Origin of the sequence: Lactonifactor longoviformis DSM 17459 (assembly GCF_900129135.1) — a bacterium.
Taxonomy (GTDB): Bacteria; Bacillota; Clostridia; order Lachnospirales; family Lachnospiraceae; genus Lactonifactor; species Lactonifactor longoviformis.
The window spans coordinates 1-40,534 of record NZ_FQVI01000032.1 but is presented as its reverse complement, the minus strand read 5'-3'; the positions used below and the strand labels follow the sequence as shown (position 1 = coordinate 40,534).

The 40,534-nt window shown below is 47.2% G+C and carries 37 protein-coding genes, 4 tRNA genes and 1 rRNA gene; 5 read left to right on the top strand and 37 right to left on the bottom strand.

All coding sequences use genetic code 11. From position 1 onward, the window contains the following. Window positions 1-12: 12 nt before the first annotated feature. A complete protein-coding gene (locus tag BUA56_RS23930) occupies window positions 13-153 on the top strand; it encodes a transposase (RefSeq protein ID WP_278320879.1) in 141 nt (46 codons plus the stop codon). Between the two features lie 154 nt (window positions 154-307). On the opposite strand, the gene BUA56_RS19605 is transcribed toward BUA56_RS23930, so the two are convergent. From BUA56_RS19605 to rpoN, 18 genes are all read right to left on the bottom strand, one after another. After that, complete coding sequence (locus BUA56_RS19605) at window positions 308-1,444, bottom strand: polysaccharide deacetylase family protein (protein WP_072854471.1); 1,137 nt, start codon at window positions 1,442-1,444, stop codon at window positions 308-310. A 194-nt stretch (window positions 1,445-1,638) separates the two neighbouring features. Beyond that, complete coding sequence (locus BUA56_RS19600; protein WP_341443522.1) at window positions 1,639-2,178, bottom strand: prolyl-tRNA synthetase associated domain-containing protein; 540 nt, start codon at window positions 2,176-2,178, stop codon at window positions 1,639-1,641. 5 nt (window positions 2,179-2,183) lie between these two features. Then, window positions 2,184-3,119 (bottom strand): ketopantoate reductase family protein, encoded by a 936-nt coding sequence (locus BUA56_RS19595; RefSeq protein ID WP_072854470.1) that lies wholly within the window; start codon window positions 3,117-3,119, stop codon window positions 2,184-2,186. A 59-nt stretch (window positions 3,120-3,178) separates the two neighbouring features. After that, complete coding sequence (locus BUA56_RS19590) at window positions 3,179-4,570, bottom strand: glutamate synthase-related protein (protein WP_072854469.1); 1,392 nt, start codon at window positions 4,568-4,570, stop codon at window positions 3,179-3,181. A gap of 176 nt (window positions 4,571-4,746) precedes the next feature. Continuing rightward, a tRNA-Met gene (locus BUA56_RS19585) sits at window positions 4,747-4,820 on the bottom strand. Window positions 4,821-4,831: 11 nt separating this feature from the next. Continuing rightward, window positions 4,832-5,047 (bottom strand): hypothetical protein, encoded by a 216-nt coding sequence (locus BUA56_RS19580; protein WP_072854468.1) that lies wholly within the window; start codon window positions 5,045-5,047, stop codon window positions 4,832-4,834. After that, a complete protein-coding gene (locus tag BUA56_RS19575; protein WP_072854475.1) occupies window positions 5,011-7,410 on the bottom strand; it encodes a cation-translocating P-type ATPase in 2,400 nt (799 codons plus the stop codon). The genes BUA56_RS19580 and BUA56_RS19575 overlap by 37 nt, the downstream gene beginning before the upstream one ends. Before the next feature lie 94 nt (window positions 7,411-7,504). After that, on the bottom strand, window positions 7,505-7,831 hold the full coding sequence (locus BUA56_RS19570; protein WP_072854467.1) for a branched-chain amino acid transporter permease: 327 nt from the start codon (window positions 7,829-7,831) through the stop codon (window positions 7,505-7,507). Beyond that, on the bottom strand, window positions 7,822-8,523 hold the full coding sequence (locus BUA56_RS19565) for an AzlC family ABC transporter permease (RefSeq protein WP_072854466.1): 702 nt from the start codon (window positions 8,521-8,523) through the stop codon (window positions 7,822-7,824). The genes BUA56_RS19570 and BUA56_RS19565 overlap by 10 nt, the downstream gene beginning before the upstream one ends. Before the next feature lie 20 nt (window positions 8,524-8,543). Beyond that, window positions 8,544-10,535, bottom strand: coding sequence for an N-acetylmuramoyl-L-alanine amidase (locus BUA56_RS19560; protein WP_072854465.1), 1,992 nt, complete (start codon window positions 10,533-10,535; stop codon window positions 8,544-8,546). Window positions 10,536-10,650: 115 nt separating this feature from the next. Continuing rightward, window positions 10,651-11,283, bottom strand: a complete 633-nt coding sequence (locus BUA56_RS19555; protein WP_072854464.1) for a cytidylate kinase-like family protein — start codon at window positions 11,281-11,283, stop codon at window positions 10,651-10,653. Between the two features lie 11 nt (window positions 11,284-11,294). Continuing rightward, complete coding sequence (locus BUA56_RS19550) at window positions 11,295-12,005, bottom strand: ABC transporter ATP-binding protein (protein WP_072854463.1); 711 nt, start codon at window positions 12,003-12,005, stop codon at window positions 11,295-11,297. A gap of 13 nt (window positions 12,006-12,018) precedes the next feature. Further along, entirely contained in the window at window positions 12,019-12,777 is a 759-nt protein-coding gene (locus tag BUA56_RS19545; protein ID WP_072854462.1) for an ABC transporter ATP-binding protein, read from the bottom strand. A gap of 2 nt (window positions 12,778-12,779) precedes the next feature. Then, window positions 12,780-13,748, bottom strand: coding sequence for a branched-chain amino acid ABC transporter permease (locus BUA56_RS19540; RefSeq protein WP_072854461.1), 969 nt, complete (start codon window positions 13,746-13,748; stop codon window positions 12,780-12,782). Between the two features lie 9 nt (window positions 13,749-13,757). Continuing rightward, a complete protein-coding gene (locus BUA56_RS19535) occupies window positions 13,758-14,684 on the bottom strand; it encodes a branched-chain amino acid ABC transporter permease (protein WP_423241206.1) in 927 nt (308 codons plus the stop codon). A gap of 71 nt (window positions 14,685-14,755) precedes the next feature. Beyond that, a complete protein-coding gene (locus tag BUA56_RS19530; RefSeq protein ID WP_072854460.1) occupies window positions 14,756-15,934 on the bottom strand; it encodes an ABC transporter substrate-binding protein in 1,179 nt (392 codons plus the stop codon). A 174-nt stretch (window positions 15,935-16,108) separates the two neighbouring features. Next, window positions 16,109-16,969, bottom strand: coding sequence for a nitroreductase family protein (locus BUA56_RS19525; protein WP_072854459.1), 861 nt, complete (start codon window positions 16,967-16,969; stop codon window positions 16,109-16,111). 81 nt (window positions 16,970-17,050) lie between these two features. Next, window positions 17,051-18,394: an RNA polymerase factor sigma-54 gene (gene rpoN, locus BUA56_RS19520; RefSeq protein ID WP_072854458.1), complete on the bottom strand. Its 1,344-nt coding sequence runs from the start codon at window positions 18,392-18,394 to the stop codon at window positions 17,051-17,053. Window positions 18,395-18,571: 177 nt separating this feature from the next. On the opposite strand from rpoN, the gene BUA56_RS19515 reads away from it, so the two are divergent. Then, on the top strand, window positions 18,572-19,153 hold the full coding sequence (locus tag BUA56_RS19515; protein WP_072854457.1) for a flavodoxin family protein: 582 nt from the start codon (window positions 18,572-18,574) through the stop codon (window positions 19,151-19,153). A 40-nt stretch (window positions 19,154-19,193) separates the two neighbouring features. On the opposite strand, the gene BUA56_RS19510 is transcribed toward BUA56_RS19515, so the two are convergent. From BUA56_RS19510 to BUA56_RS19445, 14 genes are all read right to left on the bottom strand, one after another. Next, the gene (locus BUA56_RS19510) at window positions 19,194-20,045 is read right to left on the bottom strand and encodes an AraC family transcriptional regulator (protein WP_072854456.1); all 852 of its coding nucleotides are present in this window, start codon (window positions 20,043-20,045) and stop codon (window positions 19,194-19,196) included. Between the two features lie 296 nt (window positions 20,046-20,341). Continuing rightward, complete coding sequence (locus tag BUA56_RS19505; RefSeq protein ID WP_207650954.1) at window positions 20,342-20,812, bottom strand: VOC family protein; 471 nt, start codon at window positions 20,810-20,812, stop codon at window positions 20,342-20,344. Between the two features lie 15 nt (window positions 20,813-20,827). Further along, on the bottom strand, window positions 20,828-21,541 hold the full coding sequence (locus tag BUA56_RS19500; protein ID WP_072854455.1) for a tryptophan synthase subunit alpha: 714 nt from the start codon (window positions 21,539-21,541) through the stop codon (window positions 20,828-20,830). A 3-nt stretch (window positions 21,542-21,544) separates the two neighbouring features. Further along, window positions 21,545-22,693, bottom strand: coding sequence for an iron-containing alcohol dehydrogenase (locus tag BUA56_RS19495; RefSeq protein ID WP_072854454.1), 1,149 nt, complete (start codon window positions 22,691-22,693; stop codon window positions 21,545-21,547). Between the two features lie 18 nt (window positions 22,694-22,711). Next, entirely contained in the window at window positions 22,712-23,506 is a 795-nt protein-coding gene (locus BUA56_RS19490; protein ID WP_072854453.1) for a BtpA family protein, read from the bottom strand. A gap of 2 nt (window positions 23,507-23,508) precedes the next feature. Continuing rightward, window positions 23,509-24,273, bottom strand: coding sequence for a nucleoside phosphorylase (locus BUA56_RS19485; RefSeq protein ID WP_072854452.1), 765 nt, complete (start codon window positions 24,271-24,273; stop codon window positions 23,509-23,511). An 11-nt stretch (window positions 24,274-24,284) separates the two neighbouring features. Then, on the bottom strand, window positions 24,285-25,241 hold the full coding sequence (locus tag BUA56_RS19480) for a carbohydrate kinase family protein (RefSeq protein ID WP_072854451.1): 957 nt from the start codon (window positions 25,239-25,241) through the stop codon (window positions 24,285-24,287). Window positions 25,242-25,253: 12 nt separating this feature from the next. Beyond that, window positions 25,254-25,820: a cysteine hydrolase family protein gene (locus BUA56_RS19475; RefSeq protein WP_072854450.1), complete on the bottom strand. Its 567-nt coding sequence runs from the start codon at window positions 25,818-25,820 to the stop codon at window positions 25,254-25,256. Between the two features lie 23 nt (window positions 25,821-25,843). Continuing rightward, entirely contained in the window at window positions 25,844-26,752 is a 909-nt protein-coding gene (locus BUA56_RS19470; RefSeq protein ID WP_072854449.1) for an ABC transporter permease, read from the bottom strand. Further along, window positions 26,749-27,831, bottom strand: coding sequence for an ABC transporter permease (locus tag BUA56_RS19465; protein ID WP_072854448.1), 1,083 nt, complete (start codon window positions 27,829-27,831; stop codon window positions 26,749-26,751). Before BUA56_RS19465 ends, BUA56_RS19470 begins: the two co-directional genes overlap by 4 nt. Then, a complete protein-coding gene (locus BUA56_RS19460) occupies window positions 27,828-29,369 on the bottom strand; it encodes an ABC transporter ATP-binding protein (RefSeq protein ID WP_072854447.1) in 1,542 nt (513 codons plus the stop codon). Before BUA56_RS19460 ends, BUA56_RS19465 begins: the two co-directional genes overlap by 4 nt. Window positions 29,370-29,428: 59 nt before the next feature. After that, on the bottom strand, window positions 29,429-30,625 hold the full coding sequence (locus BUA56_RS19455; RefSeq protein WP_072854446.1) for a BMP family lipoprotein: 1,197 nt from the start codon (window positions 30,623-30,625) through the stop codon (window positions 29,429-29,431). A 14-nt stretch (window positions 30,626-30,639) separates the two neighbouring features. Beyond that, window positions 30,640-31,368, bottom strand: a complete 729-nt coding sequence (locus BUA56_RS19450) for a GntR family transcriptional regulator (RefSeq protein WP_072854445.1) — start codon at window positions 31,366-31,368, stop codon at window positions 30,640-30,642. 289 nt (window positions 31,369-31,657) lie between these two features. Continuing rightward, window positions 31,658-32,398, bottom strand: coding sequence for a GntR family transcriptional regulator (locus tag BUA56_RS19445; RefSeq protein ID WP_072854444.1), 741 nt, complete (start codon window positions 32,396-32,398; stop codon window positions 31,658-31,660). Between the two features lie 266 nt (window positions 32,399-32,664). Between BUA56_RS19445 and BUA56_RS19440 the strand changes: the two genes are divergently transcribed. Next, window positions 32,665-35,385, top strand: a complete 2,721-nt coding sequence (locus BUA56_RS19440; RefSeq protein WP_072854443.1) for a hybrid sensor histidine kinase/response regulator — start codon at window positions 32,665-32,667, stop codon at window positions 35,383-35,385. A 57-nt stretch (window positions 35,386-35,442) separates the two neighbouring features. Beyond that, complete coding sequence (locus BUA56_RS19435; RefSeq protein WP_072854442.1) at window positions 35,443-36,894, top strand: GntR family transcriptional regulator; 1,452 nt, start codon at window positions 35,443-35,445, stop codon at window positions 36,892-36,894. On the opposite strand, the gene BUA56_RS19430 is transcribed toward BUA56_RS19435, so the two are convergent. After that, on the bottom strand, window positions 36,889-38,688 hold the full coding sequence (locus BUA56_RS19430; protein WP_072854441.1) for a glycerophosphodiester phosphodiesterase: 1,800 nt from the start codon (window positions 38,686-38,688) through the stop codon (window positions 36,889-36,891). The genes BUA56_RS19435 and BUA56_RS19430 overlap by 6 nt on opposite strands. Window positions 38,689-39,114: 426 nt before the next feature. Here BUA56_RS19430 and BUA56_RS19425 point away from each other — a divergent pair, with 426 nt between their 5' ends. Then, complete coding sequence (locus BUA56_RS19425; RefSeq protein WP_072854440.1) at window positions 39,115-39,567, top strand: hypothetical protein; 453 nt, start codon at window positions 39,115-39,117, stop codon at window positions 39,565-39,567. A 328-nt stretch (window positions 39,568-39,895) separates the two neighbouring features. Here the strand turns inward: BUA56_RS19425 and BUA56_RS19420 are convergent. The 4 genes from BUA56_RS19420 to BUA56_RS19405 all read right to left on the bottom strand — a co-directional run. Next, window positions 39,896-39,967: transfer RNA gene (locus BUA56_RS19420), tRNA-Cys, on the bottom strand. Window positions 39,968-40,021: 54 nt separating this feature from the next. Beyond that, a tRNA-Glu gene (locus tag BUA56_RS19415) sits at window positions 40,022-40,093 on the bottom strand. 25 nt (window positions 40,094-40,118) lie between these two features. Continuing rightward, window positions 40,119-40,190, bottom strand: a tRNA-Asn gene (locus BUA56_RS19410). A 167-nt stretch (window positions 40,191-40,357) separates the two neighbouring features. Continuing rightward, window positions 40,358-40,534: ribosomal RNA gene (locus tag BUA56_RS19405) — 23S ribosomal RNA — on the bottom strand; the annotation flags it as partial.

The window sequence follows — 40,534 nt, the reverse complement described above, 5'->3', positions numbered from 1 at the left end:
GGGACATTTGGAATCATCAAATACGACCGAAGGTATAAGCGAATTGTAAGAAGAGGACTGGATTCGGTAAGAGTAGAGATATTTCTTGTTTCTATCGGCCATAATCTCTATAAAATCTATAATAAGCAGATGAGACTCCGGGAAGTGGCTTAAAGAAGAAAGAGCGCACGTTTGTTGGGGTAAGGGGGATTATGCGCTTTTTACTGCTTTTTTCTTACGCTTTCCACAAAATAAAGAGGGGCTGAAAAAATGGAGTTAGAGCAACTCCATTTTTTCACAGCCCCCTTTGTTTATGTAATTATTTCTATTATTCTACCGTCTGCTCCCCTTCTCCGAAGTAGGAATACGACTTGCCGTTTTCCAAGGTAATTCCCTTGGCTTTTGCCAGCTCACTCACGGTAACCAGCTTATACCCTTTTTCTACCAATGCAGGTATTATCTGCTCCGCTGCCTCAACCGTAAACTCATGGATATCATGCATCAGCACAACAGAACCATCCTGCACATTATTCAGCGTAACGTCTATGGTATTCTGTACGTCCTTTGTCTTCCAGTCCTTTGTATCAATACTCCACAGAACAACCGGCATCCCAATCTGAGCTAAAACATCAGCATTCTGGGCTCCTCCAGGCGTACGCATTACAGTTGCCGGTTCCCCGATAATATTCTTGATCGCTTCGTTTGTCTGTGACACTTCACTGCTTACATTCCCGATATCTATCTTCGTCAGAATCTGGTGGTCATACGTATGGTTGCCGATCTCCATCCCAAGGTCCTTTTCCCGCTTTACCTGTTCCGGAAACTTCTCTGCATTCTGGCCCAGGAGGAAGAATGTAGCCTTCGAGTTATTGGCCTCCAGCACATCCAGAAGCCTGTCCGTATATTTTCCCGGTCCGTCATCAAAGGTAAGGGCTACCATGGGCTTTTTAACAGCGGCATCATACTGGCCGTCTGCATTGAAATAAAAATCTTCCCCGTCCTTTTCCAGCCAGTCATCCTTGATTATGTATCCGCTGTCATCAAAATAATATTGGTTGCCGTCTATCTCCTTCCATCCGCTTACATAGAAAGAGCCATCCGCATTCTGATACCAGGTTCCCCTGTCATCGGTCTGCCATCCGGTGGACGGTGCTGCCAGCTTTTCCATATTATCGGCATCCCGGATCGGCTGCCGGGCCGCCTCACTGGGATCGTCCGGGGTTTTGGCCTGTACATCTACAACCCCCGCATTCCCGGACTTGGTCTTGCCGCCGATAAAGCTTATAAGCTTATAACCTCCCACACCTGCGATCAATACAAGAAGAAAGGCTATCACACCCAGGCGCATACACTTTCTGATAAACAGCTGCCGCCTCAGGGCCTCTCTCCGTTTTCTCATCCTCTCTGCCCGTCTTCGCTGATATTCTATTTCTTCCGGATCCAAGTTTCTCTCATCTATGTTCATTGTTACCTCTTCTCTTTTCTTCAGTCCCTTATTTACTCTCTTATGATACAAGGTTTTAGGAAAAGATTCAATTACAAATCTATTAAGTTTCTACAAAATATGACATTTCCACTATTTTTGTCAAGTTTTACCAGTGACACCCGCTTTTTCTTGTCTATTATTTTACATGTTTTTTTGGTTCCCGGCTGCATCCGCTATAGATCCAGAAATACGGGCACATGATGCACTGCGGGAAGGAATTTCTCCAGGAGATCCTCTGTAGACAGCAGAATACTTGAGGTATTGATACAGGGATGGCAGGCAAATGATGCCTGTTCCTTAACCTCCCGGTCAATTACCAGCTGTACCCTGCACCCGGTATCGTTCATAAGTCCCATAACACTAACTGAACCTGGAGTCAGATCCAGATAGTCAGCCATCTCTGCTTCCCCGGCAAAGGAAAGTCTTGTTGTGCCAAGCTTCCCTGATACTTCTTTGGTTATAAGTTTCTTTCTCCCCGGAAGCAGCAAAAGATAATATTCCGTCCTATTGGAATTGCACAGGAACAGATTCTTACATATCTCTGTTCCGAGAAGCCGGTCTACTTCCCTGCAGGCATCTATGGTGTACATCGGCTCATGATCGAGCCTCTGAAAAGGAATCTGGAGTTCTTCCAGGAGCTTATACGTCCGTATCTCTTTCTCAGGGCGCCCCTGCACATAAAGGGGACGTCCCTCTTCCAGTTTCATCCTCATGGTTTTTAGTCTCCTCCGCCCATCTCTCTGACATGCTCTATTTCCTGTATTTTCTCATACAGCCAGTCATTGACCGGTGTAGGAATGTGATGCTTTTTTCCCAGCTTCCTGAGGGTTCCCGAAAAAAGCTCCACCTCTGTTTTGCGCTTAGCCTTGGTGTCCTGCCGCATGGACGGCATGCCTTCCGGATTCAGCCTTCCAAGGATCTGCATCCACTCTGCAAACTCCCGGTCTGTAATCACTGCTCCCTCCGCTTCTGCGATGCGCCTTGCCTCTTCCATAGCAGACAGAGCGGTGTCACGGATCTGCCCCTCCTCCTGCATCTGCCGGTAATTGCAGGCATATACCGCCGCCGTCTGATTGACCCCCGTATTAAACATAAGCTTGCTCCACAGGCAGTGCATAATGTCCTCCGGAATCAGATACGGAATCTCCGCTTCTCTGAGTATATTCTCTACGGAAGAAAGCCTCTCATCCCTCTTGTTATCCCGGTTTCCTATAACCAATGTCCCCATATTGGTATGGCTGAACTGGTTTCCTTCTTTCAGGGCATCCATCTCCTGGGCCACACAGTACAGTATCTTATCCTCCCCGTACCTGGCTCCAATCTGCTCCTCACTTGCGATGCCGTTGAGCAGAGATAACAGAATAGTGGAATCCCCTACAAAGTTTGCGGTATCGTCCAGGGCTTCCTCAATGGCCGTATATTTTACCGCGAAGATAAGCAGGTCAGCCTGTACCCCTTTCGTATCCGGCGTCAGATATTGAAACTCTGTCTTCTCTCCGTTGCAGTAGATCCCCTCCCTCTGGTATTTTTCAATTCTCCGGGGATCTGCGATGAAAAACACACGCTCTTTTCCCAAGTGCCGGGTGAGCTGCTGACCATACATGACCCCCAAAGCCCCCTGCCCGATAATTCCTATTGTTTTAATCTCTGCCATTCGCTTAACTCCTCACTAACTGACGGGGCGGCCGAGTATCTGCCGCCCCTGAATCTTTTTTATGCATGTCTGATATTCGTATACTCAGATATTTCTCTGCTGATGGTACACAAATCCTCCGTATCCAGTTCATGAATGTCCTCATGTCCCGTGATCCTGGCAAATGTCTTCAGTTCCTCACGGGTGCAGTTCAGGAAATTAGCCACCCGGGCCGCAGCTGCATCTTCCTGGAATCTGGCCCTCAGTGCAGGATCCTGGGTTGCCACTCCAACCGGGCATTTCCCTGTGCCGCAGATGCGGTACTGCTGACAGGCCGCGGCAATTAACCCCGCAGAGGCCACTGCCACCGCGTCCGCTCCCATGGCTATGGCCTTCGCAAAGTCGGACGATACCCTCAGCCCTCCGGTAATAACCAGATCAATGTCGGCTCCTGCTTCCTGCAGATACTTTTTGGCCCTGTACAGAGCATAAACCGTGGGAACACTGGTCGAATCCCTGACCAATTTTGGGCTGGCGCCTGTAGCCCCGCCCCTTCCGTCGATGGTTATAAAGTCAGGTCCGGCATAGACGCAGAATTCCAGATCCCTCTCAATCCGTCCCGCAGCGATTTTAATTCCCACAGGTCTCCCCTCAGAAGCCATCCGGAGCTGATCTACCAGATCCTTCAAATCTTCCCTGGACTGTATCATAGGGAATCTGGAGGGACTTATCACGTCCTTTCCCAGGGGCTTATTTCGGATCCTGGCAATCTCCGGCGTAACCTTATCCCCCGGGAGATGTCCTCCCATTCCCGGCTTGGTACCCTGCCCAATTTTAATTTCTATGGCATCGGCATTTCTTAGATTTTCAGGGTTTACACTGTAGAGATTGGGAACATATTCAAAAATATATTTGTAGGCTGCCGCCATCTCTTCCGGGAGTATTCCCCCCTCTCCGCTGCACATTGCGGTTTGTGCCATGGCGCTGCCTCTGGCCAGGGCCACCTTTGTCTCTTTGGAAAGGGCGCCGAAGGACATGTGGGATATGTATACCGGATTTTCTATGACCATAGGCTTTTTTGCATGCTTTCCGATCACGGTGGTAGTATTCACCTCTGCATGTTCATCCAGCGGCATTGGGTTCAGCTGGGCCCCCAGTATCAGAATATCATCCCATCCGGGCATATCCATTCTGGTCCCCATAGCCTCAATGATTGGTTTGCCCGACACCGCCATCTCATGAATCTCCTTCATATAGCGGCAGGACTCATCAAGCCTCGCATATTCGGCCGGGTAATCCAGATCCCGTCTCTGCGCTCCCGGCATCGGCGCAGCCTGCACCGCCTCCCCAATCTTTTCAAAGATCCCCGCCGGCTGGCTGCATATGGGACAGGAATCCAGTTCCCGGATCGGTTTCCCCTGCTCCTCTTCATCATAAATATAACCACACTGTCTGCACTTGTACTTTGCCATCTCGTTCCTCCCAATTCTTCCTGTGTCAGGTATCGGTGTAACTGTCCGTATAAACTCATTTATAATATATAGTATAAGCTACAATTTCTTATTTGTACACCTGGTTTTATGGGGACAGCTGCCGGCAGAGTTAAAAAAAAAGCCCGGACATCAATGTCCTGACTTTTCTTTTTTAGTAGCGGGGACAGGATTTGAACCTGTGACCTTCGGGTTATGAGCCCGACGAGCTTCCAGACTGCTCCACCCCGCGTCAATTTCTTATCACTCCCCTATTATAGTCCTATCTATATTCTTTGTCAAGCATAGGGGTAATTCTGCTGTATCTGTTTCTATTATATGAATAAATACGTAAATTATACCTATTTCTTCATCCTCTATCCTGTCATTCCGCCGGGGGAGCCTGGTACAGGGCTCCCCCGGTAAAGCAGCACCGACCTGCCTTAGCTGTCCGGCTTCCAGTGTTCTCTTTCTTTCCATTTTACCCTCATCTTCCGCCACCAGGATTTGACCCCCTCCATGGCGCCGTAAATACCGTCTATGAGGTAAGGAGTAAAAATAAGGAGGAGAAGCAAAACAATCATTTCCCGGAACGGTATGTTCTCCACACTGAACAGTGCCGGGAGCACAAACAGGCAGCAGAAGAACATGCCAAACATGGCATAGTAGACAGCCTTTCTAAGCTTCGACTGCAGGGGATACACCTTCCGGATCATATACAGGCTGACCACACCTGTGGCCAGCACACACATAGTAGATCGCACAGCCGTGCCAGACTTCAGATACCCGCAGAGGATTGTGATAAGAATCACCTCTGCCACAATGGTAAGCGCCCCCGTGAGAGCATTCTGCAGCACGTTTCTCAGGAAGTCTCCTCTCACCCGGTTAAAATTGGGCTCCAGCGCCAGAATAAAGGTAGGAATTCCCACGCCGCACATACTGATGACAGAAAGCTGTATGGGAATAAAGGGATACTGCCAGGCAAAAATCAAAGTGAAAATAGACAGTACCAGGGAAAAGATCGTCTTTACCAGGAACAAAGAGGCGGCACTCTGAATATTATTGATAACTCTGCGCCCCTCTTTTACAATGTAAGGCATTGAACTAAAATTAGAATCCAGCAGTACCAGATTGGAACAGTTCTTAGCGGCATCGCTTCCTGCCGCCATGGCAATGCTGCAGTCTGCCTCTTTTAACGCCAGAACATCATTTACCCCGTCGCCGGTCATTGCCACAATGTGTTTTTGTTTTTTCAGGACCAGCACAATCTTCTTCTTCTGTTCCGGTGTCACACGGCCGAATATGTGATACTTCTCAACCGCAGCCTCCAGAGCCGCATCGGACTCCAGTGTGGTTGCATCCACGTAAGAATCTGCATCTGCAAGTCCCGCTTTTTTCGCAATATTGGCAACTGTAGCCGGATTGTCCCCGGATATCACCATAAGCCGTACATCCCTGTCCGCAAAGTACTTCAAGGTTTCTCTCGCATCCTCCCGGATGATATCACTTAAAAGTATAATGGCACAGGGAATCATATCCTCCGGCAGTTCATTCTCCTCCGCAATTTCCTCGCTGTGGGCCAGAACCAGCACCCGAATGCCCTTCCTGGTATGCTGATCAATCTGATACTTCAGGGAATCTTCTTCCTTCTCCTGGGGGAACATGAATTCATATGCCCCTATCAGATAGGTACCCTTCCCCTGAAAGGATGCGCCGCTGTATTTTCTGGCAGAGGAAAATGGTATGGTGTGCACGGCAGTGTAATCCGCACGATCCGGAAAATATTCCTTCATTGCCATAAAGGTTGCATTGTTATCCTTCAGACAGTGAAGCATATTTCCCAAAATCTCATCCACCGGAACTTCTTCCAGAGGGATCACATCCTCCACCTTCATGCGCCCTTCCGTGAGTGTTCCCGTCTTATCCAGACAGAGCACATCTACCCTTGCCAGGGTTTCTATACAGAAAAGCTCGTGTACCAGAGTATTATGTTTTCCCAGATGGATAACGCCTACGGCCAGGGCGATACTGGTCAGCAGTACCAATCCCTCCGGGATCATGCCCAAAACTGCGGCTACCATGTTCACCACAGCATCCCCAAAGGAGGCGTGGGCAACCGCATACTGGCTGTAGAACATCCCTACCCCCAGAGGAATAATCAAAATACCGATAATCTTTAGAATCACGTCTATGGACTTCTGAAGCTCTGACTTATGCTTTTTAAATGCTCTGGCCTCTGACATGATCTTATAGGAAAAATTCTCTGTCCCCACATGGATTACCTGTACCATCGCCTGTCCGGACACCACGAAACTTCCGGAAAAGAGCTGGTCCCCCTGCCGTTTTACAATGATATCCGACTCTCCGCTGATGAGGGATTCATTTACCTCCAGCATGCCCTCTCTCACTGTGGCGTCCGCACAGATCTGATTTCCCGCACCCAGAAGCATAATGTCGTCCAGCACGACCTCCTCCACAGGGATCTCTCTTTGCTTTCCGTCCCTCACTGCCTTAACCTTAGTGGCAGTAATCAGTGACAGCTTGTCCAGTGTCTTCTTGGCCCGTATCTCCTGAAAAATTCCGATGCCGGTGTTGCAGATTACAATCCCCATAAAGAGCAGATTCTTAAAAGAACCCACGAAGATTACAAGTCCGGCCAGAATAATATTTATCAAGTTAAAAAACGTCATGAGATTGTCTCTGACGATCTGTTTTATGCTTTTACTGTTCTTATCCTCCTGCTCATTTTGCAGGCCATCTTTTTTTCTCTGCCTCACCTGTTCCGAAGTAAGTCCCCGTCTCAGGTCGGGCTGTATCAAGGTACTGTCTTTTGTCTCTTCCATAGTACTCATCTGCCTTTTCTGAAGATTTGTCCGCACTGTTTTCCTGCTTTTTCTTCATTATACAACCCTTTTTGGCATCCAACAAGGCTCTGGATCAGAAAACTGCCTGCACCAGAATCATATACAGTACCGTGCCTGTGGCAATAGAAAGCAGCATATTCTTCTTCCAGCGGTGGACGCAGACTACTCCTGCAATAGAAATGATCTCCGGAAGCCCGTAGGAAGGGGAAGTCCAGGATACTCCTTTGAGGCAGTACACAATCAAAAGCCCGATCACACTGTAGGGCAGTACCTTGCCCAGGTACTGAATGTATTTGGGTATAGGCTTATTATCCGGAAATATCATAAAAGGCAGAAAGCGGGTAAGCATAGTTCCCAGTACCACCATGCCTATGGTTATCATCTGCTGTGCTAAAGACATACGTCACCTTCTTTCTTCTCCAGCCTCCCCCTCAAAATGGTCAGTATGGCCAGCATTGTTGCCATAGACGGCAGAATAAAATTGTCCGGTCCAAACAGAAACAGACAGACGGCTGTGGCCCCCACTCCAATCACTGCAGGGAAGTGATCCCTGGAAGAAAACCATTGATCCAGGAAGATCACTACAAACAGAGCTGTCATCACAAAGTCCAGACCTTTGGTGTCAAAGTGGAGGAATCCCCCCAGCACTGCACCCACAGTTGCGCCTGCAAACCAGTAACATTGATTCAGGAGAGTTACAAAGAACATAAACCATCCCCGATCTATGCCTGCCGGAGGGTCTGTGGTGCAATTAATAGAAAAGGACTCATCGCACATGCCAAAGATCAGATACCACTTTTTTCTGCCTGTCCCCCTGTATTTTTCCAGCATGGATATGCCGTAAAACAGATGCCGTGCATTCACCATCAGTGCCAGAAGCAAAGCATAAAATGGCTGAAAAGGTGAAAGCAGCAGACTGACTGCCACAAACTCCATGGAGCCCGCAAAGATCGTGACACTCATTAGCATAGGATACCAGAAGGCAAACCCCTTGCTCCGCATAAAGATTCCATATGCGATTCCAAGAAACATAAAGCCTGCACAGATTGGTATGGTATACGGAAATGCCGCCCTAAATGCTTTTTTCTTCATACCCTCGTTGTTCTCCTCCCCTAGTTAAAATATTTATCTATCCCGTCGGCAATTCCCTTTGCCATCTTTTTCTGATATCCTGCATCCGCCATCCTCCGGTCCTCAGAAGCATTGCTCATGAATCCCATCTCAACGATAGTGACAGGCACTGTGCTCCAATTTATCCCGCTCATCTCGTCAGAGGTAAGAATCCCTCTGTTCTTCGCACCTGTTGCCGCGCAGAAGCTGTCCAGGATATTCTGGGAAAGACGCCGGGAATCGTTTACAAGTCCCTTGATATACGGATTGTTCTTAGAAGGTGCAATTGTGAGGGCACCGTTGGCCGAGCTGCTGGAATCACTGTTGGCGTGGATGCGCACCAGGATATCCGCTCCGGCGCGGGCGGCCATCTTGGCCCTTTCCGCGTTGCTGATATTTACATTGTTCGTCTCACGGATCATATAAACTTCATATCCTCTGGCCTTAAGCTCATCTCTTAATTTCAATGATACCTGCAGGTTCAGTTCATACTCGTACAGTCCCGTGGCAGTTCCCTTCGCCCCTCCGGTAACCTTTGCTTTTGTTACTGACGCTCCCGGTCCTATGGGTTCCTTTTCACTGTTTCCTTTTAACTGGTGCCCTGCGTCTATGGCGATAAGCTTCCCTCTCGCCTTATTCGGGATCCATGCACCGCTCTTATCCACATAATAGTTCCCTATCCACTCGTCAGACGCCATACTTCCGCTGCTTTTCAGATAATACCAGGTATTCCCCAGCTGGATCCAACCCGTGGCCATGGCCCCGTTGTCCCTCAGATAGTACCAGGTGCTCCCAATCAGCTGCCAGCCGGTAACCATAGCCCCGTTTCCTTTCAGATAGTACCAGGTATTCCCAATCAGCTGCCAGCCCGTCGCCATACTTCCGTTTCCTTTCAGATAATACCAGGTACTTCCGTCCAGCTGCCAGCCCGTCGCCATGGCTCCGTTTCCTTTCAGGTAATACCAGATACTTCCCTTCTGCAGCCAGCCCGTGGCCATGGCTCCGCTTCCTTTCAGGTAATACCAGGTGTTTCCCTCCTGCAGCCAGCCTGTTGCCATACTTCCGTTTCCTTTCAGATAATACCAGGTACTTCCGTCCAGCTGCCAGCCCGTCGCCATGGCTCCGTTTCCTTTCAGGTAATACCAGATACTTCCCTTCTGCAGCCAGCCCGTGGCCATGGCTCCGCTTCCTTTCAGGTAATACCAGGTGTTTCCCTCCTGCAGCCAGCCTGTTGCCATACTTCCGTTTCCTTTCAGATAATACCAGGTACTTCCGTCCAGCTGCCAGCCCGTCGCCATGGCTCCGGTGTCTTTCAGATAGTACCAGATACTCCCCTCCTGCAGCCAGCCCGTGGCCATACTTCCGTTTCCTTTCAGATAATACCAGGAGCGGCCGATCCATTGCCAGCCCGTGGCCATCGCACCGCTGCTTTTCAGGTAATACCAGGTACTCCCCTCCTGCAGCCAGCCCGTGGCCATACTTCCGTTTCCTTTCAGATAATACCAGGAGCGGCCGATCCATTGCCAGCCCGTGGCCATCGCACCGCTGCTTTTCAGGTAATACCAGGTACTCCCCTCCTGCAGCCAGCCCGTGGCCATGGCACCATTTTCTCTCAGGTAGTACCACTGGCCTCCATTCAGCAGCCAGCCTGTTGCCATACCACCGTCCTGATTCAGGTAATACCATCTGCTTCCCTCCTGAAACCACCCTGTCCTTGCCCAGCCGTCTCCGTCAAACGCATACCATACATTGTCAATAAACATCCAGCAGGAAGCCGGCCTTGTGCCGTCCGGCATCTCATACCAGCGCCCTTTCTCCTCCTGGTGCCACAGACCGGTCTGAGGCGTCTGTTCCTCTTTCCCTTCTGCCTCTGTATCCTGTCTGTCCGGTGCTGTCTGATTTGCCCCCCAGACACAGAACACCGCCATGCTTTGAAGAGTAATTGCTGCAGCTAAGGCCGCAAAATATCGTCTGCCTGTTCGTCTTTTCTTCATATGTATTCTCCTCACACCAGGGTATATATCCCTGTAACTGCTGAAAAGACCCAAAAGCAGAGTCCAGTGGTCTCCCACCTGATCTCCGCTCCCGGGTCTTATATCACCTGCGTAATCAGAGTTCTTCCCTGAACCGGATTTTCGTGTAGGACTTGATCTCCTCCACGCACTCATCCCAGCTCATCTTGCTGCTGTCGAGGCACAAATCATAATTCCTCGCATCGTTCCAGTAGTTCCCTGTATAGTAGTAATAATAATCTCCAAAATACTTATTCACCTTTTCGATGTACTTCTCTGCTTCCCGCTCATCTATATCATTTTTCTCCATACAGCGGGCCACACAGTAATCCCATGGCGCATGGATAAACACCCGCACCACATTGGGATACTCTTTCAGCACGAAGTCGGCACAGTGGCCTACCATAACACAAGACTGTGACTGGGCCAGATCCTTCATCACCTTAGCCTGATAATAAAACAGGTTGTCATTGGATACAAAATCATCACTGCCTGGTGGAATCAGCTCTCCTTTGTATACATTCGTCCCTCTTCTTTTAAAAATGGGATTACTTCTCAGCTTCTCGTCCGCCTCGTTAAAAAGTCTCTCATTTATCCCGCTGTCATCGGAGGCCAGACGGAGAATCTCCCTCTCATAGCAGGGAATCCCCAGGTTTTGGGCCAGCATATGGCCGATGGTATTCCCCCCGCTTCCATAGTGCCGGGCAATGGTAAAAACCAGATGTTCCATAAGTCCCCCTCCTATTCTCCTAGATATGCTTTTTTAATCGAATCATCTTCCATGAGCACAGACGCCTCATCGTCCAGAACAATGCTGCCCGTCTCCAGCACATAGGCGCGGTCCGCGATAGACAATGCTTTTTTTGCATTCTGCTCTACCAGCAGTACAGTGGTACCGCCTGCGCTTACATCCTGAATAATTTTAAATATCTCATTTACAAAGATTGGGGAAAGCCCCATGGACGGTTCATCCATAAGTATAATCTTGGGATGAGACATTAATGCCCTGCCCATAGCCAGCATCTGCTGTTCTCCGCCGCTTAAGGTGCCTGCCAGCTGGTTTTTTCTCTCTTCCAGCCTGGGAAAGCGCTGGTACACCTCACGGATGCTCTCATTGATCTCATTTTTATCTTTTCTAGTATAGGCGCCCATTATCAGGTTTTCATATACAGTCAAATCTGCAAATACCCGGCGGCCCTCCGGTACATGGGCCATACCCAGGGTCACAATCTTGTGTGCCGGAGTCTTGGTGATTTCTTTTCCTTCAAACTCTATTTTGCCTGATTTGGGACTGATCAGTCCTGTTACGGTCTGGAGGATCGTCGTCTTTCCCGCGCCGTTTGCTCCAATCAGGGCAATAATTTCCCCTTCATTTACCTCGAAAGAGACTCCCTTAATCGCCTGGATTACGCCGTAATTTACTATCAGGTCTGTTACTTTTAACATTGCCATCGGTCTCCTCCTCCTATTCTCCCAGATAAGCTGTGATAACTCTGGGATCGTTCAGTACTTCTTCCGGGGTTCCATTGGCAAGCTCCGTGCCAAAATTCAGCACATACAAATATTCACAGATTCCCGCCACCAGCTTCATATCGTGTTCAATCAGAAGGATCGTCACCTGAAACTGCTTACGAATCAGTTCTATGGTTTCCATCAGCTCCGCTGTCTCATTGGGGTTCATCCCGGCAGCAGGTTCATCTAACAGAAGAAGTTTGGGATTGGTCGCCAGCGCGCGGGCAATCTCCAGCTTTCTCTGTTTTCCGTAAGGAAGATTGGACGCCAGAGTCTCTGAAAACTGCTCCAGATCAAAAACTCTCAGGATATCTCCTGCTCTCTCATCCATCTCCTTTTCCCGCTTAAAATACCCGGGCAAATGCAGCATGCTCTCCGCCAGCCGATAGGTAATCTGATTGTGGAGAGCCACCTTTACATTGTCTTTCACGCTCATCTTGCTGAACAGGCGGATGTTCTGAAAGGTTCTGGCAATACCGCTCTGACAGATCTCGGCAGGCTTTTTCCCCACAATCTTTTCCCCGTTCAGGCTAATCGTACCATCCGTAGGCTGGTAGACGCCGGTGAGAAGATTAAAGGCTGTGGTTTTCCCCGCACCGTTTGGTCCGATCAGCCCCACCAGGCTGCCCTCTTCTATGGTCATATTCAGATTGTCAACTGCTCTGAGCCCCCCGAAGGAGATCCCGAGATTCTTTACTTCTAATAAAGCCATGCTTATTCTCCCTCCTTCTGAAGTCTGCCCGCCTGACGCATGTTTCTTCTGTCCATGAAAGCGCGCTTGATGGGGGAATTATTAAACAGCATCAGTGCAATCAGCACGATAGAGTACAGAAGCATACGGTAATCCGCCGCTCCCCGAAGTACCTCCGGAAGTGCTGTGAGGATTACAGCTGCAACGATGGATCCCTTGATATTACCCATTCCTCCCAGTACCACCATAACCAGTATCTCAATGGAAGTATTATAGTCAAAGTTCACTGGCTTTAATATACCGATGTTTCCGGCATATACGACACCCGCGACACCGGCAAAAAAAGCTGCTATTACAAACGTCATAATCTTATACCGGCTCACAGGTATCCCTGCAGCTTCCGCTGCAATGTAGTTATCACGGATAGAAGTGATTGCACGTCCGTGACGTGAGCGCACAATGTTGGATACCAGCAGCACTACAACAACTGTCAGAATAAATACAAAGGTAAAGTTACGGTATGTGGTGTAAAGGGGAATCTTGGAAAGCCCCTTTGCTCCCCCGGTAATAGGTGTCATAAAGTTGATAATAGATTTGATAATCTCTCCAAATCCCAGCGTCACAATGGCAAGATAGTCACCTTTCAGCCTGAGCACCGGCACGCCAATGATAAGGCCGAAGACTGCCGCAGCGCTTCCCCCGATTAGAAGGGCAATAAGAACCGCCGGAAGCTGGGGAAGCTCTGTATGTGTCAGAAAAAGAGCACCGGAATAAGCCCCTACAGACATAAACCCTGCATGCCCCAGACTCAGTTCTCCCAGAAATCCTACCACCAGACAGAGGGATACTGCCATCATAACATACACACAGATAGGAATAATCAGTGATGTCATCTGTCTGCTCAGCATACCCCCGCTGATAAGGCCCTGAACCACGGCATAGACACCGACTGCTATAATAACATTAATTATGGTCTTTTTGTTTATCTTCATCTGTCTCACCTACACTTTCTCAATCTTCAGTTTGCCCAGCAAACCAGAGGGTTTCACGAGAAGCACGATGACCAGAATGCCGAATACGATTGCATCTGCCAGCTGTGTGGATATATATGCCTTAGAAAGAGACTCTATAATTCCAAGGATGATTCCCCCCAGCATAGCGCCGGGAATACTGCCGATTCCCCCGAGAACTGCCGCAACGAAGGCTTTGATTCCAGGCAGTGCCCCCATAGTGGGAAGCAGAGTCTCATACTGTGAGATAAATAAGATACCCGCTACTGCTGCCAGTGCAGACCCGATAGCAAATGTAAGGGAAATGGTCTGATTTACGTTTACTCCCATCAGCTCTGCCGCTCCCTTATCCTCCGATACGGCCCTCATAGCACGGCCCGCTTTTGACTTGTTGATAAACAGAGTCAGAGCGATCATAGAAACTGTCGTCACTACCAGCGTCACAATCGTGATCCCTGAGATATTCAGACTCCCCACCTTTACAGACGGAACCCTGATAATAGAACCAAACGGGATGGGGGTTGCCTTAAAAATGAGCAGCGACAGGTTCTGCAGAAGATAACTGACACCAATAGCCGTTATCAGTACCGCCAGAGGGGTTGCGTTTCGCAGAGGCTTATAAGCCACCTTTTCAATGGTAATTCCAAGGACTGAGCATACCACAATGGTGAGCAGAACCGCAATCACCGGGTGCAGTCCCAGGAGCCCTACAAATACATACAGTGCATAAGCTCCTACCATAATAATGTCTCCATGGGCAAAGTTTATCATCTTCGCGATACCGTACACCATGGTGTATCCCAGAGCGATCAGCGCATAGATACTTCCTGTCCGCAATCCATTAATCAGCTGTTCCAGGATACTGTTTACCAAATCCATACTTTCTCCACCTTCTTTCGTAATATTTAAATCCTGCATATCTTTGGAGCCGTAAAAGGAGACAGCTGTTGCCATCTCCTTTTGCTATCATCCTATGGATTACAGATCTACTACTCTGCTTTGTACTGATATGCTCCGTCTTTTACTTCTACAAACTTAACTTCCTTAACAGCGGCACCAGATGCGTCAAATGTAATCTCATCGCCTGTCATTCCGCTGACAGTAATCTTTGTCATAGCTTCAATCATATCTGCACTCTCAATGCTTCCAGCCTCTTCCATGGCTGCTTTGAATGTGTATACAGTATCGTAAGCATCTGCAGCGAACTGGTCAGGAGTTGCTTTATAGGCTTCATTATAAGCATCTACAAACTTTTTCACATCTGCATCGTCAACCGTTGCACAGAATGGGCTGGAGAATACACATCCCTCTACTGTGGAGGCATCAGATACTGTATCCAGAACGCCGTCCCATCCGTCGGAGCCTAAGAACTGCAGTGTCATGCCCATATCCTTCGCCTGTTTTGTAATGTATGTAGCATCCTGATAGTAAGCAGGTACGTAGATGGCTTCCGCATCCGTACCTTTGATTGTTGTCAGCTGTGTATTAAACTCAACATCGTTGGTGTTGAATGCCTCACTGGCTACAATCTCTCCGCCTTTTGCTTTTACTTCTTCTTCAAAAGCTTTCTGAAGGCCTGTGCTGTATTCATCTGCCGCGTTATAGATAACGGCAATCTTTTTCAGTCCCATAGTATCGATGGCATAATCTGCCATTGCCTTTCCCTGCTCCGGATCTGAGAAACAGATGCGGAAAGCATTGTCATTGGCAATACAGCCCTCTGCGGAACCGGATGGAGTCACCTGCAGGATACCATCCTGATATGTCTGATCCACAATGGCTATACAGGCACCGCTGGTTACACATCCCATAATCGCATTGGCACCCTTGTCCATAACGGTATTATACGCCTGAACCGCTTTATCTTCAGAGGCCTCATCATCTGCAAATTCCAGCGCAAATTTGTATGTAGTGTCTCCGACCTTCACGCCTCCGGCATCATTAATCTCTTTAATCGCAATCTCAGCTCCCTGCTTAACGCTGGTTCCGTAAGAAGCAGCCGCGCCTGTTACAGGGCCGATACCTCCGATTAAGAAGGTCTCCTCTCCTGCTCCTGCCGCCTCAGAGCCTTCTGCTTTGTCTTTCTTGTCATCACCGCAACCGGCCATCATAGACACAGCCAATACTGCAGCTACGGAAAAAGCTGCAAATCTTTTCATGTTTTTCATCTCATATCCTCCTTCAATATCACGCTTTCAGATTGACTTTATAGGGATAATCTATAAAATCTTTCTTAAAATTCTGATTACTATCATACCCCAATCAGGACATATCTGTCAATGGTTTCCTGCTTTATCCAGACAGCAATTTGAAGGATTGATGCGCTGACGCATGTAAGTGTGTTATACTTCGCAGTACCCTGCAATCTCATATTCCTCCGGTATCCCGTAAGCCTTATCCGGAGCTCCCATAACCCACTGAACCTCTCTTGGCCTCCACTGGGAGAGAACTGCCGCGAAGTGAAACATTACAATTCCCTGGTTCAGCTTCCCGTCGTGTTCTCCTGTCAGCTCATCCTCTTTCACTGCCAGAATCATTCGGTTATAATCATAGATAAAACGGTAAGGCTGCCGATTCAAAAAGGACGGCGCAATGCTGGCCCCATAGAAGGCCTTCTCCATGGTATCATCGATCACATCCTCTTCCCAGTCTGATTTTTGTCCCCATTTTTCCAGATATACCAGATCCTCCACACAAATCTTAGGGGCCAGATGCCCTTCTCTTGTAATGACATGTATATCAGAAGGACTCTTAATATCCAGACGTGTTCTGTCCCCCAGAGAATTCCCATATCCGAATGCAATAACGGCGGCAACATTTTTATCAGAAGAAAGCCCCACGGCATCCTTAACAGCGTCGCTGTCCGTCAGCGTTACCCAGCAGCTGTCCAGCTCCATCTCCGACAGCTTCAGAACCAAATCTTCCCCTATGTACCCGGCGTTCTGGGCCGCATAAGGATGATCCTCAGATAAGATCAAAAGGTAATACGGCGCCTTAATCAAAAATCCCTTGTATCCCGCAACTCCATCCAGAAGCTTCTCCCCCTCCTTCTGCAGCAGAACAAGGTCTACGTCAATGTGGGGAATCAGCCTGGAGCCCTTCTGGAAATGTTCCCGGATATCCTCCATCTGCTTCTCAGACAAATCCCAGTCCTTAAAATCTCTGATTGACATTCTCTTTTCCATTAAATTGTAGTAATCCATAGTTAACCTCCTGTGATTATATATTTGCTAACTTTACCCTTTAACTCCATATTGTTATCTTAATGCAGCGCTGTTGGATTGTCAATTCACATACGCCCTCTGCCTGGAATCCGGGATTCCAAGCTCGGCCCTGTATTTTGCCACTGTTCTCCTGGAAATATCCGTCCCCTCCGCCTTCAGAATCTCCGCGATCCTGGAATCACTGAGGGTCTCTTCACTTTTTTCCTTTCCAATGAGCTGTGCGATCCGGCTTTTTACCCCATCGGCAGACATTTCCCCGGCACCTTCTTTCGTCCCCACAGCTCCGGTAAATAACTCCTTCATCAGAACTACATTTCTATACTGAAGATACTTGCCCTTCACAGCTCTGCTCACCGTGGACACATGCATATCTACCTTTTTGGCCACATCTGACATGCTCATAGGCTGCAGCTGCCCGCGGTTCTCAAAATAATCCTTCTGCAGTTCCAAAACAGCCTCTACAATGCGGATGATGGTACTCCGTCTCTGCTCCACGCAGTTCACGATAAACCTGGCGCGTTCCAGTTTCTCCTTAAAGTATGCTGCCAGCTCCGGATCTTTTGCCTCCCGCATCATACGGATATAATACTCATTATACCTGTATTCCCCCATCCAGCCGTCGTTCAGCCGAATCTCCCACTGGTTATGCTGGCGGGTAATAATCACATCCGGAATGATATATTCCGGTGACTCTCTCTGGACATTCATCAAAGGCCGGGGATTCAGCCCCCCTATAACATGAATGTATTTTTTCACCTCGGCAGTGGTCAGTTTCAGTTTCCTGGACACTTCCCCGATGTGACCTTTCATGATCTCCGGCATATAATCTCTGATGATGGCAGACAGATTTCCGTCGTCCAATCCTTCCGCCTCTATCTGCTTCAGGAGGCACTCGCCGATATCCCTGGAAAATACCCCTGCAGGCTCCAGATCTTTTAATTCCCTGAGGCATGCTTCCACTGACTCTCTGCTAAACCCGGAAGCATCAGCGATCTCCTCTGGTTCATAGGGAAAAAATCCGTCCTCATCCAGGCATTCTATGAGATACTGTATGAGCTTCCACTCTCCTGATGTATACTTCTTTTTGTCCATCTGCATAAGCAGCAGACTTTTTAATTCGTCCGCCGGTTTGGCTGCTATATCATTCTTCCGCTGAATCTCTTCGTCTTCCCATTCCATATAGTGATCCTTATAGGAGATTCCCTTTTCATAGAGCTGCTCCACATTGGTCAGCATCTCTTCCTCTTTATTGGATACACAATCCAGAATCGGATTTTCCAGATATTCATTGGTGAGAAATTCATCCAGCTCCTGGTTCGTATAGGCCAGGATATTCAACGATTGTACCTGATTTGCAGACAGGGTCTGGCTCTGCCCCACTTCTAACTTATTGCCCAATTTCATATGTATTACCTTCTCTTAGAATCTTCTGCCCTTTCTACTATAATTTTACATAATTCGATTATATCCAATTCCAGTCCTTTCGTCCAGCACAGCGTATATATAATTTGCAAAAGTAGATTTCCCTTCATACCTATGATAGAATATAGAAGAAAACAAACTTCGGGAGGAATAGGAATAATGAAAAATATTCTTGTGATACAGGGCGGCGGCAGAAAAAATGGAAATACCGCTCAGCTTATCACTCATTTTGTAAAAGGAGCGGAAGAAAGCGGCCATTCTATTGAAGTTATATCACTGGTGAAACATGAGGTAAAAGGCTGTCTCGGCTGTAATGCCTGCCGCTATGGAAAGCCATGCATTCAAAAAGACGCTTTTAACGATATTTTGCCTAAATTAAAAGCTGCAGACTGCATAGTATTTGCATCACCTCTCTATTTCTGGACTGTTTCTTCCAGAATAAAGGCATTTATCGAAAGATTTTACTGTATAGCAGAAGAGGATCCGAATCCGCCCTTAGGCAGATATGAAAAATATCCGGTGAAAGACTGCGCCTTATTAATGACTTCAGCCGATAATTTCTTTTGGACCTTTGAGCAGGCTGTTTCCTATTATAAGTTTGCACTGGTTCATTATATCGGATTCCAGGATAAAGGAATGCTGCTTGCCGGCGGCTGCGGGGATACCAATGGGAAGCCGCAAATTGCTCAAACCAATCATCTGCAGGAAGCATATGAATTTGGAAAGCATCTATATAAATGATATATGAAAAAAGCCTGCTCTCAGCGCAAGAGCAGACATTTCATATTACGATTTCTTTCATTTCTCTGTATTTTTTTGGTGTAATGCCAAAAGAAAGCTTAAACTCGCGGGCAAAATAATTGGGATCTTCGTATCCCACCTGATACCCGATTCCGCTGATGTAATCATCTGTCTCCAGAAGAAGCCGGGCAGCCATAATCATTCTGATCTCCCTCAGATACTGTTTGGGAGACTTTCCCAGCTGATCTTTAAACAGCTGACGGAACCTGGACTTGCTTAATCTTGCAATCTCCGCCATGCTTTCCAGTGTATATCTCTCGGAAGGGTGGACGGCGATATAGTCAAGCACCGACCGAATCCTCGTATCCACGTTGTCATAGTTCTTTATAAGGCCGTCATTGATATTAGCAGAGATTCTGCCAATGTCCCTGTCCGCCGGCCCGTCCGGGTTGTGAGAGCACAGGCTGGCAATCAGCAGATTCATATAACCTTTGATGAAAAAAATGTTTGTATGCGATTCTTTATTGCTCCAATTATAGATATGCGAAAAATACAGTTTTTCATTCTCACTGTCTGTCACCCTGCGGATCCCAAAGTAGTCTTCCAGCACGTCGCCCCCTTCATAATATACAGAAGTCATAAAACGTATATCAATGATAGAAAATTTGCTGCTTGCAGCACTGTAGCTGAATCTGCACCCTCTGGGGATATATACAATCTGATCTTTATAGACCTTTACTTTTTCTTTATTTATGCGAAGCTCCGCCTCTCCATCCTCAACATACCAGAACATGCTGTAGGGTATCATACGCCGGGAACCAATCCACTCCCTGCTGAATACAAACTTATGAATGGACAAAAAGTAAAACCTAATATTGTCAATTGTATTCATTTTTTACGGCTCCTCTCCATCCTTATGAAAAAGATTATATCAAATATCGCAACAATTGTAGAGATTATAGCCGCAATTTCGTCATTTTATGCTATTTTTTGACACCTCATCACTATTTAAATAACGAATATTCCTTTATAATATACCTATGCCCCTATCCGTGGGATAACTATATGCTTTTGCAGGCTGCACTCCTCACCTGAAAGGTCCTATATGCTTTCAATCCTTCAGCCCATCAGCAGGTTATAGCTGCGGATAAAAGACACTGCCGGAGGAAATCCGGCAGTGTCTTTTTTCTACTTTTCTTTTACATTCGGCAGCAGCCTGTTATCCGGAGATAACTTTAGAAACGGAGCATATGCCACTTCCCAGGGATACCCGTCAGGATCCAGAAAATACCCCGAATACCCCTCATATCCTCCCCAGTCCTTCCACTGAGGCACCTGATGGCTTTTTCCGCCTGCTTCTACCGCCCGGCCAAACAGTGCATCAACTTCCTCCGGGCTGGCGCCGTTGAGTGCCAGTGTAAATCCGTGGTACTCCTGCTTGGGACTCACGGGAAGAAGGGCATCATTTGCCAGAAAGTCATAGGGCACAAGGCCTATGGCAATGTTGCTTGTAACCATAAAGGTACACATCCCGGGATCCGAATCCGGCGATAATTCCCATCCAAGTGCCTCATAAAACTTTACTGAGCGCTCTACGTCCTCTACCCCCAGAGTAATAATAGAAATGCTCTGTGCTTTATAGCTGTCTGCTTTTCCCAATCTCTTCTTACCTCCTCAGCATTGTTCTGCAAATTTTTTTATCATTTCTTTCATTGCAGGAATATCTTCATGAAGTTTTAGGATGGTGCTTCCCACAAATGCCGCGTCACCTCCGGCTTCCTTCACCATACGCACATCCTCCGGCGCATGCACACCCACGCCGCAGTAGATGGGACGTTCGATTCCGCAGGCGCGCAGATGGGCAATACAGGATTTTAAATCCGGGTACTGGGGATTCACCTCTTTGGTTGGCTTTGCCTGCATATAGACGAAACCATTAGACTGTTTTGCCATCTCGATTTCCTCAGGCAGCATCTGATACTGCACGTAGCAGGATACTCTTAACCCTGCGGCAATGATCTGGTCTTTGATCCGATTGTCCTTCAGTCCGACCAGAAGAATATCTTTAAAATCATTCTCCAGGCAGAAGCTGATAAATCGTTCCGTGCCTATCTCCTCCACGGTATTCTCATAGGCCAGAACCAGCAGCTTAATATCCGGGAGTCTTTTTTTCACTGCCACCATGCTCTCCATGTATTTGTCGTAATCATCACAGGCTTCCAGCGCCTTTGCCATTCTTCCTGCAATGTATTCTCCTTCCAGGTATGGATCTCTGGAGGGAAAGTCAATCTCTATCATTGTGCACCCTGCATCGGCGTATTCGATCGCCATCTCATAGCTGCTCTCAATTGTGGGATAGCCGTTGGATAAATAACATATGATTTCCATGATTTATTCTCCTTTATATGCTTTCTGGAATAATGCTTTAAACTGATCCAACTCCGGTATAACGGGATTGGTTTTTGTACAGCCGTCAGCTTTCGCTGCCTTTGCCATTTCCTCTAAAAGCTCATTATATTTTTCTTCTTCTTTAATAATCTCCTGAAAAGATGCCGGAATATGTAATTTTTCGTTCAGCTCCCGGATCATTGCTGCCAGATCCTCTCCCCCTGCCTTTTTGGCCAGGGAACGATAAATCTCAGCCGCTCTCTCATCCTGACTGTTAAACTCTATAATATAGGGAAGAAGCATGGCATCCCCCAGTCCATGAGGTACGTGGAAATATCCTCCCAGCGTATGTGCCATAGAGTGAACAATTCCAAGGGAGACATTTGTAAAGGCAAGACCGGCAGCCATGGAAGCATTCAGCATCTTTTCCCTTATCTCCAGATCTCCGCCGTTTTCATATGCCTGGGGCAGATACTCAATAATATCCAGGGCAGCCTGCAGGGCCAGAGTGTCGCCAATATAGTTTGCCCTTGTGGAAACCAGTGCCTCTATGGCATGTGTCAGTGCGTCCATTCCAGTCTCTGCGGTAATGCGTGCAGGCATTGACAGGGTTACCTCCGGGTCACAGATAGCAATGTCAGGCATCATCTCCATATTGCCGATGCCATGCTTCATTCCTGTCTCTGTGTCAGAGATGACCACTGACCGGGATACTTCGCTGGCAGTTCCCGCTGTGGATGGTATGCAGCAGAAGTGTGCTTTCTCTCTCAGCTTTGGAAACGGCACGGCCTGTAATACATCTTCCAGTGTCTCTAGTTCCGGATGTTCATAGTAGATCCACATCGTTTTGCCGGCGTCCATGACAGATCCTCCGCCAAGTGCCACAATTAAGTCGGGCTGGAACGCAAGCATCTCCTCTGCGCCGCGCTTTACAGTGGCAAAGGAGGGATCCGGCTCCACACCCTCGATTACCGCAACCTCTGCGTCGCTGCTCTTAAACATATCCCTTACTTTATCCAGCATGCCGCTTTTTTCCATGCTGGATCCTCCCAGAACAATTACTACTCTTTTATAATTCAGAGATTTTATATGTTCCAGGCAGCCCTTTCCAAATAACAGCTGGCTGCCTGCCAGTTTCATAGGTCTCATCATAACTTTTTGCCTCCTCTTTTATTCTTCCATTCCCTGCATAACTTCACGGACCAGTTCATAGTCAATGGGATTCGTCAGAATTCCATCCTTTTTCAGGCTGGACCCTATGATACCCCCGTCTGCCACATGCATCTGTTCTCCAATATTCGAAGCCTTTACACCGCTCCCCGCAAATACCGGAAGATGCACTACTTTTTTTACTCTTGCTATCATATCGATAGGGGTTTCCACACCAATCTCACTTCCCGTCACAATAATACCGTCCGCTCCGTTTGCCTCAGCCTCCCTTGCAGACTGTTCCACTGTAATATGAGGAAGAAGCATATGGGCATGCTTTACCTGTACATCCGCAAGAATCTTTACGTGTTCCAGCCCCAGCTGTTTTCTGTACTCCACGCATTCTCTGGCGCAGGGTGTGATCACCCCGTCGGTAAACAATACGGTGTCCACAAATACCGGAACACGGATAAACTGTGCCCCTGTAATCCCGGCAATGGCCAGAGAAGCCTTGCAGTCGTTAAATGCCGCATCGATCCCCACAGGAATGCGGATTGCGTCCTTTACCGCTGCTGCTGCAGCGGACAGCGCAGCCACCTGGGCGGTATTCAGCATGGCCTTAAAAGGCGTGTCTCCCATGTTCTCAACAATTACAGCGTCTACTCCGGCTTTTTCCAGGGTAACGGCATCCTCCACTGCACGGCGGATGATCCCCTGGTAGTCTCCGTCAAACCCCGGGGTCCCCGGCAGAGGAAGGCAGTGTACCATGCCGATAATTGTCTTTGCCTCTGTTGTAAATAATCCTGTCTTATTCATAATTACAGCCTCCCGTCCTTATTCCTTTCGTCATATCGATAGATTCCCTCCAGCACGGTACGGCAGAGAAGATCCTCTGCGTCCTTTCTCGCCTGCCCCTGAAGGGTTTCTTTCAGATTTTCCAGTACAGTTGTCATAGTCACAATGCAGGTTTTGACTCCCATCAATCTTCCCAGTGTCAAAAGGCAGGAAGATTCCATATCGATCCCTGTAACCCTCAGTCTGCGGAGCTCTTCAAAGGTACCCGCCATATCCCGGCCGCTCTCCTTTGAGAACCTGGAATCGTGCATCTGGCTGTAAAATCCGTCCATGGTGCAGTTTATTCCATTGACATACTCCGCGCCCATCAGGTTTACTGTCTCATTCATAACATTCACCAGATCTACGTCTGCCACTGCAGGATAGGATTCTTCCACATAGGATAAGCTGGTTCCCTCCCTGCGCATGGCTGCTATGGGAATGATAAATTTTCCCAGGAGATCATCCTGAAGCCCCATAACCGTCCCCATGCGCACCGCAACCTCCATGCCTGCCTCATACATTTCCTCAAGGGCAATGGCCGCTGAAGGGGCGCCGATTCCGGTAGAAGTTACGGTTACCTCCACTCCTTTGTATGTACCTGTATAGGTATTGAACTCTCTCTGAAAGGCAACCTTCCTGGGATTGTCCAGATACTGCTTTAAAACCTCCACCCGCCAGGGATCCCCTGAAAAAAGGACGTATCTGGCCACGGTGGATGCATCCACTCCTAGATATAATGTGCTCATATTTTCTCTCCTCACTTCCCGCTTTCTTTCAGCAGCTGTCTGTATTTTTCCAGCAGCGCTTCCTCTGTTGGCATGTTTGTACAGCACCCCTCTGCCTGAAGAACAAACCAGGAGAGCACACTGCCCAGCCTGCAGCACTCTGCCGGCTCCATGCCCTTGAGATAGCCATAGAGAAAGCCTGCGATGTAGGCATCCCCGGAACCCGTTGCATCTGCAATCTCATCGGCCCTGCAAATCCCGATCCGATGTTTTACGACTCCCTGAGAGGTGCGCTGATAGCAGATACTTCCCTCTTTTCCGAGGGTAGTCACAATAATCTCGGCGCTTCCAAGGGAAAAAAGCTCTGTGATATCCCCCAGCCCATAGATCTGCTCTATGATCCCGCGCTCCACTTCGTTGGTAAATATTATCTTGCTCCCGGTGAGCAGAACCTTTAAAAACTCCTGGGGAAAAGCGTCAAAATCATCTTTCATTCCAAAGACAACAGGCACCTGATGGCGGACGCACTGCCGGTAGAACTCTTCATTGTCTGCCCTGGATGCGACGGTAATCACACCCAGACGAGTATTCTGAAATAATTCATCGTCCAGAGGCTGTGCGTACTTCTCGTCCATGGCTCCCGGATAAAAAATAGTTATGTGATCATTTTGATTGTCCTGAAGCAGATAGCACACGGAAGTAGCTTCCTCTTCAATGACCCGGATGCCCTCAGTGGATACGCCCCCCTGTTCCAGAAAGGCTTTAAACCCGTTCTCTATATAATCTCCCCCGACCCTCAGGACCGGAAGTCCATTGAGTCCTAGACGGCTCAGCCCGTAAGCGATATTGACGGAGCATCCCCCGTAAAAGATATCTACGTTATTCCGGTTGGTGACCAGGGAAGTATATCCAACCTTAGCCGGCGAGGCAATCTTTATGATATGGTCCATGCTTACATATCCGCTGGTTAGTACATCAATCTGTCTCATGTTCTTCCCCCTTTATAATTTCCCGCTGTCCAGCAGACCAAACAACTCTTCTGTGTCCACCACAGTCCCCAGATATTTGCTGATGTCTTCCAGATGCACCTGGTTAACTGTCTCTGAGTTGGTAGCTACACAGTCTGATACCACATAACCGTCATAGTCCAGATAAAAGGCATCTGTGATGGTGGCCCGGATGCAGCAGTTTGTCTTTGTTCCCACAACGATTACATTTTTTACCCCGTTTTCTCTTAATACCAGATCCAGGTCCGTACCGAAGAACCCACTGTATCTTCTCTTTTTGATTACGTAATCTGTCTCCTCCTGAACCGGAAGCATAGGGTCAATCTCTTCTCCCCCGCTGCCTTCTATGCAGTTGGGGCGCATGGAAGCAGCCTTCCGGTCGAATTTTCCTTTTCTGTTGCAGTGCTGCAGAAAGACTACAAGCACATCCTTTTCTCTGCATTTGTCCAGAACTCTTTTGATCCTGGGCAGAATCTCCCGGTTCTGAGGGTAGAAAACCAATCCCTCAGGATCCGTAAAATCCTTTACCATATCTACAATAAGCAGCGCTGTCTTATACATACCTTATCCTTTCCTTCAAACCTCTAATGGAATCCTCTGACTTTTTGGTTTCTGTATTTGAGCATTGACACTATGGTCAGCACAATTCCCATGACCACATAAGGAATCACATCAAACAGGGCGGCAGCCGGACCGGCGTAAAGCCCCATATTAACCGCCAGAGCTCTGGCCGCACCGAATACAATGGCATAAAGGGCGCTGGACACCGGATCTCCCTGGCCGCAGTAGATTGCCGCGATGGCAATAAAGCCCCGGCCTGCGGTCATATTGTTTGTAAAAAGCACCATACGCTCCAGCGCCAGGTTGATCCCGGCCAGAGAACAGCAGAATGCTCCCAGAAGAATTGCCAGGTAGCGGTACTTATTCGTATTCAGTCCCAGATTCCTGGCTGCATCTTCATTTTCCCCCACTACCCGGACATATATGCCGAATTTTGTGCGGTACATCAGAAGCCAGATAAAGAAAATTCCTATAAAGGAGAGATACGTAATGGGTGTGTGACCGCTTAGGATGTCTCCGAGAATGGGAATCTTATCGATCACCGGAATATGTATTTTAAAATCCGATACATCCTTCCAGGTAAGACGAATATTGGCGGACTCCATATACTGGAGCACAAACCCGGCTATAGCCGGAACCACCATATTAATAGCCAGACCTACCACAATAACATTTCCTTTATAGGTAACCGTCATAAAGGAGAAAATCAGGCCGATGAGGAGGCAGACTGCAATAGCCGCAAGATATCCCAGGGCAATATTTCCTGTGAGATAGGAGACCAGCATGGAGACAAATGCCCCTGCCAGCATCATACCTTCCAGCGCAATATTCAGAACATTGGCTTTGTAGGCAAAGATACCTCCCAGCACACACAGCAATATAGGTGTGGCATGGTATACGGAATCATATAAAATATTTCCTAAGAAGTTCATTCTGTCACCCTCCTGCTCTCTCTCCACATTTTATAGCGTTCGGTAAATCCGTATTTTTCATTAAAAAACCGCACTGCAAGGAAAAGTATAATCAATCCCTGGAGGACACCCACAATTTCCTTGGGCACAGAGGTATACATATTAATATTATCCGCCCCTGTTTTCAGTCCGCTGTAGAAAACTGCCGCCAGCAGAATTCCTCCGGGAGTATGGCGTCCCAGAAGCGCAATGAGCATACCGTCCCATCCAAGTCCGGTGGTCCCGGAGAAGGTCAGTGTATACTTAAACGCCTCGCTCATCATCTGTCCGGATCCGGCCAGACCTGCAAGGGCACCGCTGATACACATAAGGACAATGATCTTTCTGCGCACCCTCATGCCGGTGGCTTCTGAGAATTCTGGGTTTTTACCGATTGCAGTTACTTCATATCCAAGCTTTGTCTTTCTCATCACAAAAGCCATCAGAATCAGGACCCCAAGGGCGATGAAAAAGAATAATGTCAGTTTTGAGTTCCCCAGTCTGGAAAACATAGCGGTTTCCTTTATGGTAGGCGTACATACATATCCGGATCCGTCTTCTCTGAAAGGACCTGAGGACAAGTACTCCAGAATCTTAATCATGGCATAATTCAATGTCAGGGTAACTACCATCTCATCCACATGGTAAAATGCCTTCAGGAGGGCCGGAACCAGCGCAAATAATACACCGAACAGCATTCCTACCGCCATACAGATAATTTTGTGAAGAACCGGGCTTCCGATCTGCAGGGAGGCTCCCACAAGGCCTGAGAAAAAACCGCCCAGCAGCAGCTGTCCTTCCACGCCCATATTGAAAATATTGGCCTTAAAGGTAATGGCTATGGCCAGACCTGTCAGCAGCAGCGGAGATGCATAGTGAAGGGTGTTAGAAAGCCCTTTGGCAGTAAACAGGGATTTCCCCAGCATGATCCGGTATACGGTCAGAGGGTTTTCCCCTATGGCTGCAATGATAATGGCGCCGATCAGAAAGGCCAGCAGTACCGGCAGCAAGGTATTCACTATTTTAGGAAAAATATTGAATTTTTTTTCTGATTTTTTCATGCGGTTCTCTCCTTGACTTTTGCTCCTGCCATTAAAAGGCCGATTTCTTCTACAGGTACACTGGGATCCGCCTCACCGATGATTGCCCCCTTATACATAACGGCAATTCTGTCAGACAGGCTCATAATCTCCGTGAGCTCACTGGATATGAGCAGAACAGAATATCCCTCATTTCTGAATTTCAGCAGCTGTTTGTGAATAAACTCAATAGACCCGATATCCACCCCTCTGGTAGGCTGGCACGCAATCATAACCTTTGGATGATTCTCCAGCTCTCTGGCAATAATTACTTTCTGGGCATTTCCCCCGGAAAGCTGAGAGATCTCTCCCTCCGGATCCGCAACACGGATATCGTATTTTTCTATGTAAGAGTCCGCAAGCCTTCGTATGGTTCTGCCATGCAGCACCCCCGACTTGCACACCTCATGATTTCCAAAATAACCGGCAATGCAGTTTTCAGGTATTGTCATATCCCTGCACAGCCCCTGGGCATAACGGTCCTCCGGAATAATGCCGAGTCCTTTTTTTCTCAGTTCATCCGGCCAGGCGTTGGTCACATCACTGCCGCACAGGGTAACCTTCCCCTTTGTTACGGTCATCAGTCCGGTGAGAACCTTAATCAGCTCACTTTGTCCGTTGCCTTCCACCCCTGCGATTCCAAGAATCTCACCTTTGTGTACTTCCAGGGAGATATCATGGAGAATCTCCTTTTGTTCTCCGTTAACAGTACATACATCTTTTACACTGTAGGCCACTTCACACCCGCATGGCGTTCCGTTCTCGTTGCTTACGGTGAGAACAACATCCCTTCCCACCATCATCTGTGCCAGTTCCTGTTCACTGGTCTCACAGGTAGCCACATTTCCGATTACCTTCCCCTGTTTGATTACGGTTACACTGTCACTGAGCTCCATAACTTCTCTTAATTTATGTGTTATAACGATAATTGTCTTTCCATTATTCCGCAGCTCTTTCAGATTGTCCATCAGGCGATCCACCTCCTGGGGTGTTAGCACCGCGGTGGGCTCGTCCAGGATCAGAATCCGGACATTTCGGTACAGCATTTTGAGGATTTCCACCTGCTGGCACAGGCCCACAGAGATATTCTCTACCTTCTCCAGAGGATCAATTTGGAAGTGGTACTGTTCGATCAGATCTCTCACTCTTTGAATCTCCGCGTCCCGGTCAATAAAAGGACTCTTTCTTCCCTTCCAGGTCTTATTAATCTCGCTGCCCAGAAGTATATTCTCGTACACGGTAAGACTTGGAACCAATTTAAAGTGCTGATGAACCATACCAATCCCATGCCTGATTGCGTCTGTGGGGCTTTTGAATACTACTTCTTTTCCCTCGATTAAAATCTTGCCGCTGCTTGGACGCAGAGCACCGTACAGCATGTTCATAAGGGTAGATTTTCCTGCGCCGTTTTCACCCACAATACACTTGATCTCCTGGGGCTCTACCGATATATTGATTTTATCATTTGCCACAAAGGCATCGAACTTCTTTGTTAGATCAACCGTTTGTATGATACTCATGAATCTGCTCCTTTTCAGACAGGGGCCTTATTTCAAAGGCCCCTCTTCTTCCGCTGTTCCTACTCTGTTTTAATGGTAACATGAGGGCAGGTTGCGGGATCGAATTCTTCTCCGATTTGCTTATTAACAACATCAATGGATCCGTCCTGAATCTGCTTACTGATTTCATCTGTCTTAGCTTTTATCTCGTCCCATGCAGCAGAATCTGCCACATGCTTACTCATTTCTGCCAAATCGGTAATGCCTGTCGCGCCGGAGGCAAGATTGTAGCTCTGTTCCTTTTCCATCTCATTAATCTTTCCGTCTGCAAATGCCTGAGTAATTGTTTTTACCGGCACTCCTGTGATCTTCAGCACACTGGTTAATACATGTCCGGGCTGCTGATCGTCCAGATTCGCATCTGTCTGGATGGCAATCTTACCTACTTCCTTTGCCTTAGAAGTGATTCCGTCACCTACCACGCCGGCATCTGCAAAAACCACATTGGCTCCGCTTTCATAGAATGTTCCTGCCACAGTGCTTCCCAGTGCGGGATCTGTAAATCCTGCATCGTATTTTGCATAATAATCATAGTTTACATTTAATTCCTCTGCTGCCTTGTTGATTCCCTGGATAAATCCGTAGGAGTAAAACAGAATACCGTTGGAGTTTGTTCCTCCGATGAATCCGATTCCTCTGGACTGATCTAACGGAGTTAAAGAATACCCTTCTGGGAACAGCTTATCCATATTTTCATTCATATACACAGACAGGTATCCTGCCAGGTAGGATGCTTCGTGCACATCAAACAGTACAGAGATTACATTGTCATGGATTGTTTCCCCTTTATCGTCTCTGTTGGGATTGTCGTTAAATACCACGAACCAGGTATCCGGATACTGCTCTGCGATGGGTTTCGCTCCTCCAACGCCTTTGATTAAAGCATCAAAATCATACTCCAGGCTAAAGATAAGATTATAACCATCCTCTGCCAGAGTTTCCAGAGCTGCCGGAACCCCGTTTACCGGTTCCACAATCTTGCACTCTGCCCCCAGTTCCTTTGCAATCTCTTTTCCCTCTGTGCAGGCTGACTGGTTATACCCGTTGTCGTTCTGTCCGGAGTTAGAGCATACGATAGCCATCTTAACATCGCTGCCCCCTGCTGCCGCTTCCTTTCCGTCTTCCTTCCCGGAATCACCTCCGCAGCCTGCAAGCATACCTACAGCCATCACAGCAGCCAGTAATCCTCCTAAAAATTTCTTTGTTCCTTTTTTCATCCTTTCTTCCTCCTTTATCTTATCTGGTTAATAGAAAACTTAAACTTATCTGTCCTGTAGTAGCACTTAAAGTACTCGATAGGAACTTCCATCCCATTTACAATGCCACTGGTTGTACAACCGAAGAGTATAATCGGCATTCCCTCCTCAATGTCCAGATATTCCGCAATCTCGTCCTTGGCAAGAACTGCTTCTATGGTTCTCCTGGCCTTGGTTATGCGTATCCCATACTGGCGGGGAATGACATGATACAGAGATTCATTCACAAAATCGTATTGATCGATGCCGGAGAATAGCTTTTCCGGCAGATAAGTGACCGTGTAATTCAGCGGTTCTCCCTGGGCGTACAGAATTCTGCCCATACGGAAAACCCGGTCATCTGTAGTAATATGAAGCGTCTTTGCCCTCTTGCTGTCCGCAGGTATGTATTCTGCCGTCACTAACCGCTTGGAGGGCTGGAGTCCCAGCCGCAGTACGTCTTCCGTACAGCTGGTAATGGCAAACAGATCCTGGCTGTTCTCATCGGATTTTACATAAGTACCTTTTCCCTGGACCTTATATAAATATCCTTCTTTCACCAGTTCATCAATGGCCTTGCGCACGGTAATCCTGCTTACCTGGTAGCTCTCCATCATTTCCCTTTCACTGGGTATGGGCAAGTCTCCTGCATATTCTTCCATTTCAATCTTTTGAATAATGTCTCTTTTTAGTGAGAAATACTTGGGTATGTGTTCTTCCTCCATCTTCTCCCTGCCTTTTTCTTGTATTGTTCAGCTCATCATATTATGTCGTTATGTCGTCATGACCACTTGTGCTTTTATATTACTCCTTTATCCGTTTTTGTCAATAGATTACCCTGATATTTTAGTTTTTTGGTGATTTTCTACAATTTTATCCATAAAATTTCTACAAGAAAAATTTTATCTTTTTTATTTTGCAGCATGTTCCCCATTGGTTCAGGGGAAAAACAGAACCAGTTTCCCAAGGCCCTGCCTTTTGGAAAACTGGTTCTGTCTGTTCCATTATTTTACGTTAAGCGTTATTTTCTGATGCTATCTGATCAATATAGAATTTATATTTGTCTGTCCGGTAATAACAGTGGAAACGTTCCACCGGAAGTTCCTCCCCGTCCATCATTCCATAAGTCGTACATCCAAACTTAATGAGAGGCATACCCACCCCTATGTCCAGATACTCGGCGATCTCGTCTGTAGCCAAAACAGCTTCCAGAGTTCTTCTCGCCTTTGTAAGCGTACAGCCGTACTCACTGTTCAGGGTCTCGTACAGGGACTCTGCCGCAAAATCATGCCGGTCTATCCTGGGAAAAAGCTTATACGGGAGATTTGTCACCGTGTAATTCAACGGCTCCCCGCTGGCATACAATACCCTGCCAAGGCGGAAAACTTCCTCCCCCGGAAGAAGTCCCAGTGCTTTCGCCCTGCTCCTGTCTGCAGGCACTATCTGAGATACAATCACTCGTTTCGTAGGGGTCATCCCCATCTTCCTGACATCCTCTGTACAGCTTGTAATGGCAAATAAGTCATGGCTGTTCTCATCTGTCTTTACATAGGTGCCTTTTCCCTGCACCTTATACAGATATCCCTCCATAACCAGTTCATCCACGGCCTTGCGGATGGTAATCCTGCTCACCTGATAGTAATCCATAAGGATCCGCTCGCTGGGTATGGTTTCCCCCGCAGTATACTCCTCCGTCTCAATTTTCCTGATAATATCCTTTTTTATCACATAATACTTGGGTGCTTTTTCTTCCATCCTCTTATCCCTCTCACATTTTTGCAAATGCTCTGGGCAGGTTCTCACGCTGGCGCAGAACCTGCTTATAAATACAATAGTATCATATTTGCATGCAAAACAAAAGCAAAAATCACCCGTTACTCCAGTGTTCCTGCCGCCGGCGGGCCGCCCGCAGAAATCACAGGATTGTATTGCTTTTACAGGTTTGATTAGATATAATATGATCTAGATTACCGCAATACGGCCCCATCAAATACATTTATCATTAACAAAGGAGAACTTTTATGGAAGGTTACCGGGACACCTTTACAGACACCCTTGGCATAAGTGCCAGCAAATATAGATTAGATAAGGAACTCACCCTCCTTTGTGCAAATGAATATTTTTACCAGAGCACGGGGTATACCGCATCCGAATACCAGACGCTCTTTCCAAGTCTGTCTCAATACTATGAGAGACACCGCAAGGAATTTCGCAAAATAAAAGACACCGCTTTTGCTGCCCTCGAAAGCGGAGAGAAGACTTTTACCCTGGACTGCCGGATGCCCCGAAAGGACAATGACAGCAGATGGGTCCGCATGGCAGGCACTATCACCCGGGACCCCTCCAATGAGTATCCTGTTCTTCTGGCCGTATATACGGATATCCATGACATTATTTCGGCCCGGGAAGAGAAAACCCGGTATTTTGAATGGATGATGGATGAATATGTTGGAAATGTCTATATCAGCGATATGGATACCTACGAGCTTCTATTTGTAAATACTGTTGCATGTGAGACGCTTCAGGCACGCAGCGAATCCATATTGGGAAGGAAATGCTACGAAGTAATTCAGGGACGTACCTCTCCCTGTCCCTTTTGTACCAATGACAGGCTGCAGGAAGATGCATTTTACCGATGGGAATTTGATAACCCTGTGCTGCAACGGACCTTTATGATTAAAAACCGTATTGTAAACTGGAAAGGCCGCAGAGCCCGTATCGAGCTGTCTCATGATATGTACAGCACGGAATACAAACTTGCCAAGAAGGACAGGGAGAGGGAATCCCTTCTCAGAACCATCCCCGGCGGTTTTGTACGGATTGACGCCAGAGACTGCCAGTCCATCCTCTGGTACGGGGCTGAATTTCTGCAGGTGATTGGCTACACGAAAGAACAGCTTGAAAAGGAACTCCATTATCGGTGCACCTATATTCACCCTGAGGATAAGAGCCGTGTAACAGCGGTTATGCAGAAGATTCGTGAAACAGGGGAAAGCGCAGTGATAGAGGCCAGAGTAATCTCTCACCATGGAGAGATCAAAATTCTGACCATGACGTTATGCTACATAAGCGGGGAGGACAGCTGGGATGGGATCCCCTCCTACTACCGGGTAGGGATTGATGTAACCCGGGAACGGGAAGAGCAGGAGCGCCAGCGCCGGGCTTTGGAAGATGCCTACCGTACAGCACAGGTGGCCAGTTCTGCAAAAACCAATTTCCTGTCTTCCATGTCCCATGATATCCGTACTCCTATGAACGCCATTATGGGAATGGCCGCCATTGCCCAGGCTAGTCTCGGCTCACCGGAAAAGGTGCATGACTGCCTGAATAAAATTAATGTCTCCAGCCGCCATCTTCTCAGTCTTATTAACGAAGTATTGGATATGTCTAAAATAGAAAGCGGAAAAATTGATCTTATGCCGGAGGAGGTTAATCTTCCGGAGCTTACACAAAATGTAGCAGATATGTGCAAACCGCTCATTGCAGAAAAGCAGCTGGAATTCCAGATCAGTGTGGGACAGGTCCGCCACGAAAAAATCATAGCGGACGGCGACCGCCTGCAGCAAGTCTTCATGAACCTTTTGTCCAATGCTATTAAATATACCCCAGACGGAGGAAAGATTAGTCTGTTCATCAACGAGCTTCCCTCCCTGAATCCACAGAAAGCCCAGTTTGAATTTATTATCCGGGATAACGGGATTGGTATGGAAAGCGACTATATTCCTCATATCTTTGAGCCCTTCTCCAGAGCGGAGGATTCCCGCATCAGCAAGATTCAGGGAACGGGACTAGGCATGGCCATTACAGAGAATATTGTGAGGATGATGAACGGTTCTATCGATGTCAAAAGTCAGCCGGGGGAAGGCTCACAGTTTACAGTTTCCGTTCAGTTTGCGTGGATCAATGAGGAAGAGGTTTGCGACAAAGAATTAGAAGGACTCCCTGTACTGGTAGTAGACGACGATGAGGTTGTCTGTGAGAATGCCACAGCACTTCTGAATGAGCTGGGCATGCGGGGATATTGGGTACTATCAGGCCTTGAAGCTGTGGAGAGCGTGGCCCGTGCCCATGACCGGCAGGATGATTACTTTGCTGTTATCCTGGATTGGCAGATGCCAAAGATGGATGGACTGGAAACCCTGAAAGCCATAAGAGAACAGCTTGGGGATCATGTCCCAATCATTATCATCTCCGCCTATGACTACTCCAACATTGAAGATGAGTTTGTCCGTGCAGGGGCAGACGCCTTTATTAGCAAGCCTCTCTTTAAATCTAAAATGCTCCATGTTCTGCAGCTATTCCTCTCCACCAGTCATCAGGATTCTCTTGATGTCCCCGCAGAGGTAAACCATCCGGGACTGCCCGGAAAGCATATTCTTCTTGCTGAGGATAATGATTTGAATCGTGAGATTGCCACTGAACTGCTTGAGATGCGGGGATTAACTGTGGATGCGGTGGAAAACGGCCTCCATGCGGCAGATGCCTTCCGGACTTCTCCCCCCGGTTACTATGCCGCCGTACTTATGGATATTCAGATGCCTGAGATGGACGGCTATACCGCCACTAAAACGATCCGCTCCATGAAGCGGAAGGACGCACATACCATTCCCATTCTGGCCCTGACTGCCAACGCTTTCGTGGCTGATGTGGGCAAGGCGCGCAGTGTGGGAATGAATGACCATATTGCAAAACCTATTGATGTAGAGCAGCTGATGCATGTACTGCAGAAATGGATCGGTTAACCATGAATCCTCCAACAGTTATTTTACCAATTGTCTGAGAAATGAAAGGATGTACATATGTCTTACTCCAACAGTCAGGAACAAACCATTTACCGGAGTCTTGCCGGACAGATTCAGCTGGGCTTTTTTGACCATGGGGAGCGCTTCCCATCTGCCAAAGAGATTGCTTTGGGATATGGAGTCTCTTATTGTCCGGCCCAGAGGGCACTAAAGCGCCTTGAGACAAATGGCCTTGTCCGGCTTTGCCGGGGAAAACCAACGGTTATCCTGGCAAAGCCATATGCGAATTACCTTGACAGCACGGTGTTTCGGAACCGTGCAGCCGCCGTGGAAGATCTCTGCAAAAGCCTCCATCTGATTTCCCCTGCTATCTGTATGCAGGGTATGTATGCGATAGCGCCCTCTGCTTCCCCCAAAGAGGCTGGGCAGGAGCCCGGCCCAATTCATTACGGGAAGTTTCTTTACAAAACCTTTCATCAGTATCTTCACGCCCTGGGCAGCCGCACGGTATTAAGTCTGTACTATGATATCGGTTTCTTTACAGAAAGCGCCTTCCTTGATATCCTGAATGCCCTTTATGGAAAGGAAGAGGCGGACTTGCTGTTAGAAAGAACTGCCGTCTCCCTCCTGCAGTGTGCACAGAACGCTTCCCAAAAGACTCCCCGGCTGCTTATTCAGCAGCTGGAGTCCCTAAGTACAGCTTTCTTTGAGAGGATTGGCCAATACCTTAGGAATACCCACATGCTCCGGGGGGAAAAGGAGCCTTTTGTCTGGGAACCCCATAAAGGAAGAACCCGCTACTGTGATATTGTGGCCATCGACCTGATCTGCAAAATCAATCAGGGTCTATACCCTATTGGAACCTTGCTGCCCAACGGTTCCGTTTTAGCAGATATCTATCACGTGTCTCCTATTACAATCCGCCGCACCATGCAATTGCTCAATCAGCTGGGTGTAGCAAAGACTCTCAATGGAGTGGGCACCCGTGTAATTTTTCCTGGAGACTCCAGTATTCCCTATAAACTAAAGACACTGACTTTTGACGATAATCTGAGGGACTTTCTGGAGGCCCTTCAATTCCTGTCTGTCACGGGTGAATCTGTAATAAAATTCAGCTTTCCCAGTTTCACGGAAGCATACCTTTTATCCATTCAGCAGGCTTTGTCCATCCCTCAGGAAAAAAAATCTATGGTCTCTGTCATCAGCGCATGTATGCAGGCTGTAGTTCACTGCTGTCCGCTTGCTTCTATTCAGGAAATATATCGTCAGATTACCATTTTGCTGCTGAAAGGAAGTGTCCTGCGGCTGGATGAGACCGGGGCGGAAACTGTTCCCGGCTGGCAGAGCCTATCCCAGTCAATGCTTCGCAGCCTCATTGACAGAGATACCGCTCAGTTTGCCCACAGCTGGGGAACATTGATGGATGATAATTTTATCTCAACTAAGAAAACGCTCTTGGAAATTGGAGTATCAGGAATTGACGGAATCATTCAGCCGGTACATTCATAATACCTTTTCTGCCAAATCCATTACCCACTCGCTTTGTCCCTTTGTGTTCAGTATATAAGAGGTGTAATACGTGTTGTCTGTGATAATTCCGTTTACCTGCATTTTTATCATCCTCTTCATACTTTTCTCATCGTTAATTGTCCATGCATAGACTTCTTTGTCCAGAACAGAGGCCTGTGCCAGCAGCTGGGGCGTAATAAAAGTTTCCTCAATGCTAAATGCATCTGCAGCGTTCAGTTCTGTCATATCCCCATAGGCTAACGCTGCAATATACACCGTTTTAAGATGGGGATCCAGCTCCTTCACACGTTCAAGGATGGAATAGTCCATTGATGCAACTGTGCACTGGGATTCAAAATGATATCTGCGGATTAACTCCACGGTTTTCTCTTCTAATTTCTGTTCATGTCCGCTGCTCTTCAATTCTATCATTAGATTTATCTTACCATCAGCCTCTTTTAACATATCCTCCAGTGTGGGAAGATACTCTCCTTCAAAGCCCTGCATTAAATGCTTTCCTATATCGTATCTTCTGCACTCTTCGTAGGTTACATCCCAAATCTTCTGTGATACTCCCGCAATCCGCTTAAAATCTGTATCATGCATCACTACAAGCACGCCGTCTTTTGTTTGCTGGACATCGATCTCCGCGGCGTCTGCCCCGCTTCGGATCGCTTCTTTCAGGGCAGCCAATGTATTCTCCGGTGCAAATACAGCTCCGGCCCTATGTGCCACAATCTGTATATTCTCATTCTTAAATATATCATTTTGAAGAGGATATATCATTTCTGCGTACAGAGTCACACAGAAAAAGGAGGCCAGCACCTGCAAACACTTATAGGCTTTCTTCCTCCAGGTACCTTTTCTCTTTACCGTATCTATCGTTATGCCCTGGTACTTATAGTATGCTGCCATGACTACAGAAATAAGAAAAACAGCCTGTACAGACGCAAAAAGAATCGTTCCCACAGCAGACTGTCTATAATAATAGAACCAGAATGCATACTCTGCCTCCCCGGGGCCCGCAGTAAATTTGGTCCAAAACAAAAGTGACAAAACATAAATTGCTTTACTCCCCAGGGCCATAACATGGATAAATAAACTTCCGATCAGAACAAACAAAAAGATTCTGATTCTTTTTCTTTTCCCCAGCTTTACACTTTTGATCCTGGCCTCCTTAAAGCTGCACGGATGTAACACAAATTCAGGAATACTGAAAATCCATCGAAGGAAATAGAATAAGAACAGCAAAGTGATACCAAAATACGCGAAACCAAGCAGCGGCTGTCCTTTTATAAACTCTAAAATGAAACCTGGTATCTTAAGTGAGCCCAGAGGACCTGACACAAAAACAATCCCGGTCAGAGGCATAAGAAGGAGTACTACAATACTCATCCCCAGATTCTTAGGCTGAAAGATAGCCAATGCCCTTTTGAGACTGTGAAGCAAAAGCCACCTTACCCCTGTTTTCCTTCCCTCACTGGCACAATCACAGTACAAAATGATTGCCGCTATCTCCACAAAGGAAACATAGATAAACAGAATAAAAAAGGCCAGGAGGGAGATAAGGGAGACGGGATGTTTCAATACCTCCAGTATATTCTGGTTTGTAAGATAGTTTACATCTGCCGCCTCCAGGGCATAGATAATCATACTCTCCCCAAACTGAGCCATAACAGTAAGTAAAATCTTATATATTACTTCAAACAAAAGAATCGCCGTCCAATTCCATGTGAGTAATTTCCATACGGTTTTCGTTGACTCTGATATCCTTCTCCATCTGCTACTTTTCATAACATTTTTTCCTTTGCTTTAATTTTTTATCTGCCCCCGGGCAACAGATTTTCTTAAATAATTAAAAACTGCTCAAACAGCAGCTTGTCATTCTCTAGCGTTTCAAGAGCACGCCGGCCATACTCCTCTTCCGTACTGCAGCTGTTCGGAAGTCCAAGGCCGGTTTCTGGTCACGCCGAAAGACCGTACCTCCCGCTACAGCTCCATATAAGATAACCTCTTTTAGCTTATCCTTATACACTCCTTTTAATGCAAAACCCCAACCAGACAAAAGAGGAGAAGCGGTAGCTGCGTGGTGATTCAAAACAAAGGCAATTATCTTTTACATTGTCACCCTTCTGTTTTACAAATTTTTCCAGCATTCTTTATACAGATTTAACGCGGTTTTGTTATACTACTCTAAATTTAACGTGAGGAGACGGTTCTATGATTGGAATAATAAGAAAGCTGATTTATTTTACCTTATTGCAGATTCTTGTATGGACTATAGTAGCAGCCGCCCTCAATTCTCCTTTTACCGATCCCCTGCCAGTAAGAACCTACATTCTTCTAACACTTTTCTTTGACATTATCTTTGCCTGCGGTTTATATGTTGAGCACAAAACAGGGCCTGCATTCCTGACTATACGGGAGCTGAATCTGTTACGTATATATCTCCCGGTTCTTTTTATTGCTGCAATCGCAGGACATTACTATAAGGATCCGGTTGGTATTACACTTTTATTTATTTTTATCTTCAACGTGACAGCCCCTGTTTTCTCCACAAACAATTTCTGGTTCTGTCATGAATGTGGAAAACGCTATGGTATCCGTATCTGGACTTCTAATCATTGTCCCCGTTGTGGTGCGAATCTCTCTAAAAAACGCTATCGCAATTAAAGTAGTAGCCTTAAAATAATTTCTTAGAAAAGCTTCTGAAATAACATAACGCCCAAAAGCCTTTTCCCAAAATTTCCCCTATAACCGTTCTAAAAGTATTCTTAGACGATGGGGAGGTGCCAATAGACAATATTTCTTCTTTACTGGTCAGAGCCACTGCCGGAAATCTGCCGCAGCAAAGCGCAAACGACAAAGATGTAGTAAAAATTCAGCCGCTGGATAATCCAACGGCTGAGAATAACAGGCACTTACGATTTACTGTATACATTTATACAACACGAAATGCAACAAGAATTAAAAAAGCACCGATTTTACGGTACTTTTAAAGAGGCGCAGACCGGATTTGAACCGGTGGATACTGGTGTTGCAGACCATTGCCTTACCACTTGGCTACTGCGCCATACATTATATTATATTACCATATTTTCAAAAATATGCAAGTACTTTTTGAAAGTGACTCCAAGGGGATTTGAACCCCTGTTACCGCCGTGAAAGGGCGGTGTCTTAACCGCTTGACCATGGAGCCTTCTCGTTTCTTTACAGTAAAAAAGCTCCCCGAGTTGGGCTCGAACCAACAACCCTTCGGTTAACAGCCGAATGCTCTACCATTGAGCTATCGAGGATTACTTCTCTTTATTAAAAGTATTTCCATACCTTCAAAACCACATACACGATTATACATCTTTTTTTTCCACTTTGCAACACTTTTCCGTTGTACTTAGATTTGCCTCTTACCAGTTCCGGCTCAACTTGCGTCTCGCCTCACTGCCTTTGGCTTTCCCTAAGTGTTCAGGTCAAGCCCTCGACCGATTAGTAACAGTCAGCTCCATGCATTGCTGCACTTCCACCTCTGCCCTATCTACCTCGTCGTCTTCAAGGGGTCTTACTTCTTCTAAAGAATGGGATATCTCATCTTGAGGGGGGCTTCACGCTTAGATGCCTTCAGCGTTTATCCCTTCCCGACTTG

Coding starts and splice junctions, on each gene's coding strand:
- BUA56_RS19605 (WP_072854471.1), bottom strand. CDS start 1,444: ATGAACATAGATGAGAGAAACTTGGATCCGGAAGAAATAGAATATCAG.
- BUA56_RS19600 (WP_341443522.1), bottom strand. CDS start 2,178: ATGAGGATGAAACTGGAAGAGGGACGTCCCCTTTATGTGCAGGGGCGC.
- BUA56_RS19595 (WP_072854470.1), bottom strand. CDS start 3,119: ATGGCAGAGATTAAAACAATAGGAATTATCGGGCAGGGGGCTTTGGGG.
- BUA56_RS19590 (WP_072854469.1), bottom strand. CDS start 4,570: ATGGCAAAGTACAAGTGCAGACAGTGTGGTTATATTTATGATGAAGAG.
- BUA56_RS19580 (WP_072854468.1), bottom strand. CDS start 5,047: ATGGAAAGAAAGAGAACACTGGAAGCCGGACAGCTAAGGCAGGTCGGT.
- BUA56_RS19575 (WP_072854475.1), bottom strand. CDS start 7,410: ATGGAAGAGACAAAAGACAGTACCTTGATACAGCCCGACCTGAGACGG.
- BUA56_RS19570 (WP_072854467.1), bottom strand. CDS start 7,831: ATGTCTTTAGCACAGCAGATGATAACCATAGGCATGGTGGTACTGGGA.
- BUA56_RS19565 (WP_072854466.1), bottom strand. CDS start 8,523: ATGAAGAAAAAAGCATTTAGGGCGGCATTTCCGTATACCATACCAATC.
- BUA56_RS19560 (WP_072854465.1), bottom strand. CDS start 10,535: ATGAAGAAAAGACGAACAGGCAGACGATATTTTGCGGCCTTAGCTGCA.
- BUA56_RS19555 (WP_072854464.1), bottom strand. CDS start 11,283: ATGGAACATCTGGTTTTTACCATTGCCCGGCACTATGGAAGCGGGGGG.
- BUA56_RS19550 (WP_072854463.1), bottom strand. CDS start 12,005: ATGGCAATGTTAAAAGTAACAGACCTGATAGTAAATTACGGCGTAATC.
- BUA56_RS19545 (WP_072854462.1), bottom strand. CDS start 12,777: ATGGCTTTATTAGAAGTAAAGAATCTCGGGATCTCCTTCGGGGGGCTC.
- BUA56_RS19540 (WP_072854461.1), bottom strand. CDS start 13,748: ATGAAGATAAACAAAAAGACCATAATTAATGTTATTATAGCAGTCGGT.
- BUA56_RS19535 (WP_423241206.1), bottom strand. CDS start 14,684: ATGCAGGATTTAAATATTACGAAAGAAGGTGGAGAAAGTATGGATTTG.
- BUA56_RS19530 (WP_072854460.1), bottom strand. CDS start 15,934: ATGAAAAACATGAAAAGATTTGCAGCTTTTTCCGTAGCTGCAGTATTG.
- BUA56_RS19525 (WP_072854459.1), bottom strand. CDS start 16,969: ATGGATTACTACAATTTAATGGAAAAGAGAATGTCAATCAGAGATTTT.
- rpoN (WP_072854458.1), bottom strand. CDS start 18,394: ATGAAATTGGGCAATAAGTTAGAAGTGGGGCAGAGCCAGACCCTGTCT.
- BUA56_RS19515 (WP_072854457.1), top strand. CDS start 18,572: ATGAAAAATATTCTTGTGATACAGGGCGGCGGCAGAAAAAATGGAAAT.
- BUA56_RS19510 (WP_072854456.1), bottom strand. CDS start 20,045: ATGAATACAATTGACAATATTAGGTTTTACTTTTTGTCCATTCATAAG.
- BUA56_RS19500 (WP_072854455.1), bottom strand. CDS start 21,541: ATGGAAATCATATGTTATTTATCCAACGGCTATCCCACAATTGAGAGC.
- BUA56_RS19495 (WP_072854454.1), bottom strand. CDS start 22,693: ATGATGAGACCTATGAAACTGGCAGGCAGCCAGCTGTTATTTGGAAAG.
- BUA56_RS19490 (WP_072854453.1), bottom strand. CDS start 23,506: ATGAATAAGACAGGATTATTTACAACAGAGGCAAAGACAATTATCGGC.
- BUA56_RS19485 (WP_072854452.1), bottom strand. CDS start 24,273: ATGAGCACATTATATCTAGGAGTGGATGCATCCACCGTGGCCAGATAC.
- BUA56_RS19480 (WP_072854451.1), bottom strand. CDS start 25,241: ATGAGACAGATTGATGTACTAACCAGCGGATATGTAAGCATGGACCAT.
- BUA56_RS19475 (WP_072854450.1), bottom strand. CDS start 25,820: ATGTATAAGACAGCGCTGCTTATTGTAGATATGGTAAAGGATTTTACG.
- BUA56_RS19470 (WP_072854449.1), bottom strand. CDS start 26,752: ATGAACTTCTTAGGAAATATTTTATATGATTCCGTATACCATGCCACA.
- BUA56_RS19465 (WP_072854448.1), bottom strand. CDS start 27,831: ATGAAAAAATCAGAAAAAAAATTCAATATTTTTCCTAAAATAGTGAAT.
- BUA56_RS19460 (WP_072854447.1), bottom strand. CDS start 29,369: ATGAGTATCATACAAACGGTTGATCTAACAAAGAAGTTCGATGCCTTT.
- BUA56_RS19455 (WP_072854446.1), bottom strand. CDS start 30,625: ATGAAAAAAGGAACAAAGAAATTTTTAGGAGGATTACTGGCTGCTGTG.
- BUA56_RS19450 (WP_072854445.1), bottom strand. CDS start 31,368: ATGGAGGAAGAACACATACCCAAGTATTTCTCACTAAAAAGAGACATT.
- BUA56_RS19445 (WP_072854444.1), bottom strand. CDS start 32,398: ATGGAAGAAAAAGCACCCAAGTATTATGTGATAAAAAAGGATATTATC.
- BUA56_RS19440 (WP_072854443.1), top strand. CDS start 32,665: ATGGAAGGTTACCGGGACACCTTTACAGACACCCTTGGCATAAGTGCC.
- BUA56_RS19435 (WP_072854442.1), top strand. CDS start 35,443: ATGTCTTACTCCAACAGTCAGGAACAAACCATTTACCGGAGTCTTGCC.
- BUA56_RS19430 (WP_072854441.1), bottom strand. CDS start 38,688: ATGAAAAGTAGCAGATGGAGAAGGATATCAGAGTCAACGAAAACCGTA.
- BUA56_RS19425 (WP_072854440.1), top strand. CDS start 39,115: ATGATTGGAATAATAAGAAAGCTGATTTATTTTACCTTATTGCAGATT.